Annotated in this window: 26 protein-coding genes and 2 pseudogenes (2 of these 28 only partly in view); 8 read left to right on the top strand and 20 right to left on the bottom strand. The window is 46.9% G+C overall.

Annotation, left to right across the window (positions count from 1 at the left end; all coding sequences use genetic code 11):
• On the bottom strand, nucleotides 1-116 hold the start of the coding sequence (locus tag QT998_RS03505) for a GUN4 domain-containing protein (RefSeq protein ID WP_333091902.1). Its footprint begins 343 nt before the window's first position; 116 of the gene's 459 nt are visible here — the first part of the coding sequence; it begins with the start codon at nucleotides 114-116; its stop codon lies off the left edge, out of view.
• Here QT998_RS03505 and QT998_RS03500 point away from each other — a divergent pair.
• Nucleotides 86-547: a hypothetical protein gene (locus QT998_RS03500; RefSeq protein ID WP_333091904.1), complete on the top strand. Its 462-nt coding sequence runs from the start codon at nucleotides 86-88 to the stop codon at nucleotides 545-547. The genes QT998_RS03505 and QT998_RS03500 overlap by 31 nt on opposite strands.
• A gap of 21 nt (nucleotides 548-568) precedes the next feature.
• On the opposite strand, the gene QT998_RS03495 is transcribed toward QT998_RS03500, so the two are convergent.
• The 3 genes from QT998_RS03495 to QT998_RS03485 all read right to left on the bottom strand — a co-directional run bounded on the left by QT998_RS03495 (nucleotide 569) and on the right by QT998_RS03485 (nucleotide 2,447).
• Nucleotides 569-919: a DUF5615 family PIN-like protein gene (locus tag QT998_RS03495; RefSeq protein ID WP_333025501.1), complete on the bottom strand. Its 351-nt coding sequence runs from the start codon at nucleotides 917-919 to the stop codon at nucleotides 569-571.
• A gap of 9 nt (nucleotides 920-928) precedes the next feature.
• On the bottom strand, nucleotides 929-1,258 hold the full coding sequence (locus QT998_RS03490) for a DUF433 domain-containing protein (RefSeq protein ID WP_333091906.1): 330 nt from the start codon (nucleotides 1,256-1,258) through the stop codon (nucleotides 929-931).
• Nucleotides 1,259-1,424: 166 nt separating this feature from the next.
• Nucleotides 1,425-2,447: an ABC transporter ATP-binding protein gene (locus QT998_RS03485; protein WP_333091908.1), complete on the bottom strand. Its 1,023-nt coding sequence runs from the start codon at nucleotides 2,445-2,447 to the stop codon at nucleotides 1,425-1,427.
• A 1,025-nt stretch (nucleotides 2,448-3,472) separates the two neighbouring features.
• Between QT998_RS03485 and QT998_RS03480 the strand changes: the two genes are divergently transcribed.
• Nucleotides 3,473-3,763, top strand: coding sequence for a transposase (locus QT998_RS03480; RefSeq protein ID WP_333114279.1), 291 nt, complete (start codon nucleotides 3,473-3,475; stop codon nucleotides 3,761-3,763).
• Nucleotides 3,764-3,941: 178 nt separating this feature from the next.
• Here QT998_RS03480 and QT998_RS03475 read toward each other — a convergent pair whose 3' ends face one another.
• The 10 genes from QT998_RS03475 to QT998_RS03430 all read right to left on the bottom strand — a co-directional run bounded on the left by QT998_RS03475 (nucleotide 3,942) and on the right by QT998_RS03430 (nucleotide 40,283).
• The gene (locus QT998_RS03475; RefSeq protein ID WP_333114128.1) at nucleotides 3,942-5,318 is read right to left on the bottom strand and encodes an aspartate aminotransferase family protein; all 1,377 of its coding nucleotides are present in this window, start codon (nucleotides 5,316-5,318) and stop codon (nucleotides 3,942-3,944) included.
• A gap of 59 nt (nucleotides 5,319-5,377) precedes the next feature.
• Nucleotides 5,378-9,718, bottom strand: a complete 4,341-nt coding sequence (locus tag QT998_RS03470; protein ID WP_333114125.1) for a non-ribosomal peptide synthetase family protein — start codon at nucleotides 9,716-9,718, stop codon at nucleotides 5,378-5,380.
• A gap of 170 nt (nucleotides 9,719-9,888) precedes the next feature.
• The gene (locus QT998_RS03465) at nucleotides 9,889-15,624 is read right to left on the bottom strand and encodes a non-ribosomal peptide synthetase (protein WP_333114123.1); all 5,736 of its coding nucleotides are present in this window, start codon (nucleotides 15,622-15,624) and stop codon (nucleotides 9,889-9,891) included.
• Nucleotides 15,621-18,860, bottom strand: a complete 3,240-nt coding sequence (locus tag QT998_RS03460) for a non-ribosomal peptide synthetase (protein WP_333114121.1) — start codon at nucleotides 18,858-18,860, stop codon at nucleotides 15,621-15,623. The genes QT998_RS03465 and QT998_RS03460 overlap by 4 nt, the downstream gene beginning before the upstream one ends.
• Nucleotides 18,861-18,882: 22 nt before the next feature.
• Nucleotides 18,883-19,932 carry a TauD/TfdA family dioxygenase gene (locus QT998_RS03455; protein ID WP_333114120.1) on the bottom strand — a complete coding sequence of 350 codons (1,050 nt, stop codon included), beginning with the start codon at nucleotides 19,930-19,932 and terminating at the stop codon, nucleotides 18,883-18,885.
• Between the two features lie 291 nt (nucleotides 19,933-20,223).
• Nucleotides 20,224-21,774, bottom strand: coding sequence for a condensation domain-containing protein (locus tag QT998_RS03450; RefSeq protein WP_333114118.1), 1,551 nt, complete (start codon nucleotides 21,772-21,774; stop codon nucleotides 20,224-20,226).
• Nucleotides 21,761-23,449, bottom strand: coding sequence for a pyridoxal-dependent aspartate 1-decarboxylase PanP (panP, locus tag QT998_RS03445; protein ID WP_333114114.1), 1,689 nt, complete (start codon nucleotides 23,447-23,449; stop codon nucleotides 21,761-21,763). Before panP ends, QT998_RS03450 begins: the two co-directional genes overlap by 14 nt.
• Nucleotides 23,450-23,545: 96 nt before the next feature.
• The gene (locus QT998_RS03440; RefSeq protein ID WP_333114111.1) at nucleotides 23,546-26,818 is read right to left on the bottom strand and encodes a non-ribosomal peptide synthetase; all 3,273 of its coding nucleotides are present in this window, start codon (nucleotides 26,816-26,818) and stop codon (nucleotides 23,546-23,548) included.
• Nucleotide 26,819: 1 nt separating this feature from the next.
• Nucleotides 26,820-31,508 carry an amino acid adenylation domain-containing protein gene (locus QT998_RS03435; RefSeq protein ID WP_333114109.1) on the bottom strand — a complete coding sequence of 1,563 codons (4,689 nt, stop codon included), beginning with the start codon at nucleotides 31,506-31,508 and terminating at the stop codon, nucleotides 26,820-26,822.
• A gap of 204 nt (nucleotides 31,509-31,712) precedes the next feature.
• Nucleotides 31,713-40,283, bottom strand: coding sequence for an amino acid adenylation domain-containing protein (locus QT998_RS03430; RefSeq protein WP_333114107.1), 8,571 nt, complete (start codon nucleotides 40,281-40,283; stop codon nucleotides 31,713-31,715).
• A gap of 950 nt (nucleotides 40,284-41,233) precedes the next feature.
• Here QT998_RS03430 and QT998_RS03425 point away from each other — a divergent pair.
• The 3 genes from QT998_RS03425 (at nucleotide 41,234) to QT998_RS03415 (ending at nucleotide 46,672) form a co-directional block, all read left to right on the top strand.
• Complete coding sequence (locus QT998_RS03425) at nucleotides 41,234-44,029, top strand: TonB-dependent receptor domain-containing protein (RefSeq protein ID WP_333114105.1); 2,796 nt, start codon at nucleotides 41,234-41,236, stop codon at nucleotides 44,027-44,029.
• Nucleotides 44,030-44,038: 9 nt separating this feature from the next.
• Nucleotides 44,039-45,295 (top strand): PepSY-associated TM helix domain-containing protein, encoded by a 1,257-nt coding sequence (locus QT998_RS03420; protein WP_333114102.1) that lies wholly within the window; start codon nucleotides 44,039-44,041, stop codon nucleotides 45,293-45,295.
• 90 nt (nucleotides 45,296-45,385) lie between these two features.
• Nucleotides 45,386-46,672, top strand: coding sequence for an MFS transporter (locus QT998_RS03415; RefSeq protein WP_333114099.1), 1,287 nt, complete (start codon nucleotides 45,386-45,388; stop codon nucleotides 46,670-46,672).
• Nucleotides 46,673-46,767: 95 nt separating this feature from the next.
• On the opposite strand, the gene QT998_RS03410 is transcribed toward QT998_RS03415, so the two are convergent.
• From QT998_RS03410 to QT998_RS03395, 4 genes and pseudogenes are all read right to left on the bottom strand, one after another.
• A complete protein-coding gene (locus QT998_RS03410) occupies nucleotides 46,768-48,825 on the bottom strand; it encodes an acylase (protein ID WP_333114097.1) in 2,058 nt (685 codons plus the stop codon).
• A 397-nt stretch (nucleotides 48,826-49,222) separates the two neighbouring features.
• Nucleotides 49,223-50,326, bottom strand: a complete 1,104-nt coding sequence (locus tag QT998_RS03405; protein ID WP_333217923.1) for an MORN repeat-containing protein — start codon at nucleotides 50,324-50,326, stop codon at nucleotides 49,223-49,225.
• 72 nt (nucleotides 50,327-50,398) lie between these two features.
• Nucleotides 50,399-51,682, bottom strand: a complete 1,284-nt coding sequence (locus tag QT998_RS03400; protein ID WP_333217921.1) for an energy transducer TonB — start codon at nucleotides 51,680-51,682, stop codon at nucleotides 50,399-50,401.
• An 839-nt stretch (nucleotides 51,683-52,521) separates the two neighbouring features.
• Nucleotides 52,522-52,841, bottom strand: a pseudogene (locus QT998_RS03395) (DUF4277 domain-containing protein); the annotation flags it as partial.
• Between the two features lie 189 nt (nucleotides 52,842-53,030).
• On the opposite strand from QT998_RS03395, the pseudogene QT998_RS03390 reads away from it, so the two are divergent.
• Nucleotides 53,031-53,654, top strand: a pseudogene (locus QT998_RS03390) (transposase family protein); the annotation flags it as partial.
• Between the two features lie 341 nt (nucleotides 53,655-53,995).
• Here the strand turns inward: QT998_RS03390 and QT998_RS03385 are convergent.
• Nucleotides 53,996-54,184, bottom strand: a complete 189-nt coding sequence (locus QT998_RS03385) for a hypothetical protein (protein ID WP_194008036.1) — start codon at nucleotides 54,182-54,184, stop codon at nucleotides 53,996-53,998.
• A 190-nt stretch (nucleotides 54,185-54,374) separates the two neighbouring features.
• Here QT998_RS03385 and QT998_RS03380 point away from each other — a divergent pair, with 190 nt between their 5' ends.
• Nucleotides 54,375-54,512 carry a hypothetical protein gene (locus tag QT998_RS03380; RefSeq protein WP_333114089.1) on the top strand — a complete coding sequence of 46 codons (138 nt, stop codon included), beginning with the start codon at nucleotides 54,375-54,377 and terminating at the stop codon, nucleotides 54,510-54,512.
• Here QT998_RS03380 and QT998_RS03375 read toward each other — a convergent pair.
• A complete protein-coding gene (locus QT998_RS03375; RefSeq protein WP_333091941.1) occupies nucleotides 54,509-55,432 on the bottom strand; it encodes a histone deacetylase family protein in 924 nt (307 codons plus the stop codon). The two genes, QT998_RS03380 and QT998_RS03375, sit on opposite strands and share 4 nt — an antisense overlap.
• Nucleotides 55,433-55,961: 529 nt before the next feature.
• On the opposite strand from QT998_RS03375, the gene gyrA reads away from it, so the two are divergent.
• Nucleotides 55,962-57,671 carry the 5' portion of a DNA gyrase subunit A gene (gene gyrA, locus QT998_RS03370; protein WP_333091942.1) on the top strand. Its footprint extends 1,008 nt past the window's final position, so only the first 1,710 of its 2,718 coding nucleotides appear in the window; its start codon is at nucleotides 55,962-55,964; its stop codon lies off the right edge, out of view.

Raw genomic sequence — 57,671 nt, 5'->3', positions numbered from 1 at the left:
AAGATACCTAACTGGATGCTAAAACCAAAATGTCCGTCACTGTATTGTACCCAAAGCTGGTCAATAGTGCGTAAAAGTACGTTTATTGCAGTTAACCGGTTTAGGTGAAGCAGCAACAGAAATTCTTAGAGAAAAAAGTTTGTTGGATGAAGAAGCCTGGCCCGAATTGATTAACCTTTATCAAGGTAATCCCCTCTGGTTAAAATTAGTCGCTCAAACTATAAACAACTTATTTAATGGTAGAGTATCTCAATATTTAAGCTATAAACCAGTATTTTTAAGCGATGAATTGACGCCGATATTGCAGCAGCACTATCAGCGGTTGTCGGAAAGAGAAAAACAGGCTATTTCGCAACTTAGTAATGAAATCGAACCTGTTTCCTTTACTCAATTTTTGGCAAAATGTCAAGGTTCGCAGGGCGAATTATGTAAAGCAATTCAATCTTTAGCCCGACGGGGAATGATCGAAAAATTGAGCGGTGAAGCTGAAACCGTTTTCACGATTCCACCTGTGTTAAAACAGTATGTTAAAATGGTTGCAGAATAGTCCTAAATATCTAGCTAATTGTTACAATGGTAGATACAAAACAACTCCTTTCCACTCCGATTGTTCGCTACAGTTAACCAGCACCAGAAGTTCATCAATAGCCTGTCTAACTGGCATTCGATCGTTAATTATAAACAAACCTGACATTTGTTCCTTATCCCTCAACTGTTCGTAAGCCAAATCGGGCATAGTTGCTCGGTCATGGCTTAACACAATGCGATCGTTCTGGGCCGCCCAGTTGAGAATTGTTGGATCGTCAGCTTCTCGCAAACCAACATCCTGAACGCGAAGCAAGTCAAGGTCTGGCTGACGCAGGAAAAGCCCTCGAACAATATCGCCATTAAAATTTTCATCGCTCAACAGCCGCAGCATAGTTAATCCTCAAGATTGTTTTTGGGCTAACAAGCGCGATCGCACAACACTGAGATCGGGTTGAATATCCAACAAACGCTGACGGACGGAATCTGCTAATTGCTCGCGATAATTGAGATAAGCTTCTACTGTTTCTTGGTGTCGGAGATAATAGCCGATCGCACTATAGACATCGGACAATGACACAGTTGAATAACGCTGCACAATTGATTCCGGCGACGCACCATCCTGAAAAGCTCGAATCACCAATTCCAGCAAAACTCTTGAATTTCCCACCCGAATAGCACCTGTTGCATCTTCTCGGAAAGGAGGCGCTTCAACTTCTAAAACAAGATTCATTTATTAATATCCTCCAAAATTACCATCGTATTCAACCGCCGAATCATCTTAAATAGGACTAAGGCAAAAGAAACCCGGTTTCTTAAAAAAATCTGGTTTGGCGACGAGAAATCTGTAAAGAAACCGGGTTTCTGACCCCGCGCGTGGAGCTTCCAATTAAACTAAATTACGATCGCATCGCCTGTTTTTGCTCCGCCTTCAAATCGCGGTTGCTAGCAGCAGCCAACTCGGCATCCAACAGCGTCTTACCAGTCGCCGCCAAATACACATCATCCAAACTCGGCCGAGATTGAGCAATCCCAAAAGTAGGAAGTCCCGCATCTTTCAAAGCTTGCTGAATTGTCACCAGCGCATCGCTTTGCGGTGTTACTACTAAATTGAGAGAATTTCCTTGAGCCGTATTGACAATTACTTCTTGCACAAAAGGCAGCGATTGCATTAGATTTTTAGCTTTTTCGGCTTCTTCGATCGGCGAAAACTCCCGAATCCGCAGAGTCACCCGATCGCCCCCAACCCGATTTTTCAACTCCTCCGGCGTGCCCTGTGCAATCACCGTACCCTTGTCAATAATCGCCACGCGATCGGCCAAAGCGTCAACTTCTTCGAGATAGTGACTCGTAATCAAAACCGTCGTACCTTCCTCGCGCAAGCGCCGCAGGAAATCCCAAACAACCAACCGACTTTCAATATCGAGCCCGACAGTCGGTTCGTCTAACACCAAAACATCCGGCTGGTGAAGCAACCCAGCAGCCAAATCCAAGCGCTTGCGGATACCGCCGGAATACGTACCAGTCTTTTTATTTTCCCACTCCTCCAAACCGAGGAGTTTCACCATTTCGTCAATCCGCCCTTTAATCGTAGGGCGGGGCAAATGGTAAAGCGCCGCTTGCAGTTGCAGGAGTTCCCGGCCCGTCAACACCTTATCGAGAGCAACTTCTTGAGCCACATAGCCTAGTCTCTGTCGAGCAATTCTCGGCTGGCTGACAGCGCAAATGCCAGACACTTCAATGCGTCCGCTGTCTGGCGATGTTAAAGTACAAAGTACCCGCAGGGTAGTGGTTTTACCAGCACCGTTGGGCCCTAGCAAACCAAATATTTCCCCCGGTTCTACCTTGAAGGAAACATCTTTAACGGCTTCTACAGTGCCGTAGCGTTTCTGAAGATTTTCAATTAAAACGGCGGGAGCCATATATTTTGGGGATGAACTGGTTGTTAATATTTTGACACTTCTGGGCTTGATTTGCCGGAATCTCGAAATTCAAAGCCCAAGTCTCCATAGAAACCGGGTTTTTTGGCGAACCCGCGCATCTCAACCTTTAATCCCTCTCCACAACCTAATTTGTTTAAGATTGATGCGCCGAGGCAGAAACCGGTTTTTTTTAACGAACCCGCGCATCTCAACCTTTAATCCCTGTCCAAAACCCGGTTTCTTTAATATTTATGCGCCAGTTCTGATTTCTTTTCTCGGTTATTGATGTTTTTATCAAAAAAAATGGAGTTAACTATAACTTCTTATACCATTTTTATAAAGTTATGATAGATTTATATAAAGTAAAGGAGAACATTAAAATGTCTGGTTGTCCTCATATAAAGATTGCCGAACCTGTAGAAGTATTGCTAAAGATTAGGAAACAACCAAAAAAAATTTTATCATATAATAAAGTTCAAATGCTTTATTTATTTCAATCAACAAAAGTAGAAACAGTCCGAGAAATATCGTAGATTTTGGGTAAAAGTGAAACCACAATTCATCGCTGGCTCTTTCAATATAAAGAGGGTGGTCGGGAAAACTTGTTAAAAAATCGGCAGATTTTTGGCAGACCCAAGAAGTTTTCAGTTGACGTAGCGGCTGCATTACAACAATAATTGAGAGAACCCGAAGGATTTTCCCGTTATAAAGAAGTTCATCTCTGGCTCTGGCCGATCAAAGAAATACCTAGTAGTTATCAAGCTGTATACTCCTTGGTTAAAGGGGAGTTGAAAAGTAAATCGAAAATCCCAAGAACCCGCAGTAGGAAACAAAAGCCAACGGCAATCAATAAATTCAAGAATAGCCTGCCTCAAACAATCAAAGCCTTTTGCTGGATCGAGTTCCTGACCAAGTAAAGAAATACAAGAAAGTTCTGTTTTGGTGCAGTGACGAAACTCGATTAGGACTACATAAAATTCAGAGACGAAGGATAACACTACGGGGTATAAAGCCCGTAGAAGAACATCAATAGAAATTTAAATTTTTCTGGCATTAGGTCGCAGTATCCCCATCTACTGGAAGAAGTTGTTTTTTGGGAGTTTCCCCATTTAGATAAAGTTTGTTTTCAAGCATATTTGCAACAATTGTCGCTTCAATATCCCGATGAATTGCACATTATTCAAGTGGATAATGCTCCCGGTCATCTTTTAAACACATCTGAATTGCCAGACAATATTATTTTACTATTTCAGCCTCCTCATTGTCCTGAAGTAAATCCAACAGAAAGAGTGTGGGAATACATCAAAGAATTTTAAGCGAAAGTTAGTTGTTAGTAATCTTGACGAACTCCGCGTAAAAGTTCAGGAAATCTTAGCATCTTTAACGAATCATGTCATTGGTTTTCTCACAGGATGGTCTTGAATTTTACATTCTTTATCTCTAGCACATCTTTAAAAAAATGGTGTTAGTTTGGCATGGTAAGTAAGGAAGAGCCTAAACAACTTCTGCTTGGGGATGAGAAGAAACCGGGAAAAAGCCTCCTTCGCGCATTTCTTGAATGCTCTCTTTAACAGCCTGAATGATGCGATCGATGTCTTCATTAGTGTGAGCGGTGGAGAGAAAGCAGCTACGACCTTCGGATATGAAAATACGCTTTTCGAGTAAGTGAAAAAGTAGCGGATCTATCTCAACGGATGCAGCAGCGCGAAATTGCGATCCGAAATTTACAAGCCAGACAGAGACTTCATTTTCTTTGAAATAAGTATTCAGGGTTTCAACTAGCTGCGAAGTTCGCTGATTCAACTGCTGCTGAAGGACTGGGCCTTGACTTTTAAGATAGCGCAGCACGGAACGCGCAGCGGCCAGAGCAAGTGGGTGCTTGCAAAAAGTGCCAGCAAAAATTGTGGTTTTTATCTGGGGGTAGGAATCATCGCCGTAGTTCCACAAACCGCCGTCAATTTTATCCATATAAGCAGCTTTTCCAGCGATAATTCCAATGGGCATACCGCCCCCGACAATTTTGCCATAAGTTGCAATATCTGCCTCAATGCCAAACCACGCCTGCGCCCCGCCTTGATGAATTCGGAAACCACTAACCATTTCATCAAAAATCAGCGCAATTTCTGATTCTTTTGTTAATTGCCTGAGTTGCTGGAGAAATTCTTTGGGTTGCAAATCGAGACGGCGGCTTTGCACCGGCTCCACGAGAACCGCCGCTAATTCGTGCTGGTGAGCTTTGATAATTTCCAGGGCATGAGGGCTTCCGTAATCCAAAACTAAAACATCTTCAATAAAATTAGCGAGAATTCCTGGCGCTTTTGGAATGGTGCATAAATCGCCATTTATCTTTTTTACAACGGCGAGAGTTCCGTCAAAATGACCGTGATAAGAACCAGAGAATAAAGCAATTTTATTGCGTTTAGTTGCCGCTCTAGCTAATCGTAAAGCTGCCATCACTGCTTCGGTGCCGGTATTAGAAAAAGCGACGCGATCCATCCCCGTCAGTTCGCAGATTAATTCCGCAACTTCTCCGGCAAGGTCTGCTTGAGCGCCAATCTGCACACCGCGATCGAGTTGCTCTAATAGGGCTTCTTTAATAAAGGGCGGATTATGACCGAAAAGATTGATGCCAAATCCCATTGTGATATCGATGTATTCGTTGCCATCAACATCCCACATTTTAGAGCCAAGCGAGCGATCGGCGACAATGGGATAAAACATCTCCTTGACGGGAAAGCGAAACCCATCAGAAGCCCGATTGTCAGCGAGAACCGGACGGTATTTTTGCGCGAAATTCTTAGAGGTTTTTGTGCGATCGGTGTAGCGCTCTATCAGCGCTTTCATGTGTCTTTGCTGCAATTGTTCGTTCATTTTGAATTTTCCAGAGATTGAGTCAGGTAGGGGCGCAATGCTTTGCGCCCTTACAAGTTTTAATTGCGACTACCTATCAGGCCACAATTTGCGAGATAAGAAAAATAAGTCCGAAACAAACTCGCATCGGCTTGTGGGCAGATAATATCAGTTCCAGAAAGTCCCTTCAACGCATTCTGGCAATCGAATTGCAGCGTGGCAGATTTAGCCATTTCTGCTTCCGAAACTTTTTCGGAGAAAAGACCGACTAGCGGGTACAAAGCATGATCGGGAGAATTTCCAGCGCGATTGATTATTTCTGCTTGCCAAGTCTCAGAAGAAACTCGTTTGATTTGATAACCCATTGAGCAAATCCAGCCCAGCAATTCACTCATCTGAAAGGACTGAGAGTTGACTAAATGAAAAGTCTTTCCGAGCAATTCTTTTTGGCTCGAAAGATGAACGATCGCTCGGCTCACATAGTCAACAGGCGCTACATTCATCAGCTTATCGTCATCGGGCGCACATCCAAGTTGCACGCAACCAGCGATTAACCTGTATAGTAAATCGCTGGGATTGCAAGCCCCCGTTTTGCTATCCCCAGAAATGCGACCTGGCCTGTAAATGCTAACAGGAATGCCGCGATCGCGCGCGATTTCTACTAACTTTTCTGCCACCCACTTAGTCTGAGTGTAAGCGCCTTTTAAACCCTCTCCCGGAGTCAGTTCATCCTCCTCTCGCACGAGCTTAATCCCAGATTCTCCAATTGCCGAGAAAACGGAAATCGTAGAAATTAAATGGACTGGTTTTAGCTTACTTTGACTCGCCAATCTCAGAACTTCCTGCGTCCCCAAAACGTTAGGGGGTTTGAGAACCGAGTAGGGATAAGTAAACTTGACAAACGCGCCATTGTGGTAAATGACATCAATTTTACTGGCTAAAACTCCGAACTGCTCCTCGGAAAGCCCCAAAAGTGGTTGAGACAAATCTCCAGCAATTGGGATAATGCGATCGCTGCTGCTTTCATCCCAAATTAAATAGGATTCGAGGCTGCTTTGAATCCGCTTTTTAGCTGATTCTGAATCGGCAGAACGGACTAGGCAATAAATTTCTGCTTGAGTTTGTTGCAAGAGGTCGCGGAGTAAAAAGGCTCCCAAAAAGCCCGTCGCCCCTGTTAAGAGAATGCAAGCCGGTTCAGTTTTTGGCTCGCTCAATCGAGTTGTAGAGCGAATTGCCGGATCTAAAACAACTTCAGCGTTAATATCGAAACTTGCAGTGCGATCGCCCGCTGTGTTGCCCCCTTGTTGCATTTCGATCTTTTCAGCTAAACCAGCTACAGTAGGAGCTTCAAACAAAACGCGCAAAGGCAATTCCACCTGAAAAATTTCTCGCACTTTGGCTAACAACTGAGTAATCAGTAATGAGTGTCCCCCCAAGTCAAAGAAATTGTCGTGAATTCCTACCTTTTGAAGGTTGAGAAGCTGGCTCCAAATTTCGGCAAGAATCTCCTCACCGGGAGTGCGAGGGCCTACAAACGTATCTGTAAAATTGGCTGCTATGGACGGTGCAGGAAGCGCTTGACGGTCTATTTTGCCATTGGGAGTCAGTGGCAGCGCTTTCAGAACCACAAAAGCAGAAGGTATCATGTATTCGGGCAGCTTTTCTTTGAGGAATGAACGCAGGCTCTCAATCAGTTGTGAGTCCTGAACGCTGAGTTTTGAGTGAGAAACGATATAGGCGACTAAACGCTGATTTCCCGGTTCATTTTCCTGAAGTAAAACGGCTGCCTCGCGTACAGAAGGATGATGAGACAGCCCCCCCTCAATTTCCCCTAATTCAATGCGGAAACCTCGCAGCTTTACTTGGCGATCGGCGCGATCGATAAATTCTATATTTCCGTCTGGCAAATAGCGAGCTAAGTCGCCAGTTTTGTAAAGTCGAGTTTCCGGTTCCTGAGTCAATGACTTGCAAATAAATTTTTCTGCAGTGAGTTCTGGTTGGTTTAGATAGCCGCGAGCCAATCCCGCCCCAGCAATATATAATTCACCGGCTACCCCTACAGGAACTGGCTGCAAGTGCGAATCGAGCAAATAAATCTGCGTGTTGGGTAGCGGGCGACCTAAAGGAACTGTCTGGGAAATGCGATCGCCCTGCATTTTTACCTGATAAGTCAGCACGCCTACAGTTGTTTCTGTCGGCCCGTAATGGTTGAAGATCGAGCAGTCTGGATTGTATTTCTGAATTGTTTCAATTAAATTCCACATCAAAGGCTCACCGCCGAGAATTAATCGCTTTTTTGGTAAGATTTGGGCGGCGTTAGAAGCGCTCAACAAAGCTTGTAGGTGAGAGGGAACAATTTTAAGACAATCGATAGAATGTTGCTGAAAATAAGCTGCAATTGCTTGAGGATCTGTTGCGCGTTCTTGAGAGATGATGTGCAGGCATCCACCCGAACACAAAGCCGGAAAAATAACGGTGTTTCCCAAGTCGGCGGCGAAGGTAGAAACGGTGGCATAATTTGCACCTGATGGCAGGTTTAATTTTTCCTGAATTCCGTGCAGGTAATTGAGCAGTTGTCGGTGTTCAATGGCGACTCCTTTGGGGGTGCCGGTGGAACCGGAGGTATAGATAATATAAGCTAAATTTTCACCAGAAGCAGAGACGAAAGTAGTAGGAGAAAAAGAGGGAATGTCTGTCTCTAAGCACAGGATATATGCCTTAGTTTCAGGCAAATTTTTGATGAGATGCTGTTGGGTTAACAGCACTGGAGTCTGAGCGTTTTGCAGCATCAATGCTAGGCGCTCTTTGGGCATGGCTGGGTCGAGCGGTAGGTACGCGCCGCCTGCTTTGAGAATGCCTAGAATTCCAGCGATCGCCTCTAAAGAGCGATCGGCGCAAATGCCGACAATCACCTCTGGCTTGACACCTAATTGCTGCAAGTAATGGGCGATTTGGTTAGCGCGGGCGTTGAGTTCGCTGTAGGTAATTTGCTCATTTTCACAAACAGCAGCTATACGGTTGGGCGATCGCTCTGCTTGTTCTTCAAATAGCTGGTGCACGCACTTATCGAGCTGGTAATCTGCTTTTGTGCTGTTGAATTCTACTAATAATTGATTTCGGGCGCGATCGCTCAGCATTTCGAGCTTGCCGATTGCGGTTTGTGGGTTGCTGGCTACACTTTGCACTAAGGCGTAAAATTGCTCTGCCAAGCACCGGATACTATTGTCTGCAAGGAAGATAGGATCGTAGTGAAACTCAGCGGCGAGCGAGTCATTTTGGCGGTGGCAAGAGAGTTTAACTTTGAAGCGATCGCAGCACGCATACTGCTTGTAAATCGAAAAAAATACGCCACTAGCCGAATGCTTTTCGAGTTGTTCCTCAAACTCGAAACCAAATGGAAAGCCGGAAGAATTGCCTAGATATGCGTGGGAGAAATATTCTTGATACTTGTATGCTTCGCGTTCTTCCTGCTGAATTTGCTGCAAGCTTTCCGCGAAGGAAAAGTTTTCTGTTAGTTGGCTCGACAGCGGTAAAAATTTGGCAAACAGCCCAAGCGCTGGCTCTAGTTCTTCATATTTTCGACCGTCGAATGCCACGCCAACAGCGATGTCTGATTGGCCAATCAGCCGCCAGAGCAAAATTTTCCAGCAAGCGAGCAAGAATGTAGAAAGTGAGGTGTTGTACTGGCGGGCGAGATATTCCACTTGAACCAGCAAAGCTAACTCTAATTTGACCTCAAAAGATTGGGGAGTAAATTGAGCTGGCGCGTTAATTAATCTATTTTCAAACGGCAACCTTAAACTCGCTAGCGCTGAATAATTATGCCCAGTCCAGTATTCTTTGCCCTCCGCCGCTTCCTCATCTTCGAGCAATTCATTTTGCCATTCGGAAAATTGAATGTATTGCACAACTTCATCGGTAATTTCTTCGCCGTGAAGGCCGGTGGCATAGCACTGGCTGATTTCTTGAACCAGATTTTTTAGTGTGCGACTATCGGCGCACAGCGCGGGCAAACTGACCAGTAAAATATGCCTCTCAGATGAAAGTGTAATTAAAGACAAGCGCCAAGCAGGATTGCGCTCGAAGTTGAAGAAAGCGCTCTTTTCTTGCTGAAATATCTCTTCAAGTTGGGCTTCTTGCTCCTGGGGAGTCACTTCACTTAAGTTAACCCAATTCCACGAAACAGAGCTATGTTCGGAAATAACTTGTATAGGAATTTTTAGCCCTGCCTTTCGCTGAAAGCTTGTGCGGATAATTTCGTGGCGATCGCTAGCTTTTTGTAAAGCTTTCTTTAGGTTATCAGTTTGAAGACTTCCCTCGATCAAAATAGCGGATTGAATGCGATAAGCAGGGCTGTCTTGCTGCAACAGCCACAGATATTTTTGCTGGGGTGAAAGCCGAAATCCATTAATTGTTTGCATTGTTCCTCTTTATCAAAGCACTACTTTATTCTCGTTACCTTTGCCTGGGAGAGATGATATCAAATCCGTTAGCATCGCAATAGTAAATTCGAGTTCACTGTTGACAGTCAACAGTCAACAGTCAACAGTCAACATCATTCCGGTGTAACCGGAAATGATATGAGAGGAAATTAAATTCCTGATTCAGGAATCATTTCGCCCATCGCTACAACAATTTTTCGCGATCCAATAAATGGATTGCGACTGTGAGCGGCAAGCATATTATCTAGCATTAAGATGTCTCCTGCTTGCCAGGGAAAACTAACAGCAGCTTGCGCGTACACTGCCTGAATTTCTGCCATTACCGAGTCTTCAATAAGAGTGCCGTCACCGTAATAAACATTGCGGGGGAGGTTCTCTTCTCCAAAAACCGAGAGCAAGGAAGCGCGGGTTGCGGCATCTAAGCAGGAAATGTGGTGCAAGGGAAGTTGATTGAAAAATACCATCTCTTTGGTTTTTGGGTGCTTGGCAATTGCGGGGCGAATTTTGCGAGTTCTCAAATTATTTCCTGCTTTCCACTCAAATTCCATCCCAGCTTGCCGGCAATATTCCTCAACTACGGATTTGTCTTCTGTTTGGAAAAAATCTTTCCAGCTTACATCGAGTCCGTCTGTGTAGTTACGAACGTACATAATTTGCTTTTGGGCAAATTTTTCTCTGAGTTTCGGGTCTAGTAACTGGTAAATTTTACGGCAGTCAACAATGGGCGTTTCTCCGCCTTGTTGCGCTGGCTGAACGCAGAAAAACCAGATTTTCATCGGCCAGCGGTGCAGGTGCGAACTCTCGCTGTGAAATAAGATAGCTTTATCTGCTGGGTAAGGAGTTGAACCGTAAACTTTTCCGCTAACTCCTTCGCGTGGCAAATCCCCGTACTCCCCAAATAATTCCGAACAAATTGAGAGTGCAAACTGCTCGAATGCGGAAACCACAGGGCCGATGAACCCTCGGAAAAGAATCCCTCCATGCTGTAGCAATTTTGCCTCTATAAATTCGCGGTTATTTTTCGCCCAGTCTGCGAGATCGACATCGGCTACTGCGGGTTTTACCACTAAAGGAAAGAGTTCGTCGGGGTGCAGGTAGTCGGTTGTTATCAATTCGCCTTGCGGCAATGCCACTGGCTTGGGCTTGACGCTTTTGAACTTACTAAAATTGCTTTTTTCACGCTTTAATTCTTGCATGGCTTGTTTCTGCTTCTGGGCTTCTGTGAGTATTTCTAAAGTGTTTAAACGACTGTCAGGCTGCGCCACAATGCTGCTGAGGAGGGTTTCAAAGCGATTTGACATTTGAGCGATCGTTTCTCTGTCAAATAGATCGGAATTATACTTCCAACTGCCGACAATTCCTGTCTCTGTTTCCGAGACAAATAGCGCCAAATCAAATTTAGCCGTACCGCTATCAATTGCAACCGGCATTAAAGTTAAACCGGCCATTTCTAAATTCGGCATAGGCGCATTTTGCATGACGAATAAAACTTGAAATAGCGGTGTCTGACTCAGGGTGCGATCGGGCCGCAGTTCTTCTACCAGTTTGTCGAAGGGCAAATCTTGGTGAGTGTAAGCTTTTAATGTCACTTCGCGCACGCGATCGAGCAGTTGGCGAAATGTAGGATTGCCGCGCATATCGGTTCGCAAGACGAGGATATTGACAAAGAAACCAATTAAAGCTTCAGTCTCAACTTGTGTGCGGTTTGCCAGGTCAGTACCGACGACAATATCTTCTTGATTTGTGTAGCGATAAAGCAGCGTTTGAAGTGCTGCCAACAAGGTCATAAACAAAGTGACATTTTGTTGCCTACTGAGTGCGTTTAGCGCTTGTGAAACTTGCCAATCAAGCTGGAATTCTTGAATCTCAGCTCGATCGCTAGAAACAGCAGAACGCGGTTGTTTTGCTGGCAATTGCAGCGGGGGCAAAATTTGACCCAACTGCTGCTTCCAGTCAGCGAGTTTTGCTTCGAGAACTTCGCCTTGCAGCCAGTTTATTTGCCAAACAGCATAGTCTGCGTACTGTACAGAAAGTTCGGGTAGGGGAGAAGGTTTGCCACTGCAGAAAGCTTCATAAAGCGCCGCCACTTCCCGCACGAGTACCCCCATCGACCAGCCATCGGCTATGATGTGGTGTACTGTCACTAACAGCAGGTATTCTGTCTCGTCAAGATGTAACAATGTGACGCGCAGTAACGGCCATTTTGTTAGGTCAAAAGGCTGTCGCGCTTCTTCAGCGGCGAGTCGCATTGCCTCGGCTTCTCGTTCAGCTTGCGATAACTCTCTTAGGTTTACGATCGGCAATGTGAAATTAAAAGATGAAATAATAACCTGAGCGGGTCGTCCTTCCACCGATTTAAAAGTTGTCCGCAATGCTTCGTGTCGCTTGATAATTTCCTGAAAAGTTTGCTCTAGAACGGCTACATTGAGCGCCCCCTTCAAGCGCACGGCTGCTGGGATATTATAGGCAGGATTCCCCGGCTGCAATTGGTCGAGAAACCACAGTCGTTGTTGTGCAAAAGAAAGGGGTAATTCTCCCTGCCTTGACGCACGCTTGATGGGGGGTGCTTTCAGTTTTTGCGAGGCGCGATATTGCAAGAGGCTTTCGGTGAAAGTTGCGACGGTAGGCGATTCAAATAAAACGCGCAGGGGCAATTCAATTTGAAACGCTTCTCGCAGGCGGGCGATCGCCTGAGTAGCCAGCAATGAATGACCTCCCAATTCAAAGAAGTTATCGTGAATTCCAACGCGCTCTAAACCGAGAACTTCCGCCCAAATTTCTGCTATTAATTGCTCGTCGGGAGTTCGAGGGCAGGTAAAATTGCTCTCGAATTCTGCTGTGTTTTTGTCAGGTGCTTTTAGCGATCGCCGATCGATTTTTCCGTTAGGCGTTAAAGGCATTGCTTCCAGCAGCACAAACGCTGACGGCATCATGTACTGCGGCAGTTTTTGTTTCAGGTAAGAGCGCAAATCATTAATAAGTTCTGAGTCTTGAGTTTTGAGTTCTGAGTTAGCAACGATATAAGCTACTAAACGCTTGTCGCCCGGATTGTCCTCTCGAACCAGTGCGATCGCTTCTCGCACGGCTGGGTATTGGCTGAGTACCGCTTCAATTTCGCCTAATTCGATGCGAAATCCGCGAACTTTCACCTGGTGGTCGCTGCGCCCCATAAATTCAATGTTTCCATCTGGGAGATAGCGAGCCAAGTCCCCGGTTTTATAGAGGCGTTCTGAAAGAATAAACGATGAAGGATGAATGAAGCATGAAGCATGAATTCCGTCCTCTGCAAAGGGGTTAGGAATAAACTTCTCTGCGGTCAGTTCCGGTCGGTTTAGGTAGCCTCTAGATAAGCCGGCACCGCCGATGTGCAGTTCGCCAAATACGCCAACGGGAACCGGCATTAAATAGCGGTCTAATATGAAAATTTGAGTGTTAGCGATCGGGCGACCGATGGAAACTGATTCATCTTTGCGATCGACCTGATAGAGAGTAGACCAGATAGTGGTTTCTGTAGGGCCGTATAAATTCCACACAGCAGCGCCGCGCCAAAGCAACTGATTGGCGAGTTGTCGGGGTAAAGCTTCTCCCCCGCACAGTATTTTTAATTGATTGTTTCCCTGCCATCCTGCTGCTAAAAGCATTTTCCAACTGGCTGGAGTAGCTTGCATGACTGTCGCGCCAGAATTTGTTAATGTTTCTAACAGCTTTTCGCCGTTAGATGCCACTTCTCGGCTGGCTACAACAACGCGAGAACCTGTTGTAATAGGCAGGAACAGTTCCAGTGCTGCAATGTCAAAAGATAAGGATGTTACTGCTAGCCAAACATCTCGATCTGCGATCGCCAGTTGTTGGCGCATAGAACTCAAGAAGTTAACGACAGAGGCGTGGGAAATTTGCACTCCTTTGGGTTTACCTGTTGAGCCTGAAGTATAGATCACATAGGCTAAATTGGACGAATTTTGTAAACCCACGACTGGCTCGTCGCAGCTCGATATGCCTTCCCCATCTGCATCCAGAAACACGAGGGAGGCGCTATTTTTGGGCAGGGTTTCTAATAGCTTTTTCTGAGTGAGTAACACTGAAATTTTCGCGTCTTCCAGCATGAATCCCAGGCGCTCTGGTGGATACGCTGGATCGAGGGGAACATAAGCGCCACCGGCTTTGAGAATGCCGAGAAGCCCTACCATCATTTCTAGGGAACGCTCGACATAAATTCCCACGAAAACTTCTGGGTTGACACCGATTTTTTGCAAGTAACTTGCGAGGTTATTTGCTTTTTTGTTCAGATCCCGGTAAGTCAGACATTCATTTTCAAAAACGACAGCGATCGCATCCGGCGTCCGCTCTGTCTGCGCTTCAAATAGTTCATGTATGCACTTATCTTGCGGAAAACTCGATTGAGTGTTGTTCCACTCGAACAAAAGTTGCTGCTGTTCTGGTTTCGTCAAGATTTGCAAATTTGAAATGGGCTGTTCGGGATTAGCAGCTATACTTTCTAGTAAGGTTAGGAAATGTCCGGCTATCCGTCGTGCAGTGCTAGCGTCAAACAAATCTTGGCTATACTCAAGCGTTCCATTAATACCCTCTAATCCTTCCTCCAGGTCAAGCGCTAAATCAAATCTCGCCGTTGTCCCTTTTATTTCCAAACTGCTCAACGTCACTCCTGGCAATTTTATCTGCGACGTCGGAACATTTCGCAGAGAAAACAACACCTGAAATAGCGGATTATGACTTAAATCTCGTTCGGGCTGTAGGAGTTCTACCAGTTTCTCGAAGGGCAAATCCTGGTGGTTATACGCGCCGAGAGCTACTTCTCGCACGCGGCCCAGTAACTCTTTAAAAGTTGGGTTGCTCGACAGATTGGTGCGGAAAACTAAGGTGTTAGCAAATAAGCCAATTACTTCCTCGATTTCGCGTCGGTTGCGGTTAGCAATGGGGGATCCGACTAAAATATCTTCTTGCCCGGTGTAGCGATAGAGCAATGTTTTAAACGCTGCCAGTAGGGTCATAAATAAAGTAGCTTTTTCCCGCTGGCTTAATAGGGTTATTTCCTCTGCTATTGCTTTGGGAATGGTGAATTTATGCACTGCACCTCGGAAGGTTTGTACTGCCGAGCGGGGGCGATCTGTTGGCAAATTTAGTACAGGAAGATTGCCTCCGAGCTGTTTTTTCCAGTAAGCAAGCTGCGTCTCTAAAACTTCTCCTTGCAACCACTGGCGCTGCCAACTTGCAAAGTCTGCGTACTGTACCGACAGTTCGGGAAGGGGAGAAGGTTTGCCAGTGCAAAAGGCTTGATAAAACGTGGCGAGTTCCGGGATGAATATTCCCATTGACCAGGCATCGAAAATGATGTGGTGCGTACTCAATAGCAGCACCCAGTTTGAATCGCTCAATTGCAGCAATTTGGCACGTAATAAGGGTGCTTGTGACAAATCGAAAGCAAGCTTTGCTTCTGCGGCGATTAACCGTTCAACTTCGCGAGATCGTTCAGTTTCAGGAAGCGATCGCAAATCTATTTCTAAAATTTTCAATTCCAGATTTGAAGCGATCGCCTGAACGGGTTGCCCGTCTATTGTCTTAAAAGCCGTTCGCAAAACTTCATGACGCTTGACAAGTTCGTTGAGACTGCGATCGAGGGATTTCGCGTCGAGCGTTCCCGTCAAACGCACGCCGGCGAGGATGTGATAGGTAAAGTTGCCGGGAGTTAGTTGCTCAAAAAACCACAACCGCTGTTGAGCAAACGACAGAGGAAAAGTGTTAGACTCTCGACTTTGAGGCAGAATTTTTTCTAGCGAAACGCTTTCTTTTTTATGGTTGAGCCGCTGCAACAGCAACTCGCGCTTTTGGGGAGAAAGAGCCGCGATGCGTTCGATTAAATCACTCATTTGCTGACTCCTTGTTGGGCGAGAATTTCCTGTATTTGTGCTTCTGACAGTTGATCGAGGTCTGCTAAAACTTGAGCGAGCATTTCACTGTCTGTTTGTTCGGCTTGCTTTTGCGCGATCGCTACTGCAAAATCGGCGACTGTGGCCGACTCAAATAAACGGTGCAAAGGCAACTCGACCTGAAATGCTTGGCGCACTCTGGAAATTACTTGAGTTGCTAATAGGGAATGCCCTCCTAATTCAAAAAAGTTGTCGTAAATGCCGACTTTTTCAAGTTTGAGAACTTCAGCCCAGATAGCGGCTAAAACTTCCTCGATATTTGTGCGAGGCGCGACAAAGTTTTCTGTCAACTCCGGCCGCATTTCGTCAGGTTCTGGCAGCGATCGCCGATCGATCTTTCCATTAGGAGTTAAAGGCAAACTTTTGAGCATTACAAAAGCCCAAGGCACCATGTACTCAGGCAATTTTGTCGCTAAAAAACGGCGAAGTTCGCTGCTGCTTGGTGCTGGTTTCTGCTCAGAAATCAAATAAGCCACGAGGCGCTTTTGTGACATCTCGTCTTCTGGCGCCATAACTACAGCCTGCACGATATCTGGATGCTGCCCTAACGCTGCCTCAATTTCTCCCAATTCAATGCGGAAACCCCGGATTTTTACTTGACTGTCAATTCGCCCAATAAATTCGATGTTTCCGTCTGGCAAATAGCGAGCCAAATCACCCGTTTTGTACAGTCGTGTTTTTGCTTGCGTGTCAAATGGATTGCGAATAAATTTTTCTGGGGTTAATTCAGGGCGGTTAAGATATCCGCGCGCCAAATTATCACCGCCGATGTACAGTTCACCAGGTACGCCTATCGGCACCGGCTGCAAGTAAGAATCCAAGATATAAATCTGAGTGTTGGCAATCGGAAGACCGAGTGGAACTGTGTCAAAATCGCACCCTATTTTATCAAACTCGACTTGATAACTCAGGACACCTACAGTTGTTTCTGTTGGGCCGTAGTGATTGAATAATGAGCAAGTAGGAGCAAGATTGCGAAGTGTTTTAATTAAGCTCCAATTGGCAGATTCACCTCCTAAAATAAGCCGTTTTCCAGGCAAAATTGACTTGGGTTGAGAGGAGTTTAAAAGGGCGGCTAGATGAGAGGGAACTATTTTGAGGCAGTCGATGGGATGGCGGCAGAAATATTCACCCAGTGCCTCTGGATCGGTGGCGCGTTCTTGGGAGATAATATGCAGGCAACCGCCGAAACAAAGGGCGGGGAAAATCGCTGTGTTTCCTAAGTCGGCGGCGAAGGTGGAAACGGTAGCAAAACTGGCTTTGGCTGGTAGGTTTAATTTTTCCTGAATGCTGTGCAGGTAATTGAGCAGTTGCCGGTGTTCGATCGCGACTCCTTTGGGGATGCCAGTGGAACCGGAAGTATAGATGACGTAAGCTAAATTGCCGGCAGAAACACGCGGCGTGCAAGCGGTAGAAACAGTGGGAATGTCTGTATCGATGCAAACAATATTTGCTTGAGTTTTCGGCAAGCTTTCTATGAGCCGCTGTTGTACGAGCAAAACCTTCACCTGAGCGTCTTTTAGCATTAGCGCTTTGCGCTCTATTGGGGTCGTTGGATCGATGGGTAAATAGGCACCACCGGCTTTGAGTACGCCCAGCATTCCTACGATTGTTTCTAAGGAGCGATCGACGCAAATTCCGACAATTGACTCTGGTTCAACTCCCAAGTTCTGCAGGTGATGGGCGAGTTGATTGGCGCGATCGTTGAGTTCTCGGTAGGTGATTTGTTCACTTTCAAAGACGACGGCAATGCTGTCTGGATTGCGATCGGCTTGTTCTTCAAAAAGCTGGTGAACGCATTTATTTTTCGGGTAATCTTTTTGAGTTTGGTTAAAGTCAATGAGAAGTTGCAGCCGATCGCGATCGCTAAGTATATTTAACTGACTAATGGGAATTTGTGGACTTTTTACTGCACTTTCTAATAGTGCCTGAAAGTGTTTTGACAAGCGTTTGATATCTTCAGCTTCAAATAAAGCCGGATCGTAGCAAAAATCGGTGATTAAGCAATTGCCTCGTGAAAGACAGGAAAGTTTAAGTTTGAATGGCTCTAGGCAGGCATCTTGCCGATCGAGGAAAAATGAAACGCCAGACTCGCCATATTTCTCTGGCTCTGTTTCACACTCAAAGCAGATGGGCAAAAAAGCGTTACTTTTATCGGATTCTAGAGTTTCTTCCCAGGTAAAATATTCTTGCCAAGTGTGAATATCTTTGAGATTTAGCTCAACTTGTCGCCAAACTTCTGCAAAACTGAATTCGTCTTGCAAGTCGCAATGTAGCGGTAAATAGGTACTCAACAGCCCCAGAGAGTGTTCTAATTCTTCATATTTCCTGCCGTTTCCAGTTACGCCGACTATCAGGTTTGGCTGTCTGGTAAGCCGCCAAATTAAAATTTGCCAACAAGTCAGCAGGAATGTAGAAATATCGCTTTGGTGTTTTTGCGCGATCGCTTCCAGGCTGTTCAACAAATCACCCCGAATTTCCACCCTTTCTACTAGCGGCTTAAATTCCGCTTCTGTATTCTTCTTTTCCCAAGGAAGCGTTAATAAATCCCAAGATTCAAGGTTCAGCTTTCGCCAGTATTCTTGGCCGATTGCCGTTTCTTCTGATTCGAGTAACTCATTTTGCCACTCAGCAATATCGGCATATTGCATTGACTCATCAGAGAACTCTTCCCCGCGCCCACAAGCTGAGTAGGAAAGACTGAGTTCGCGGGTAAAATTTTTCAGGGTGACACTATCTGCAATTAAGGCAGAGAAGTTCGCCAGCAATAGGTGCTTGTTTTCCCCCAAAGTTACTAAAGAGAGATGCCAAAGTGGGCCGCGCTCAAAATCAAAAGGAAGCAGGTTTAGTTGCTCAAAAAGCGCTGCGATTTTAGCTTCTTGTTCTTCGGGAGACAAACCGCTGAGATTGTGTTCCGAGATAGGAACTTCACCAGTGCTGGCGATCGCTTGCAGGGGTAGTGTCATCCCTGGCAAGCAGTGAAAGCTAGTACGCAGGATTTCGTGCCGATTCACGACATTTTGGAGCGCACTTTTAAGCATCTCTTTATCGAGATTTCCGGTAATTAAAATTGAACCTCGAACGCGATAAGTCTGTTGGCTTTTATTTTGCTGTAACCTCCACAGGTGTCGTTGTTGTGGAGAAAGTCTAAACCCTTCGATTGTTTCGTTTTGCATTTCTAAAGTTCCTTTAATAAGCCTAAATATCTTGACAGCTAAACGCTTCTGCCATACCGACAACAACCCGACGCGAACCAGAAAATGGCGTGCGTCCGTGCGCGGCTAGCATATTATCTAACAGCAAGACATCTCCTTCTTCCCAAGGGAAAACAATCGTTTCTTGCTGATAGCAGCGACGAATTTCGTCTAAGATAAAATCTTCAATGGGCGAACCATCGCCGTAATAAGCATTGCGGGGTAAATCTTCATCTTTAAAAGAAGTTAAAAGCTCTTTGCGAACGGCGGGTTCGAGATTGGAAATGTGGAAGAGGTGAGCTTGATTAAACCACACCATTTCCTGCGTGTGTGGGTGCTGGGCGACAGCTTGACATATTTGCCGAGTTCTCAAGCAATCGCCACTTTTCCATTCTAACTCAATTCCCGCTTTTTGGCAATACTCTTCTACCTCAATTTTGCTATCAGTATTGAAGACATTTTGCCAGGGTAAATCTACGCCACCGCCGTAATTTCGCACATACATAACTTTTTTCTGGGCAAACTTTTCTCTAATATTTGAATCCAGGCTTTCAAACACTTTGCGGCTGTTAGCGATCGGAGTTTCTCCTCCCTGTTCGGCTTTCTTGACGCAGAAAAAAGCGATTTTAAGTGGCCAATTTCGAGAATAAGCCATTTCATTGTGCAGTGGGATGAATTGCTCGGCAGGATACTCGGTGGAAGTGTAGATATTTCCGCTCACCTGACTGCGCGGAGTTGAGCGAAAAGAATATTCCAACAAGTCGCCAGCAAGAGTTTGAATAAACTGCTCGAAACCATTCACCCCGCCGACTTCAAAGCCTCGAAAAAGTATTCCTCCATGCTTCCATAACTGCGTTTCAATTGATGAGCGATTGTTCTGTGCCCAACCTGCGAGATTTAATTTTTCTACTGTTGGCTGAACAACTAGAGGTAGAAGGTTTTCGGGCTGGAGGTAGGCGGTTTTGACTAATTCCTCTGAGGAGAGGCTGACGGCTTTGCGCCTAACCGATCCTAACTTTTGGGAATTGAGATTCTTTGTTTCTGTATTTGCCATAGTTTTTGGTTGGGTGAGGATTTTATCCCTTTTTTCCGAAAAAACCTGAGAGATGGAGATCAATTCCGGTAGCATCGGCATAGTAAAATTCAGTCAACAGTCAAAAATCACAGATGGTGCAACCGGAATCCATCTAATTCATCTGCGTTAATCTGTGTTAATCTGCCTGTATCTGCGGTCAAAAAAAGAGAATTTATTAACCGCAGATGACAAGGGATTGACGCTGATTCACGCAGATGTCGAGAAGAGAGATAGGAATAATTCCGATGCTAACAGATTTGATATGAGCCATCATTTTAAACTTTTCATAACTTTGCGTTTAGCCATTTTTAATTTTTGAATTCCCGAAATCTGAATTTGTTTTTGCTGCTCGATTTGGTGCTGCCTTTCTGCTTCGGCAAGAATTTCTGCCAAGTCGTCGATTCTGATATCTGGCTGGATGACTATCTGGTTGAGGAGGATTTGAAAACCTCTTACGATTCGGGCAATAGTCGCAGCCTCAAATAAGTCTGTTTTGTAGTCAAATAAGCCTTGAATTCCTTCTGAAACCTCCCAGAGAGTGAGGCTTAAGTCGTGTCTCGACATACCAACATCGAATTCCAGAATGCTCAAGGTCAAACCAGCTAACTCCAGGGGTGGCATGGGCGCATTCTGGAGTACAAACCACACTTGAAACAGCGGGTTATAGCTGAGATTTCGCTCCGGCTGCAATTCCTCCACAAGCTTTTCAAAAGGAACATCCGGGTGAGCGTAAGCTGCTAACGCTACCTCCCGTGTTCGACGGAGTAGTTCGCGGAAAGTTGGATTACCTGCGGTATCAACTCGCAGCACTAAAGTATTGACAAAAAATCCAATTACTTCCTCTAATTCAAGGCGGTTACGATTGGCAATGGGAGAGCCAATCGCGAGGTTATCCTGCTTTATGTGGCAGGATAGCAAGGATTGAAATGCTGCCAACAACGTCATGAATAGGGTGACATCTTGTTGCTGGGCGAGGGTTTTCAGCCTTTCATTTAAAGAAGCAGAAATCACAAAAGATTGCTGCGATCCTCGGAAAGTTTGCACGGGAGAGCGCTGCTTATCCGTTGAAAGTACAGCTAAACCGCCTGCCAATTGCTGTTTCCAATAAGCGAGCTGTTTTTCTAATTTCTCTCCTTGGAAATGCTGCCGCTGCCAACTGGCGAAGTCGGCATACTGTACGGGAAGTTCCGGCAGCCCAGAGGGTTTGTCATTGGAAAAAGCTTCATAAAGTGCGGCCACTTCTCGCACCAATACCCCCATAGACCAACCATCAGAAATAATGTGGTGTATCGTCAGCAGCAACACATATTCTGCCGAACCAAGTTGCAGCAAAGTGCCACGCAGTAAGGGATCTCGCGTTAAGTCAAAGGGGCGTTGGGCTTCTTCAAGAGTACGCTGCTCAATTTCAGCTTGCTGCTCAGTTTCTGGTAAATGTCGCAAGTTTACCACCGACAAAGCAAAATTCAAGGAAGGAGAAATTAGTTGAACAGGTTCCCCGTCCACTTCTGCAAAAGCAGTCCGTAAAACTTCGTGACGCCGGACAATTTCATTGAGTGTTTGTTGCAGTGCTGACAAATTCAATTGCCCTTGCAACCGCACAGCAGCAGGAAGGTTGTAGGCAGGGTTTTCGGGAGACAATCGATCGAGAAACCACAGCCGTTGCTGGGCAAAAGAAAGGGGAGCCGAATTTTGCTGCGATCGCCTGGGAATGCGCTGAGATTGCTCAGCCTGTACTGCCTCTTTGCTTAATGCTTTGAGGAGGAGCGATCGCTTCTGGGGCGAGAGGTTTTTTAGTCGTTCTGAACGATTAGTAGACATCATAATTCACTTCCTCGCAGTAATCGCTGTTTGTGATAGTTAAGGAAAGCTTTGCTGCTATTTTTAGCTGGTCGTTTAAAACAAAATTGATATCTGCTTCAGTGGTGAGGGGGTTGGCAAGGACGACTCGAAAAGCAACAATGGGAATGGTTTTGCCATAACAGGTGTTTTGCAAGGTTGTTCGCGAGACGAAGGTGTGACCGGCTTGCCGCTGGGCCTCCTGGAGGCGCTCGTTAAATTGATTAATGAAGTGGTTGTCTGCTTCGGCTAGTTGTTTTTTGGCTGCTTGTTCCCTGAATGTTTCTGGAATGTAGCGGTATAAAAGAATATTAATTTCTGGTTCTAGCAGCAATTCAAATGCTGGATTTTCGCGAAGTAAATTAGCCAAGTGCTGCGTTTTATGAATGCCTGAATCTATCAAAAACTCATAGCCTTGATGGCCGATGATATTCAAGGCGGCTTGCAAGAACAAACTCGCACCCGATCGAGAGCCTTCGAGAGAGCGCTTGCCTAGATCGATCGAGTCTTTTCGCACCGTGTAGGGCGCGTTTTTTTCAATAACTTTGGCGGTTTGGGGATTGCGGAATAAAACCATGCCGATTCCCATTGGCAAATACATTTGTTTGTGTCCATCTATGGTGACGGAATCTGCTAGTTCAATGCCTGCCAATTTGTGCCGGTGACGTTCGGAAAAAAGCACGGGGCCGCCCCACGCGGCATCGACGTGAAAGTGAGCGTTTGCTTTTTGCGCGATCGCGGCTATTTCTGGAAGCGGATCGATACTTCCCGAATCGGTGCTGCCTGCAACACCGATAATTGCCAGAATGTGCAGATTGCGATCGCGACATTCGGCCACAGTTTGGCGCAGCGCTGCCAAATCCATGCGGTGATTGGAATCGGTGGGGATTTTTAGGAGATTGCGATCGCCAATGCCTAATAAACCGGCAGCCTTTTCAAAAGAATAGTGCATCAAATTGGAGCCGATTATCACCATTCCTTTGTAGCCGTAAAACTCTAAAGCTGCGTACAAGCCTTCTTTTTCAATGCCACCAAAGTCATTTTTTGGGCCTAAAGAAGCGTTGCGAGCGCACCACAAAGCGGTGATATTAGCTAGGGTGCCACCCGTTGTCATGATACCGAGCGTGCTGTCACTTTTTTGAATGTGCTGGTTATAAAAATCCTCAGAAAAATCGTAAATTAATCGGTGCATCATTGCCAAAGTCTGGCGCTCGCAGGGGCTTAAAACTTTGGCAGTTTCCATCTTGACTAAATTTTGATTCATCGCGGTTAACAGCTTCGCGATCGGGCGCACAAAATAGGGAAGTGCGCTCGTCATGTGACCGATATATCGGGGGGAAGAGGTGTGGATGGAATGAGCAACAAGGGTTTGGGTCAAATCATCGATATAATTCCCAACATCTGTAGGAAGGGCGGGAATTTTGTTTTCCTTAAACTGCTGAATAATTAACTCTAAGTCAATATCTGTACTAGCGGTTTTTGCGTACAAAAAGTCTTGAACTAGGGCAGAAATTCGCTCCTCCATTGCTTCTTCTGCCAAAAATGACTTTTCTGAGGCACTGAATAGCTCCATTAACTTTTCTTCAAGTGGGGTAACAGAGGCTTTTAATTGCTCCATTATATCTTGAGAATTTTGGGGTTTTACTGTTTGTTGAATCATCCAAATTACTCCTGTTAAATTGCCTTTTTTTATCTCCTCTTCCCCACCGAAGCCTTAAGGAAAAAGAGCTTTTTGTGTTTTTTTGCCACCAGACATTTACTCAGTCAGCATCACAGTTTGTGCTGACTCTCCCTCACTCTTTTCTAAAAAATCGAGCAATTTATCTATCTGGTTAGCATCGGCCTTTGCCAGAATTTCTTCCTCGATTAGTTCAGCTAAATTCTGAATGGTGGGAGCGGCAAAAAAATCGCACATCGCTAACTCTACCCCAAAGCACGATCGCACTCGCGATATTAACCGTGTTGCCATCAGAGAGTGGCCGCCGAGGTCAAAAAAGTTTTGGTTCGTTCCTACTTTGTCTAGCCCTAAAAGAGCAGTCCAAATCTCAGCAATTTCTTTCTCTGTGGGCGTTTGTGGCTCAGTGAAGGCTGTTTCATCAGAAACGTAATCGCACCTTTGAGATAAGGCGAGGCGGTCAATTTTTCCGTTGGGCGTTAATGGCAGCGCATCTAATAGCACAAAAGCGGAAGGCACCATGTAATCGGGCAGTTTGTGCATCAAAAATGAACGCAGTTCGGAAATAAGTTCTGGGTGCTGATTTCTGAACTCTGAGTTAGGAACTAGGTAAGCGACTAAGCGTTGACTGCCCGGTGTATTTTCCTGAAGCAAAACAGCAGCGGTGGACACAGAAGAATGTTGAGAAAGTGCTGCCTCGATTTCTCCTAGTTCGATGCGGAAACCGCGAATTTTTACTTGGCAATCGCCACGGCCCAGAAATTCTATATTACCATCCGGCAGGTAACAACCGATATCGCCTGTTTTGAACAAAACTTTTTGATGAGAATTACCGAGAAAATCTAATTTTTCTTGCCCAAATGGGTTAGAAATGAATTTCTCCGAGGTTAATTCGGGGCGGTTTAAGTAGCCTTTTGCCAATCCATCGCCGCCGACGTAAATCTCGCCGGGAATTCCTATGGGAACGGGTTGCAAATTGCGATCGAGCAGGTAAATTTGCGTGTTGGCGATCGGGCGACCGATTGGAACTTTTTCGGAACAGTGAGTTGCATCGTACCACGTCACGTCCGCAGCTACTTCCGAAGAGCCATAAAGATTGATTAATACCCGCTGGGGCATCTGCTCTCGAAATTGCTGGCAAAGTTCCACCGGCAGAGTTTCTCCGCTGCAAATCCAATATTTTAATTGAGGCAAACGCCTGTCTAAATCAGGGAAGGAATCTAAGATAGCGCGCAACAAAGAAGGAACCAGCACCAGTCGCGTTACATTTTGCTTTGATAAGGTTTGAAGGAATTGGTTAATATCTTTGACGGCTCGATCGCGAATAATGACAGTTGGCAACCCATGCAGCAAAGGAGCAAAGATTTCCCAAACCGAATCGACAAAATTTAAGGACGTTTTTTGACAGCAAATATCTGCTTCGATCAAAGGGTAGGGGTTCCAAAAACAGCGATTGACTGTGCCTCGGTGGGTGCCGAGTACGCCTTTGGGAGTGCCTGTGGAGCCAGAAGTGTAGAGGACGTAAGCGAGGCGATCTGCTTCCACTTTAACAGCGGGGTTGCGATCGCTCTCGCGGGAAATTTCCTGCCATTCGGCGTCGATACAGACGACTTTAGCGCTGTGTTCGGGGAGGGTTTCTAGGAGGTTTTTTTGAGTCAAAAGCACCGGAACTTTTGCGTCTGCCAGCATGAAGGATCGGCGTTCTTGGGGATAGGCAGGATCGATAGGAACGTAAGCGGCACCGACTTTTAAAATGCCCAAAATCGCCACCAGCATTTCCAGCGATCGCTCTAAGCAAATTCCCACCAAAACTTCGGGTTTTACGCCTAGAGATTGCAGGTAATGCGCGATTTGATTGGCTTTGGCATTCAATTCGCGGTAAGTCAATTGTTCATTTTCGCAAATTGCAGCCACTGCATCTGGGGTTCGCTCTGTTTGCGCTGCAAATAATTCGTGAATTGAGGAATTTTTGGGGTAATCCGCTTGGGTGTCGTTCCACTGGACAAGTAATTGCTGGCGTTCGGCGGCGCTCAATAGGGGCAATTCTGACAGTTTTCGCTCAGGATTGGCAGTCATTTCCTCTAGTAAAGTTTGCAGGTGTCCGAGCATCCGTGCGATAGCGCTGTCGTCAAAGTGGCTGCGATCGAAAATAATTTTCAGCGTCAATTCGGCACCGGGCATCGCCATCACGGTTAGAGGATAATTCGTTGTTTCCAAGGAGCGAATATTCTCTACTTTTAAGTTGTGAATCTTCTCCTGCAAAGAAGCATCCGAAGGATAATTTTCAAAAACGACCAAACTCTCAAATAGAGGTAAACTCCGAGGAACTTCGCTCCACCCCTGCACCTCAACGAGGGGGGTGAACTCATACTGCCGCGCCTCAACTTGTTGCGCTTGGAGTTGTTTCAAGCAGGATAAAATAAAATCCTGTGGGTCAATTTTTACGCGAACTGGCAGAGGATTTACGAACAGTCCCACTACCGATTCAGCACCCATTAAATCTGGCGGTCGCCCGGAGACCACCGTACCAAAAACCACATCTTCCTCGCCGCTGTATCGGCTCAAAAGTAGCGCCCAAGCTGCCTGTACGAGGGTATTTAATGTTAGCTGATGCTGCCGCGCTAAGGATTGCAGTGCGGCGGTGGCTGTTGCAGAAAATATCACCTGCTGTTCGCCACTACTTTCTAAACGGTTTCCCGCGACAATATTGCCCCGGGCGATCGCAGTTGGAGCTGCAAAACCTTTGAGAGTTTGCCGCCAAAATGACTCAGCCGCAGATAAATCTTGCTGGTGCAGCCACGCGATGTAATCCCGATAAGGACGAGGGCGTTTGAGGTGCAATTCCTCGCCCTGGGAGAAGGCTTGATAAAATGCAAAAACTTCCTCAAGCACGATCGCCAGCGACCACCCATCTAAAACTAAGTGGTGGTGGCTCAAAATAAACTGAAAAGTATCTGCTTCTAACTGCGCCAGTGCAATGCGAATTAAGGGAGCTGATGTCAAGTCAAAGCCCTGCTCGCGATCGGCTTTGAGGAATGTTTCTAGCTGCTGTTGTTGTGCGGATGCCGAGAGCGATCGCCAGTCCATCTGCTGCCAAGATAATGCAGCCTGCTTACGCACCGCTTGCACGGGTTCTTTCAACTTTTCCCACAGGAAACAAGTCCGCAAAATGGGATGTCGCTCTACAACTTTTTGCCAACTATTTCTCAACGCAGAAACATTGAGATCGCCGCGCAAAACGCACAGCAGTTGCCCGAAATATACGCCCGATTCTGGCTGGTAAAGGGAATGAAAGAGAATGCCCTGCTGCGCTGGGGAGAGGGGATAAAAATCTTCGATATTGCCTTTGGTCATATTACAGCTCTCCCAAAATTGCGGTAATGTTATCTAAATCGTCCTGGCTCCACTGGCTCCACTTAAACTCTGCAAAGTCAGAAAAAGTGCAGCCACCAGCGTCGGGGGACTGACAGTATTGAATTAGCGATCGCAGCGATTCTATAAAGCCCGTTGCTAAATTTTCAATGCTTTCTCGTCGGTGAATACTTTCGCTGTAGGTCCAATCTAATTGCAGCTTGCCGCTGGCAATAAATCCGTTAATTTCCAGCAGATAACGCCGATTTCCGCGCGGGCTGCGAAGGGGGCCACTCGGCTCGGAAGACAGCATTAATAAAGAAGCTTTTGGCAGCACTTGGTCAAACTGTCCGAGATAATTAAAGCTTACCTCAGATTGCGGCAGTTTGTGCAAATTTTTAGCAATTTTTGGGTTTAAATATCGTAGGACACCGCAGCCAACACCGCGATTAGGCACGGCGCGTAATTGCTCTTTCACTGATTTGAGGGTCGCCCCTAGATCGGAAGGTTTTTCTAAATTTAACAGAACGGGAAAAACAGCGGTAAACCAGCCGATCGTGCGCGACAAATCTACTGCTTCAAATATATCTTCGCGCCCGTGACCTTCTAAGTCAAGTAAAAGTGAGTTATTGCCAGTCCAGCGTTCAAATGCTTGACCTAAAGCAGTTAGCAATACATCGTTAATTTGAGTGCGGTAAGCGGCAGGTACTTCTTGCAGGAGCAGTTTTGTTTCTTCAACACTCAAAGCAACGGATACTGTTTTTTCAGATGCAACTAAATTGGCTGCTGTGGGGAAATCTATTGGCAAGCTAGAAGTTGGTTGATGAGAAAGGGCGAACCAGTAATCGAACTCTCCCTGCAATTCGGGCGATCGCGCCCACTCATGCAAGCGTTCTGCCCACTGCTTAAAGGAGGTTGTTTTGGGCGGTAGCGCCACTGTTTCGTCGCGGCTAATCTGCCCGTAAGCTGTCTGGAAATCCTCAATTAAAATTCGCCAGGAAACAGCATCAACCGCTAAGTGATGAATAACCAATAACAAGCGATTTGGCTGATGTTTGCCCAAGTCAAATAGGGCAGCGCGAAGTAATGGCCCCTCGGACAAATTCAAACTAATTTGCAACTGAGTGGCAGCATTTTGGAAAGCGGCTTCTCGCTCCTCTGGAGGTAGCGAAGACAAATCAATGCAGGTAAAGGTCGCAACCTCGTCGGGATTGGCGATCTCCTGCTGCCAGCCAGATTCTCCTCGCGCAAAACGCAGGCGCAGCGCGTCGTGGTGCTTCAGCAATTCCTGCAAAACTGACTCAATTAATGCAGGTTCGAGAGGTTGCTGCAACTCTAAAAGCACCGCCTGATTCCAGTGGTGCGGATCGGAGAGATTTTGCTCGAAAAACCAGTGCTGAATCGGTGTCAGCGGAACTTCGCCAATGATTAATTCTTGTTCGGTTAAGTTTAATTTGTCTGTATCGGCAACGGCTGCTAACTGTGCAATGGTTTGGTGTTGAAACAGTTGTTTTGGTGTGAGTCGCAACCCAGCTTGATTGGCTTTAGAAATGACTTGAATGCTGAGTATAGAATCGCCGCCCAATTCAAAGAAATTGTCGTCAATTCCAACTTGTTCTAACCCCAATACTTGCGCCCAAATTTCTGCCAGGATTTTCTCAATAGCCGTGGTGGGCGCGGCGAATGCCTCTTCGAGTTCTGGCCGATCGCGATCCGGTGCAGGTAGTGCCTTGCGATCGACTTTGCCGTTGTTTGTTAAAGGCAGCGTCTCCAGCGTCACGAAAGCAGCAGGCACCATGTATTCCGGCAATTTTTCTTTCAGAAAGCAGCGCAGTTCGTGAATCAGTATTGAATGCTTATTTTGTGCTGCTGAGTTAGCAATGATATAAGCTACCAAGCGCTTATCGCCCGGTAAATCTTCTCGCACTATAACTACAGCATGGGCGACATCGGGATGCTGTCCTAGGGCTGCTTCAATTTCTCCCAATTCGATGCGGAAACCGCGCACTTTTACTTGGTGGTCAATTCGTCCCAAGTATTCAATATCGCCATTTGGCAGATAGCGAGCTAAGTCTCCCGATTTGTACAACCGCGCTTTCAAACTGTCATTAAAGGGGTTTGAAATAAACCGATCGCCCGTTAATTCTGGCTGATTGAGATAGCCCCGCGCGACGCCAGCGCCACCAACGTAAATTTCCCCAGGAATGCCGATGGGAACAGGTTGATAATTGCGATCGAGCAGGTAAACTTGCAAGTCAGGAATTGGACGGCCAATAAGGCTGGCATTTTTACTTAAATCAGCGGCAGTCAGCGGCCGATAGGTGACATGGACAGTTGTTTCTGTAATGCCATACATATTGACCAGTTGGGGGTGCCGATCGCCGTGCCGATCGAACCAAGGTTTTAAGCTTTGCAAATCTAAAGCTTCCCCGCCAAAAATTACTAAGCGCAGGCTTAAATCTTCGCCAATTCCAACAGATTTATCTGTCTCGATCAACTGGTAAAATGCAGAAGGAGTTTGGTTGAGAACTGTTACCTTTTCTTTGCATAGCAAGTTGTAAAATTCTTGGGGCGATCGGCTGACTGAATAAGGCACGATCGCGAGTCGCCCGCCGTATAGCAAAGCGCCCCCAATTTCCCAGACTGAGAAATCAAAGGCATAAGAGTGAAACAGCGTCCACACATCTTGCTCGTTGAAGTTGTACCACGACTGGGTAGCAGCAAACAGGCGGAGGACGTTTGAGTGAGAAACTAAAACGCCTTTGGGGATGCCAGTTGAGCCAGAAGTGTAGATAATATAGGCGAGATTTTCGGCAATGGTGGCGCTGGCGGGATTTTCTTTGCTGTGTTGGGATAAAGCACTTTGATCGGCATCGAGACAAACGATTTTGGCGCTGAATTTAGGCAGATTTGGCAACAAATTTTTCTCACTCAGCAGCACATTTACCTGTGCGTCTTCGAGTATAAAAGCAAGGCGATCGCGCGGGTTGGCTGGATCGAGCGGGACGTAAGCGCCCCCGGCTTTGAGAATGCCGAGAATGCCGACAATTGTATCGATCGCTCGCTCGACACAAATCCCTACCAAAACTTCTGGTTTAACGCCGATTTGTTGCAGGTAATGCGCGACTTGGTTGGCTCGTTTATTCAGCTCGCGGTAGGTGACTTTTTGGTCTTCAAATACGACGGCAATGGCATCGGGAGTTCGCTCGACCTGCGCTTCAAATAATTGATGAATGCAGCGATCGCTCGAATAATCGACGCGGGTGTCATTCCACTCTATCAACAACTGATGCCGCTCTTTTTCCCCCAGCAACGGCAACTCTTCAATCCGCCGATCTGGGTTGGCAGCTATGCCCTCCAGCAACCTGAGAAAATGCCCCGCCATCCGATTGATTGTGGCTGCATCAAATAAATCGGTACTGTATTCAAACTGACCGTAAATTTCTTCCTGTTTTTCTTCTAAATACAGCGTTAAGTCAACTTTTGCTGTCTGATTGTCAACATCTAAAAGAGTGAGATTGAGTCCGGCTATTGATTCCGCAGCAACAGGTGCAGTTTGCAAAACAAAAGCAACTTGGAACAGTGGATTGTAGCTCAAATTGCGATCGGGTTGCAACTCTTCAACCAGTTTCTCAAACGGCAAATCCTGGTGAGCGTAAGCTTCTAAACTCACCTCCCGAATGCGATCGAGCAACTGCCGAAAAGTGGGAGCACCTGACAAATCAGTTCGCAATACCAAAGTATTGACAAAAAACCCGATTAGCCCTTGAATTTCCGCTCTGTTGCGGTTGGCGATGGGAGAGCCAACGGGGATATCTGCCTGTCCTGTATAGCGATAGAGCAACGTTTTAAAGGCTGCTAGCAGGGTCATAAACAGGGTGGCATTTTCCTGGCGGCTGAGCTTTTTGAGGGCTGACCTTAGCGTTTTCGGGATGAGAAATGATTCTTTCGCGCCCCGATAGGTTTGCACCGGGGGACGGGGGCGATCGGCTGGCAATTCCAGCAAGGGGGGAACGCCATTAAGCTGCTTTTTCCAGTAGTTAAGTTGAGTTTGCAGGCGATCGCCCGCAAGCCATTCCCGCTGCCAAATAGCAAAATCGGCGTACTGGATCAAAAGTTCGGGAAGTGGGGATGGTTTGCCAATCGAAAACGCTTCGTAAAGTGCTGCTAATTCTTGCAGAAAGACTCCGATTGACCAGCCATCAAAAATAATGTGGTGTAGCGTCAGCAGCAAGACATATTCTTCAGCATCTAACTGTAGCAAACTAGCTCGCAACAGCGGCCCTTTGGTTAAATCAAAAGGTTTGCTAGCTTCTTCGGCAGCCAGTTGTTTTACTTTTTCTTCTCGCTGAGTTTCCGCCAATTGTTGCAGGTCTAAAACTTGCAGCCCGAAATTAAAATTCTCACCAACCACCTGCACGGGTTGACCGTCTACAGTGGCAAATGTCGTCCGCAAAGCTTCGTGACGGCGCACAATTTCCTGGAAACTTCGTTCTAGCACTACTACATTTAGCCTGCCTTTTAGTAACACAGCCGCCGGAAGGTTGTAAAAAGGGTTTCCCGGTTCAAATTGGTCAATAAACCACAGTCTTTGCTGGGCAAAAGAGGTGGGAAATGCAAATACTTCTTCTTCGGAAGCATTCGCCGAGTCGCGAGTATCTGTTGGATTTTTTTCGGAAAAATGCACCGTCATTGGATTAGTAACTGGTAATTGGTAATTGGAATTGCCGCCGATATTTGGGGATTGGTTATGAGGTAATATCTTGGGCGGGGCGGGTTTACGAGATTTATCGTTTTTAGTAAAGATATTGGCGAACCCGCCCCTACAGGAATAACGGTCAATCGAACAGACATGATATTATTGGCTGCTAACTCATGACTCATCACTGATTTGTGGTTAGCGCAAAGATGACAGTGACCTGCGGTACGCCGATCGCGAAACAGGCGCGATCGCGGGTTCTTCAACGGCCGCATTTTTGTTTTTGGCATCATTAATCTTTTCTGCAAGTACGGCGAGCGATCGTCCTGCAAAAATATCGCACAAAGGCAACTCTATCTGACAACATTCTCGTATCTTTGCTGCTAATTGAATTGCCAGCAGCGAATTTCCTCCTAGTTCAAAAAAGTTATCGGTAATGCTTAACTGTTCGATGCCGAGAACCTCACAGCAAATTCTCGCTAACATTGCCTCAACAGGGGTGCGCGGTGCGACAAAAATCTTTTCTTGTTGAATTGCAGCATCCGGTTCGGGCAGAGCCTTGCGGTTAACTTTGCCGTTCGCAGAAAGTGGCAGCGCCTCCAGAATTATCAATGCAGACGGCACCATATAATCGGGCAGTTTTTCTCTCAGGAATTGGCGCAATTCTTCAGTCGCAAGGACAGCATTTTGTTGGGGAACAATATACCCTACTAAGCGCTTTTGACTGTGATTTTCTCCGAAGGCGGTGACAATGGATGTTTTGACTGCTGGGTGCTCGTTCAAAGCAGCTTCAATTTCTCCGGCTTCGATGCGGAATCCTCGAATTTTCAGGCGGAAATCTTCTCGTCCTAAAAATTCGATATTGCCGTCAGGGAGGAAGCGCCCTAAATCTCCCGTTCGGTACAAGCGATCGCCCGTGACGGGGTGCGTGAGGCAACTGGCGCGAGTTTTTTCTTCATTCCGCCAGTATCCTTTTGTCAGTCCAACTCCGGCACAGCACATCTCGCCGGCCACCCAGACGGGACAGTCTTCGAGCCTTTCATTCAAAATGTAATAGCGTGTATTGGCGATCGGCTTGCCGTAAGGAATGCTCTTCCAAGAGGGGTCAACCGTTTCTACCGGATACCAGATGTTCCAGAGAGTGGTTTCAGTTGGCCCGCCGACGCTGACAACGCGGCATCCTTTGACGATCGCCCTTAACCTCTCAGGGAGCGTTATCGGTATCCAGTCACCACCGAGAAACGCCCAGCGCAAGCACTCTGGCAACACCTCAGAACGTCCGCCAGCGTAATCGAGCAGCATTTCCATCATCGGCGGAACCGAGTTCCAAATGGTGACGCGCTCTTTTACCATCAATTCTGCCCAGTGAGCGGGGTCTAGCCGTTGTGTGGCATCGGGAATGACGATCGCACCCCCGGCTGCTAGGATGCCGAAAATATCGTAAACGGACATATCGTGGTGCAGTGCGGTGACTGCGATCGCGCGATCGCACGCGGCCACATTAAACACTTGGTTGGTCTGAGCGATCGCATTGACTGCACCTCGGTGCGCGATCGCCACGCCTTTCGGCAAGCCAGTTGAGCCGGAAGTATAAATCACATAAGCTAAATCTTCCGCCTCCTGCACTGATTCCAAAGCTTCGCCGCTTTCTGTTGCTAATTCCTCAGTATCAAGACAAATTCGCCGCACATTGTTCGGCCATTCCAAGCGTTGATTTAACTGAGATTGCGTCAAAACAATCTCAACTTCGCCATTTTCCAGCAAATACCACAGCCGCTCTTTTGGTAGCGCCGCATCTACGGGTAAATAAGCAGCTCCAGAGGCTAGAATTCCCAAGACAGCGACGACTTGCTCCCATCCTTTCTCCATGACGACGGCAACCAATTGATTAGGGCGAACTCCGAGATTTCGCAAGCAATGACCGACTTGATTCGATCGCAGATAGAGTTCCTCGTAGGTGAGGGTACGATCGCGCGTAATGACGGCTGGTTCGTGCGATCGCGACGCGACTTTCTCAGCAAACAATTCATGCAGCAATACATCGGGAATGGGTGCTTCAATGCTATTAGTAAAGGCTTGCTGAAACTGCACCGTTTTATGCCAAGTTTCCTCTTCATTGGCGAGGCTTTGCAATAGGCTGCAATAGGCGTCAAACATATCGTCAATCATCCCTGGCGGGAAAAGTTCTTCCACCGCATCCCAGCTAAAAGACATCCCCTCAGAGGTTTCGGTAAATTGCGCGTCGATCCAAACTTGCGGAGTTTGACCGATAATGTGCACCAATTCTCCCAATTCTTGAATGAGAGAGAAGATAGAAGTATCTTCCCCAGGCGCGTTTTGCGGATCGATCGTAAACACGACTGGCATCAGCGCTGCAGTTGTACCTTGCGCTTGGGCGAGTTCTCGTAAAACCCGCACGCCGCTGACATATTGGTGTTCTAAATCTTGCCAAAGTTGTTCTTGCAATCGCTTGGCTCGTACTTCAAAACTTTCTTGCTTTGAGTTATCTATTTCTAGCAGAGTAAATGACGCAAATTCTCCGATAATTTCCTCAACTTGAGAATGCAAAGGCAACCGATTAAAGCGCGGCACGTTGAGGGTAAACCGAGGCGTTTTGCTCCACAGAGACAGAACCTCCGCATAGGCGGCCAGCAATAAGCCCGTAGGAGTGAGGCTGGCGCGAGCTGTGCGCGTTTTGAGTCGCTGCCAAGTTGAGAAATCTAAGCGATCGCTCCAGCGTTTAAATCGCGGCTGTGTTAAGGAATTCGGGTGTTTGGCGAGGGGCAATTCCGGCGCTGCTGGCAGGGTTTTGAGGCGAGGGAGCCAGTAATCTAAGGATTGCTGGTAAAGTGGGGATTTTTCTAAGGCGATCGCAGCTAACACGCAGTCGCGAAAAGACAGTTGCAAGGGCGCGATCGCAGTATGGGGATTTCGGTAAAACTTGACCAAATCACCAAACAAAATTTGAAAACTCCAGCCATCTATGCACAAAGCGTCAATGCTGAGATGCAAGCGAATGCGATCGTTCATTTGCGAAGCGCAAATTTCAAATAGCGGCCAACGATCGAGCGGCAGCACTTGGTGAGAAAGGCGATCGCGGATTGCTTCGAGTTGTTCGTCGGCAACTTTTGAATCGAGCGATCGCAAATCCACAACCTCAATTTTATAAGCGGGTACGTTTTCCAGAATTTGCTGCTGTCCGTTCGGAAGTACGATCGCCCGCAGCATATCGTGGCGCTCTACAACTCGCTGCCACGCGAGGCTAAACCGCTCTAAATCTAACTCGTCGCTCTCAATTTCTACATAGCCGTGAATGGCAACATTGCCCATTTCAAAGAAGCTATTTCTCCCGATCCAGTACGCCTGCTGCATTTCATTGAGCGGAAATGGTTGGTAGCGATTTTGAGGATCGGGGGCGATCGCGGGCAGTGAAATCAGGGGTTCGGGCGACTGCTGGCTCTTAGCTTGTGCGATCGCAACTGCCAGACTGGCGACAGTAGGGGATTGAAACAAGCAGCGCAACGATAGCTCAACTTGAAAGCGATCGCGCACCTTGGCAATCAGTTGAGTTGCCAGCAAAGAGTGACCTCCCAACTCGAAGAAATTGTCATTAATTCCCACTTGTTTTAAGCCGAGAACCTCCGCCCAAATATCAGCTAATACTTGTTCTTCTAAAGTCTCAGGAGCGATAAAATCGGCGTCTAAACTGTTGGTTTCCGGTGCGGGAAAAGCTTTAAAATCTACCTTACCGTTTGGCGTTAATGGCATGGCTTCTAAAAACATGAAACTGGCAGGCACCATATAATCTGGCAGTTGTTCCCGGAGAAAAGAACGCAGATTTTTAATCCGTGCAGAGTTGTCAATGCTGACTGCTGAGTTTAAAACGAGGTAGGCGATTAAGCGCTTTCCGGCTGAATCTTCGTCACGCGCGAGAATGACGGCTTCTTGCACGTCTGGATGTTGGCTGAGTGTGGATTCAATTTCTCCCAACTCTATGCGAAAACCGCGAATTTTTACTTGGCGATCTGTGCGATCGAGAAATTCTAAATTCCCGTCGGGGAGATAGCGGACTAAATCGCCTGTTTTGTAAAGGCGAGAGTGCTTCGCACACGCTTCGCGAACGCCTTGCTTGCTGCTAAAAGGATCGGGAATAAATTTTTCTCGATTCAGATCCGAACGGTTGATATATCCTCTGGAAACGCCCGCACCTCCGATATAAAGTTCGCCTGGGACTCCGATCGGAACGGGTTGCAAATTAGCATCGAGTACATAGGTGCGGGCATTTGGAATTGGACGACCAATCGGCAGCAATTTTGCAGTAGAAATATTCCCCGATAACTCGCACCACGTCGCCACAATTGTTGTTTCTGTGGGGCCGTAAGTATTGACGAGTCGCACTTTTTCTGAAACGCACTTTTGCCACTGATTCAGCGACGCTGGAAGTGCAGTTTCTCCGCCAATAATTGTCAAGCGCACTGATGGAGGAAATTCTGCTTTTTCGGTGCTGAGTCTGGCCGTTAATTCGCGCCAGTAAGCTGTCGGTAAATCTAAGACGGTGATTTGCCATTCCCGGCATTTTTGCAGGAAGGAAGAAATGCTGTCTAACATGGAATTTCCGCGCAGTACCAAAGTTGCGCCTCGCGTTAAACAGGGATAGATTTCTTCGGCGCTGGCGTCGAAGCTGAGGGAAGCAAATTGGAGAATGCGATCGCCTGGTTCGATGCCATATTCGACACTTGCAGCCTGCGTATAATTCGCCAAAGATTGATGCTGCACCATCACTCCTTTTGGGTTGCCGGTAGACCCGGATGTATATATGATATAAGCGAGGTTTTCTGGCAAAACGGCGCTCTCAGGATTTGACTTATTTTGTTTAGCGATCGTCTGCCATTCTGCATCCAAGCAAATCACAGAAATATTATTTTGGGTTGGCGTTTCTGCTTTTAATTCTGCTTGCGTCAGCAATACGCTAACTCCAGCGTCTTCTAACATGAAGGCGAGGCGTTCTTTAGCATAGATGGGGTCGAGGGGCAAATAAGCGCCGCCTGCTTTTAATACGCCTAAAATTCCGACGATCGCATCGAGCGATCGCGCCATATAAACGCCTACTATCCCATCTGGTTTTACGCCGAAGGAATGCAAATAATGGGCAAGTTGATTTGCGCGATCGTTCAGTTCTCGGTAGGTCAAACTTTGGCATTCAAATTGCACCGCAACAGCATCTGGTGTTTTCGCAACTTGCGCTTCAAATAAGCGATGAATACAGGCATTTTGAAAGTTATTTGTTTGAGTATTATTCCACTCAAATAGAAGTTGCTGGCGTTCGGCTTCTGCAAGCATCGGTAAATCTGATAAACGCGCGGAGGGATTCGCAACGATACCTTCTAATAAGTTCTGAAAATGCCTCGCCATTCGCGCGATTGTAGCAGCTTCAAATAAGTCTAAGCTGTATTCAAACCACCCTCTAATACCTGTTGCTGTGGCTTCTAATTCCAAGGTTAAATCGAAATTTGTTGTGCCGCTGTGAATCTGTTGGCAGTTCAGGCTTAAACCTGGCAATTCTAAGGCGAATTTAGAGGCATCTTGAAAGGCAAACATCACCTGAAATAAAGGCGAGTGACTTAAATCTCGATTCGGCTGCAATTCTTCTACGAGCTTTTCAAATGGCAATTCTTGGTGTGCATAAGCGCCTAATGCAACCTCTCGCACTCGACTCAGCAACTCTCGAAAAGTGGGATTTCCATTTAAGTCAGTCCGTAGGACTAAAGTATTGACAAAAAATCCAATCAATGATTCAATTTCGCTGCTGTTGCGGCTGGCAATTGGTGAACCGACGAGGATATCTTCTTGCCCCGTGTAGCGGTAAAGCAGTGTTTTGAATGCTGCCAGCAATGTCATAAATACAGTGGTTTTTTCGCTGCGACTCAATTGCGTAATTGCCTCGGTTAAGTGTTCTGGCAATTCAAATAATTGCCGACCTCCCTTGTAACTTTGAACAGCGGGACGAGAAAAGTCTGTTGGTAAATTTAGAACCGCTGCGCTACCACTTAACTGCTGCTTCCAGTAAGTAAGTTGAGCTTCTAATATTTCTCCCTGCATTTGTTGGCGCTGCCAAGTTGCAAAGTCTGCATACTGAATTGGCAGCGGTGGAAGCGAGGCTAAATTATTATTAGTAAATCCTTGGTAAAATGCCGCTATTTCCCGTAAAAGTACGCCCAAAGACCACCCATCGAAAATGATATGATGGGCGGATAAAAGCAGGGTATGTTCTGTTTCAGATAGGCGCAGAAGTTTGGCACGGAGCAGATGTGGTTGAGTTAAATCAAAGGGCAATTTTGCTGCTTCCGCAGACATTTTTTGCGCTGCTTTCTCGCGTTCCTCCGGGGAGCGGTCGCTCAAATCTATCAGCGGTAATGGGAAACTTTTGGCGTCAAAAATAACTTGTACTTGGGCTTTTTCTCCACCAGCAAACGCAGTTCTTAAAATCTCGTGTCGCTCGATAATTTTCTCAATACTTTGCCGGAGTGCTTCTGCATTAAGTTGCCCCGTCACCCGAACCGCACCGCAGAGGTTGTAGAAGGGGTTTCCCGGTTCCAATTGGTCGAAGAACCACAAGCGCTCTTGGGCAAAAGACAGGGGAAGATGGCGCGAGCGAGAAACAGGTTCAATGACGGCTGCTTTGGTATTTCCTGTTAGTTGCTCTAGAATTTGCACTGCCAGTCGAGCAATGCTCCTATCCTCAAACAAATCGGCAACCGATACACTAACGCCCAAGTCACTCTCTATTTGATTTTTTAACTCAAAAATTCTTAAAGAATCTAGTCCAAAGCTACTGAGTGGTTGATCGATTTCAGTCGGCTTTAGCCGACTTTGGCTATTAGCCGGGGAATTCATTCCCCGGCGGTTTACCTGCTGCCAAAGGTAAGCCTCAAGAAGCAACTGCCGTTCTTGTAACTCTGCTGTCAGCAGAATTTCTCGCGTTAGTTGATTGTCTATTTCCACCGAATCAGCTAACTCTAAAACGCTACTGGCGACTACTTCCAAATTGTCAGCTAGAAAGTCAGCATAGGCGGCGCGACGTTGAATTTTACCGCTGGTCGTTTTCGGAATGCTTCCGGGCTTAATCAGCACTACTCCATAAACTTGCACTTCATATTCTTGAGCAATGCGGGATCGGATGGCGCTGATAATTTCCTCGGCATTATCCGGCGCTTTGCGAGATTGTAATTCTGGCACGATAACGAGCTGTTCTTCGCCTGCGACTTCCACCGAGAAGGCCGCGATCGCCCCTGGCCGCAAACTGGGATGGCTGCCCTCTGCTGTTCTTTCTATATCTTGGGGGTAAAGATTGCGACCTCGGATGATAATCAAATCTTTGAGTCGCCCTGTAATAAACAGTTCTCGATCGCGTAAAAAGCCTAAATCTCCTGTTCGCAAAAATGGCCCTTCGCTGGTATCTGAGAGATATGCTTGAAAGGTTTTTTCTGTCTCTTCTGGGCGATTCCAATAGCCTCGCGCCACTGTTTCGCCAGCTACCCAAATTTCTCCGACTTCCTGCGGCTGACATTGCGTCAGAGATTCGGGATTGACGATCGCAACTTTAGTGCCAAATTCAGGGAAACCGCAGCCGACTAAAGTTCTCGCGCCCCCCTCGCCTTCGACAACTTCTACAATGTGATTATTTTCCAGCGCCCCAGCATCAACAGCTAAGAAAGTCGGTGTTGCGCCGCTGCGAACCGTGGCAATTTTTAGCGTGGTTTCTGCCATTCCGTAAGCAGGACAAAAGGCATCCGCCTGAAAACCCCAGGGCTCAAAAGCTTTGGTAAATCGTTCTAGGGTTTCTTTGTGGATGGGTTCTGCGCCGTTATAGGCCACGCGCCAACTACTCAAGTCGAGCATTTTTTGGCCATCGCCCAACATTTTGCTGATTTTGCTAGCACACAAGTCGTAAGCAAAATTTGGCCCGCCGCTGTGGGTAGCTTTGTAGCGCGAAATCGTTTCCAACCAGCACATCGGGTTCTGAATAAACGCGGCTGGTGGCATGAAGTAAGAGGGAATTCCCAGATACAAAGGTTTGAGCAATCCGTCAATTAACCCCATGTCGTGAAACGGGGGAAGCCACGTTACCGCAACGCTTTCGGCATCGTGATCAAAGCCTCGGTGAATGTATTCGATGTTGTACAAAACGTTGGCGTGGCTCACCATTACGCCTTTGGGGGTGGAGGTTGAGCCGGAAGTGTACTGAAGATAAGCCACGGAGTCGGGATCGATGGGTGGCTGCTGCCACTTTTCGCCGTCATCGGAAAGCACCTCTGCACTCAGCCAGTGTATCGCTTTAAGTTCCGGGGCTTGCTCGCACAGTTGCTCTAAATTTTCCAGGTGTCGTGTGGGAGCGATCGCAACTGTTGCTCCTGCGTCTTTGGCGATCGCACTAATTTTCGCTAAATTCCGTTTCAGCTTCGGTGGATAGAGGGGAACCGCGATCACTTTGGCGTACAAGCATCCAAAAAAGGCGGCGAGATAGTCCAATCCTGGCGGGAAAAGCAGTAAGGCTCGTTCGCCACTGAGCCCCAATGTCTGAAGTCGCGAGGCGTGCGATCGGGCGATCGCATCTAACTCTCGATAAGTCAAACTGGCGGTTTCAGTTTTTCCGTCTAACAGAAATGTATATTTCTGCTCTGGTTGGTGTAACGCTCTATTTTGTAGGAGTTCTACTAAATTTGTACAACTTTCGGTGAGTTGGTTTCCCTTAATGCTTGCGTCACTCATCGATTCTTTTTACCTAATAAATCTTGTTTGCAGTACGCCAACCAGTTCCGCCAAATTCTTTCCACATAGACTTTCTGTGAACAGTTGTCCGGCGTTACGAGTCTCTCATCAGCGCGTTTGAGTCTTCAATCCGGGTATTAGCGCTTCTTTTAACGTTTTGTGGTCGATCGCCCTGTTCGGCAATGACAAGCGAATTTCAAAGGTGGTACCCGCCACCTGATTGATCCGTGGAATCAATCGGGAGCATCTGGAATCTCAAATCCTCAAGCCCCCGAATTGATTCGTGGGGTCAATCGAAAGCATCTCAAATCTAAAATCTCAAATCGAATGACTCCGGGGCAATTTTCAGTCCGAGCCAGCTTCGACATCAGCTTCAGGGACTTTACGACTATCGACTTTTAAGATAGTAGACTAGATGATATCTATTGTCAAGAGTGGTTGAGGTATTTTATTGACTCCTGTCATTTCCTATATGAGAATTTTTTCTAACTCTTGCCATAGCATTTTAGGCGATCGTTTGTCAAGACCTTACCGTCAACCATAATAGGCAAGTAGTCCCCAACTAGATAGAAGGGTCGCACACCAATCTAAAATGCAATTAATTTGCATTAGTTAGCTCTTGACAGATGCAAGGACTCCGTTATCTAATTAAGGTACTTTCTCATTAAGTGTCCAGCGACTACTTCCTTTAACCGAGGAAAATGCCCACCGTGGCAACTCGTCCAAAGGCTCCACCGGACTGAGGCTTTTGTCCTCACGCACCTCCTGCATTCCCAGACAAATCCCCTAGCGACGGGAGAATCGGCTCGAAATGCGCCCGAAAACTGGGCAGGATCTTCGGCAAGTCAGTTTCAATAGCCAGAGAAAAGCAGCCACGCTGCCACAAATCAGGTTGTGCAAGCAACGCCAACCACATATCCGAAGTTCCATTAATTGTTGATTCAAGAGTAATGAACAGATCGCAGAAATTATTAAGCAGCCTCGGGCTGGCAGGAGTCGTGCCAGCGTTAATCGCTCAGTCGGCGTGCGCTTCCACCATCGCGCAGGTGACGGCAGTTCGCCTCAACCCCACGTCAGAAGGCATCGAAATCATCCTAGACACTGAAGATGGAAGACCCCTGCAAGTCTTCAGCACCAGCTTTGGCGAAACTTTACAAGTTGATGTCATCACCGCTCAACTGCGATTATCGGGGGGAAATGAGTTTCGTCAAGACAAACCGGCTGCCGGAATTGCTTCTGTCACCGTTACTCCTTTAGATAACAACAGCATCCGCATCAAAGTGATTGGCGAGAGGGGTCAACCAGTGGCACGGGTGATTCCTAATGCTGCGGGTCTGATTCTGGGCTTAAAACCCAGCTCGGAGATGACTGCTCGCCCGCCTGCACCGGCTCCTACAACACAGCGGCCAGGGACACCCGCAGCACCCTTACCACCGACAGGGCAGCCAGTAGAGATACCCGCAGAACCTTTACCACCAACAGCGCAGCCGCCAGGAACGCCCGGAGAATCCTTTCCACCGACAGCGCAGCCGCCAGGAACGCCCGGAGAATCCTTTCCACCGACAGCGCAGCCACCAGGAATGCCCGGAGAACCCTTGCCACCGACAGCGCAGCCACCAGGAACACCGACACAGCCACCCGCTATAACGCCACAGGTAGGGAGAGACGCGATTGAAATCGTCGTCACTGCAACGCGAACCGCAGAAAGAGTGACGAACGTGCCGCGCTCTATAACAGTGGTAGACTCAGAAGAACTTCAGCAGCAGGTAGGGCAATCGAGAAATATCGGGGAAGCTCTGGCAAATCAGGTTCCCGGTTTCGCGCCTCCGACTCAACAAACTAGCACTTATGGACAAACTTTGCGGGGGCGCGACGTTTCCGTTCTGATTGACGGCGTGCCGCAAACAACCAATCTTCAATCTTTTGGCAGAGAATTTAGAAACATCGATCCCAGTGCGATCGAACGCATTGAAGTAGTGCGGGGGTCTACCGCAATCTACGGTGCTCAGGCTACGGGTGGCGTGATTAATATTATTACTCGCCGGCCAACTGAGGAAAGGCTAACTGCTGTTACTGAAGTGGGTGTCGGTAGCGCTTTAACAAATACAGAAGATGCTCTAAGCTTTAACGCTCAGCAGACGATTTCTGGTCGAAGTGGCAATTTCGATTTCACCGGCACTGTCTCGATCGCCAGAAGTGGAGCTTTTTACGATGCCAAAGGCGATCGCATTCCCTATTTTGAACTCGGCGGAGATAGCAGCACCCTCTTCAACGTGATGGGCAAAGTCGGGGTAGATTTGGACAGCCAACAGCGGCTGCAACTAACTGTCAATCACTATCGGGAAACCCAAGATCCCAATGTGATCCCAGACCCTAGTGTTGACGACCAGGAAGGACGGCAAAAAGCCCGCGCCATCCGAAGCGGAGATTTGGATATTGACGGGGAAACACCGGGAAATAGAAGTACACAGCTCAACCTCAGTTACACCAACCAAAACCTTTTTGGCAGCAGCCTTCAAAGTCAAATTTACTATCGAACGAATTCCAATGTAAGTGTTCCCTCTGATTTTCGCACGTCCGATTTCTTTGGCCCGTTTGTCGGCGTTGCTCGTTCGCGAGCCGAAAACGAACAAATAGGAGGAAGGCTTGCGGTCACCACTCCTTTATCCAGTGCCGAAAATCTTCGATTAACTTGGGGTTCTGACTATATTACTGAAGATAGCAAACAGCGTTTCGACCTGTACGACCCAGAGAGAGTTGACGCAAGTGGTGGCAGGGTTTACCGGAAAATTTCCGAGCGTCCTTTCGTTCCTCCTTACACTTATGACAGCCTTGGCTTTTTCGGTCAATTGGAATGGAATATTGACGATATCGTCATTTTAAGTGGCGGGATACGTCACGAACGCGTCGGGTTAAACGTCAATGATTATACCACTTTTAACGATCGCCAGATCGAAGGAGGCGATCGCAAATTTAACGCCACCCTATTTAATACAGGGGCTGTCTATAAACTTAATGACAACTTCAACATATTTGGCAACTTTTCTCAAGGTTTCTCAGTTCCAGATTTCGGCCGCATTCTCCGCCAACCCCCCGACGATTTTGTGGGAATTGAATCTTCGTTAGAAGTAACTCAACCGCAAAAAGTCAACAGCTACGAAATTGGCATTCGAGGAGGGTGGCAATCCGTGCAAATGTCGCTTGCCGCTTTTTACAATACCTCCGATCTAGGAATCAGTTTTCAACCAGTTGGCAACACAGGTCGCCTGGAACTAATCCGCGCCCCAGAACGCATTTACGGCTTAGAAGGAACTGTGGATTGGCAACCTGCACGAGCATGGTCGATCGGCGGGACTGCTACCTATATTCAAGGTGAATATGACGACGACAATGGCCGTTCTCTCGCCCTCGATAGCAGCCGAATTCCACCGCTCAAGCTAACAGCTTATCTGCAAAATGAAACTTTGCCGGGATGGAACAATCGGTTACAGTTCTTATATTCTGGAAATCGCGATCTAGCATTCAAAGACGGCTCGGATGGCGGCCCGATTAGCAGCTATCTCACGTTAGATTACATCAGCTCGGTGAAAATTGGATTGGGCGAACTACAAGTCAAAGTTGAGAATTTATTGAACAATCAATATTTTCCTGTGCTGTCGCAATACTTAGCTGGATTTGGCTCAGACAGCTCTAATTATGCAGCGAGAGGTTTAACTCTCAGTGTTAATTACCGCCTTAACTGGTAGTTACAGCAGATGCAGGTTTATGAGGTAGATTCAATATCCCAAGACAGGGAATTCATTCCCTGTCTGACTATCGGTTTTACCTTAATTAGAACAGTTAACGGCTTCGAGGAAAAATTCGAGATGAAGTTCCGCAAACTCGCATTTAAACTGCACTTGTATTTGGGGTTGGTGGTAGGAATATTTTTAGCAGTAATTGCTTTAACGGGTAGCTTGCTGGTTTTTAGTCCCGAAATCGAGCGGTTATTCAATCCCCAACTCCTGCAAGTAATTCCTCAAGCCGAACGGATACCGCTGGAAAATGTCCTGCAACTTGTCGAAAAAGCTTATCCGCAAAATCAAGCTCTTAGTATCTTGCTGCCGCGCTCGGCGAAGGAAGTTTGCCAAGTTTCGATGCTTTCAAAAAGTGAGGAAGTAGTTAACGTTTATGTCAATCCTTACAGTGGAGAAATTAAGGGTGCGCGCCTTGGGAAAGAAACTTTTACAGGTTTGGTTTTTACGTTACACGCGGAATTAGCTGGAGGAGAATTCGGTCATCTTGTTGTCGGCATTTGCGGTCTAGTAATGCTAGGACTAACTTTTACGGGTTTGGTATTGTGGACTGGTTGGCGCAATTTGGCTCGCGGATTTTCTATTAATTGGAAAGCTCACTGGCAGCGGACTGTATTTGATTTACATAACGTTTCTGGCATTGTATCGGTCGCTTTTCTCATACTCATTTCCGCTACAGGGACAGCGATAATTTTTTACGTGCCGGTTGAATCTACTCTGTATTGGCTAACCAATGAAAAGCCCCAGCCAGCATTGACTTCTCATCCCAACTCTAGCAGTTTGAGGCAAAGCCTTGATGAAATATTACAGCAAGTTAGTATTGTTTGGCCGGAAGCTAAAACCACTTTTATTTCTTTGCCTTTGACACCTGAAGCAACTTTTAAAGTAAGGAAAAAATTTCCTAATGACCCGCACCCAAACGGGATTAGCACGATTTCTATCGACCAATACAGTGGCGAAATATTGCAGGCTGATAGTGTAAATTCGGCTTCTGTCGCAAATCGAATTCTCAACTCGCTTTATCCGCTACATATTGGCAGCTATGGCGGAATTTACTTGCGGCTGGCACACGCGATCGCAGGATTAGCAGCGTTTGTACTGTTTGTTACGGGTGTACTGATGTGGCGGCAGCGGCATTTGGTGAAATTTTACCGCAAGGAGGCGAGACAGCAATATGAAGAATTATCTCCACTGAGCCAGCAATGGCCTTGGTTTTAATGAGAGCGGCGTGCGGTTTGATTCGGGTGTGATTCTCCTGCTTAAAAACCCCTATCATCTGAATTTTAAATCCTATCAATCGCTTATTTAATGCAAAAATTTATTCAACTCTGGCTCGGACAAACTGCTTCGATGATTGGCAGCGCTATGTCCGCGTTTGCGCTGACTATTTGGATTTGGGAATCCACCAGTCAAGCGACAGCTTTGGCTTTGTTGATGTTTTTTACTCAATTGCCACGCATCTTGCTTGCTCCGGTTGCTGGCATTCTCGTCGATCGCTGGAATCGAAAATTTTTAATGGCGATCGGTGATGCGGTTTCAGCTTTGTTAACGCTCACTATCCTATTACTTTATATCAGCCAAAACCTGCAAATATGGCATATATATGTAGCGGCTGCGGTTAACGGAATTTTTGACCAAATTCAGCAGTTAGCTTACTCAGCAGCGATCGCCACAATGATGCCAGAAAAGCATTACAGCCGCGCTAGCAGTTTAAGTTTTTTGGCAAGTTACGGTGCGAGTATTATTGCTCCGACGCTGGCGGGGATTCTCTATTCTGCGATTGGGCCCGGCGGGATTTTTACGATCGACCTGGCAACTTTTACAATCGCGATCGGCACCCTAGTATCTGTCAAAATACCACAGCCCGCGATCGCGCCAGCGTTGCGGAGCAATATCGCCTCCAATCCCCAGCCGACTCGCTTTCACCTATTGCAAGAACTCAGCTTCGGATTCCGCTACATCGTCCAGCGTCCCAACCTGCTTGCCTTGCTGGTGTCCGTTTCGCTATTCTGGTTTGCTCACGACATCGGCGCGGCCCTCTACTCACCGATGATACTGGCACGCACCGGCAACAATGCCAGAATCCTCGGTACTATCCTTTCAGCCGCCGGCGCAGGCGGCGTTTTAGGAGCATCAATTATCAGTATTTGGGGGGGCCCCAAACGCCGAATCCGGGGCTTTCTGCTAGGCATGGCAGGCGCGGGCTTGAGTAAAATAGTCTTTGCTTTCGGCCAGGCGCTTTCCATTTGGATTCCCGCTCAATTTTGTTCGTCTTTCAATTTCCCCATCCTCGGCAGTTCCAACGAGGCGATATGGTTGGCGAAAGTCGCACCAGAAGTACAGGGGCGCGTTTTTGCTACCAGAGCAGTCATCATGCAATTGGCGTCTGCGATCGGTTTATTGATCGCAGGCCCACTTGCCGATCGCGTCTTTGAACCCGCCATGCAACCGGGAGGTTTTTTAGCAGCTATTTTTGGCGGACTTCTGGGGACAGGTGCCGGCGCTGGGATGGCTTTGTTATACGCTATCTCCGCGCTGGGCTTATTGCTCGTAGCAGTCGGTGGGTATGCTTGCCGACTGCTGCGCGATCCCTAAAGGGGAAACGGAAAGAGGTCTTTTAACTTCTTCCTTCTTCCCTCTTCCCTCTTCCTTCTTCCCTCTTCCTTCTTCCTTCTGCCTTCTGCCTTCTCCTATAGTTTCTGGCGCGAACTCAGGTGAGCTTCAATTTCCGATCGCGATCGCCATACAGGGCGCAATTCCTTGCGAGCAAAGAGCTGCAACTGATCGCCGGCGTGGGGCGAACCAGGTTGAGTGGCGTTGCCGTAACTGTTTAGCGCCATCGCTTTCACCGGATTCGAGAACTCAATCGCAGCCACAAAAGAATCGCCCGCAACCGCTTGAAAGCGATTGTCTTTCCCTGGAGCGAACCATACTGAGCGAAATACACCCAAAGCACCGTCAGCTCCATTTGCAGGCAAATTAGCCTCCCCAGGCAATCGGAAGACTTCCCCCCATGCCACATCTAAAGCGCCATAAGTTGCCTCAACTTTGGTTGCTGTCGCTTCCAACACCCGCACCGCCTCCGCAGGATTTGCCAACCCGTCTGGCGTCGTTAGTGGCGCATCTTCGCTCCAAGGTTTAGCGAATAACTTATCGGCATCCATCGCTTGTTTCCAAAAGGCAAACAGCACCGCACCGCGACTGTCAGCATCGACTTTGCGATTCCAAGTGGCGAGAACTTCCGCAGCGCGGCGCGCTTTTTCACTGCCTTGCCGTGCGACGGGAATTAAATCATCGAGGAGGCGATCGGCGAGTTCTACCTGAGTAGAATGTTTGTATTGCATCAATTCATCGAAAGAGATTTTTGCATCTTCTAAGAGCATTTTTGCCGATCGCTGCGATCGCAAATCCATCGGGCCGCGCGGTGCCATGTAGGCGGGATAATTATCAGGTGCGATCGGGCTGGGAAAGGTCGTCGTCCAAGGAGGATCGTTGGTATTTTGCAACCAACCGCTGGGCGGATCGACAACGCGCGGCAAATCCGCATAGGGATGATTTTTGGTCCACAAAGTCTCTGATGTATTGCCTGGGATTGTGTCTGACCAGTATTTAAAATCTCCGTTTTTGCGAATGGGGACTTGACCGTTAAACAAGTGCATGATATGCCCCTCACGATCGGCATACATGACGGTAAACATGGGAATTTCCAAGCGCTTTAAAACAGCCTCAAATTCATTGAAATTCCGGGCTCGTGCCATATCCCACCACTCCTCTAAAGCACCGGACTGTTCGAGTCCGACAACGCGCAGGGCGATCGCTTTGCCCTGTTTTTCTGTGAGAATCGGCCCGTGAACAGAACGCCGCACTACTAGAGATTCCGATCGCAAATTCCCATTCTTTTCTTTGACTTTTAAAACCTTCTCTTCTCTGTCAAATTTTCGGACTTCGCCATCGAAGCGATAGCCATCGTTAGCAAGGGACAATTCATAGGCATCCCAGCCATCGTGAGTGTTGACAGTATGAGTCCATCCCAAGTTGTCATTAAAGGCGATCGTTAATACAGGAAATCCGACGAGAGTCGCTCCGTAAGCGTTAATTTCTGGGGCAACCAGTTGTGCTTCGTACCATAAATATAAATCCGACCAAGGAAGGTGAGGATTTGCCAATAGCATGGCATTGCCACTTTGAGAATGGGAAGGAGCGATCGCCCAACCATTAGAGCCTTTAGGAGTATTATTTTCAGTGAGCTTTTCAACGCGCTCTGGATCGACTACAAAAGTAAAATTGATGACACGCTGCTCGTGTGCCAATACATCTGCCGGTTTGAGGGGCAATGCTATTTTTAATTCTTCGGTGAGCGCCTCTGGGTGTTCTTTTGCATAGGCATTCATTCCGCCAACAAAAGCATCAAGATAGTTGCGAAAAATGGGAGTTTGTGATTCATACCACGCCTTTGCACGATTAGGAATTCCCATAGTTTGCACCCAGCGATCGGATTCCAGATAATCTTCGCCCCAAAACTCGGCAGCTTGCCCGCGAGCTTGCCCGTAAAGACGCAAAATCAGATTACCGTGACTTTGCATCTGCGCCCAGCCAAAAGCGTAGAAAAGGCTTTTACTATTTTCTCCGTAAATATGTGGAATTCCATAGGTATCCCAAAGAATTTGAGTGCCTGTTTGAGGCGAGGATTGAACCCCATTATTGAGGAGCAGAACTAAAATAAAACTCATTAATAACGAGGCAATCATTCGGCATTGTTTTTTTAGTTGTAGAAACACTGGAAATTAATTGGCTAGGGTGGATTAAACTGAGACATTGCAGCCTTTTTAACAAGCTGCATGAACAAAACGCCGAGGATTTAAACCCCTTTTATGGAGAGGGAAAAATTTATACCAAATCCGTTGCCCCAAAATGTAATCTATCTACGTCTATCTGAGTCGATATGCAGTTAAAAAAATAACTTTTCTTCGAGCTATCCAGAAAATCCTAAAAAAGACCCTGTGTAAATCGGATGTGAAATTAAAAACCCTCCGCTAGCTCACCAACTTGAAAAGCGCTATAAAACGCCGGTGTGCCGACTGTAAAGCGCCTTATGTTATTGGTGAGGAGGGGGGGTAAACAAGTAGGGCGAGATAGGTTATAAGGTTATTTTTTAATTTGACCTTGTTGCCAATTTCCTTCTACTTTCGTTCCATCTGCATAAATGTAGGAACCTTGACCGTGTTTCTGCCCGTTGAGGAATTCACCTTGATAGCGATCGCCATTGGCGTAAATACAGATACCTTTGCCGTTGAACTGACCCTCGCGAAATTCGCCTTCGCAGCGATCGCCATTGGCAAAAATATAAACTCCTTTCCCGCTCATCTTACCCTTGACAAAAGTGCCTTTATAGCTATTGCCATTAGCAAACTCGCGGACACCCTCACCATTAAATTCTCCATTCTCGAACGGGCCTTGATAACGTCCCCCTTCTTTAAAAGTTAACAACCCCTGACCTTGAGTGTTGCCCTTGACAAACTCTCCTTCATAGCGGTTGCCGTTCGGATATTCGCGAACCCCTTTGCCATCAAATTGCCCTTCACTAAACTGCCCCTGATAACTACCTCCTTCAGCAAAAGTATAGGTTCCCTGTCCGTGAGGCAAGTTACTCAGCAACTCTCCTTCGTAGCGGTTCTTATTAGCATATTGACAGACTCCTTTACCGTTAACTTTGCCTTCTTTAATATCTCCTTCGCAACGAGTGCCATCACTGAATGTAAAAGCCCCCCGGCCGCTGGGGGAACCACTCGTAAAAGAGCCTTCGTAGCGAACCCCGCTAGCTGAAGTAAAAATACCAGTACCGTCGAATTCGCCGTTTTTAAAAGTGCCTTCGTAGCGGTTGCCGTTAGCAAATTCGCGGACACCTTGACCGTTGAATTCACCCAAGGCAAATTCTCCTTGGTATTTACCTTCTTCTTTAAAGGTATAGATGCCTTGGCCGTGAGGTTGGCCGTTGAGAAAAGAGCCTTCGTAGCGATCGCCGCTGGCATATTCGCACATAGCGGGGCCGCTAAGTTTTCCCTCACTCAATTCTCCCTCGCAACGCCCGCCATCGGGTAGAGTAATTACTCCTGCCATTGCGCTGTCAGGGTTGACAAACAACACAGCCATTCCCAAGTTGGAACCAAGTAATAGAGTGAGTCCAACTCGCTGAAGTTTACTTAATATTGCTGACGACATTCCCAAATTCATAATTAACAAAAAATTCAAGTTTTAACTTTGCTATTCCTTGGACGGTGCTATAGAATTCCCAGCCAAATTGCTAGAGTTTCAAAAAAATCCCTACTCATCGAGCTGGAAGGTAATGGATGCTCTTTCTCCTTTAATGCCATTCTCTGATGAGGCAAGTTTCCATTTTTCTACTGCTTTAATCACTGCGCGATTCAAGTCGTTGTATTTGCTAGGAGTCGAGATCTTGATGTTGAATGGCTTACCGTTGGGGTCAATGTCAAACACGACTTCCACTTCGCCTTGCCGCCCTTCTTCTCTGGCTGCGCTCGGATATTCAGGTCTACCGCAGCTAATGCAAGAGTCGGGAAGCCGGCCGGAAGAGCCCGAAGGACTCCCCCCTCTTCCTGGATTTGTCGGTTTTGGCACTGGCCCCGAACCGCTACCAAATGGCCCTGATGAACCCCCGCCGCCATTTTCACCTCCACCGGGTGATGAGTTCGATGCACTTCCGACCGGGCTACCAGAGGAGGGGAGGTTTCCTACACCTCCGATCGCATTTCCAGAATTGCTGCCGCCTCCTGGCTTAGTAGCTGTGACTGGCGAGCCTGTTTGGCGCACGGGATCTCGCCCGGAACCGGCCGCAAATGGCTCATCGGAAGGCCCCTCGCTACCCGCCGAAGCAGATGGCGAGAGCGGCTTATTTTTTTCAGGGCTGTCGGAGGAGTTGGGATTTTCAGCATCTTTTGTAACGTCTGTCGAACTTCCAGCGCCTTTGGGGCGGGAAGCGGTAACAGGTGGTTCGCTCTGAGGGGGTTCCTGGCTCGCCGTTGTGCTGGGGCGATCGATTTTTGGAGGATCGGGTAACGGATAGTTTGATTCGTTGGCGATCGGGGTTTTGGCAGTTTCTGGGGGATTGAAATCCTGTTGAGGCGGGGGGGAAGGCTCCAGAGGAGGTGGTGGCGGCAAAGTTTCCGTTAAAGGCAACTCTTTCTTAATCTCTGGCGGGGGCGTTGCTGCTACCGGGGGTTCCTCTGGAATCGGCGGGGGCGTTGCTGCTACCGGGGGTTCCTCTGGAATCGGTGGGGGCGTTGCCGCTACCGGTGGCTTTTCTGGCTGAGTTGGCTCTGGTGGCGGTTCTGGTTTGAACGTCTCAGGTGGGGGAGATATCTTTTCTGGAATAACCGGCTCTGGCTTGGTTTCCTCTACTTTAGGCTCATCAAGCACAACAATTTCAATGGCATCCTCTGCAAATTCAGCAGGTTTGACCAACGCCAGAAGTAAGGGCAGCGCCACGCCGTGCAGTAAGGTTGAGGCTAACAAACCGATCGCCAGGACTTTTTTGAGAGCTTCTTCTTGTTGTTGTCTTTGCGTCGCCGAAATATTTGAAAAACTCATGCCCGATCGATCTCCTTTATGGATGGGTTGGTGACATCCTGGCTGGCTCCCCGACATCACCGGAAACAAGCTACCAACTGCGGGTTGAGCTTGCTATCAATGATGAACCTACAAATCTTATAAGAAGACTGTCACTTTTTTTAACACTCTTACTATTCTTTTGCATTTATTTTGTTTCGATCTAGCGAGCAGATGCCATAAATCAGCATTTCCTCGGGCTGGGATCTACCTCGATCGCATGGGCGCTGTCAATGTTCGGATTCTGACAGGGCCAGCTTCCACAACTCTTTAAATACAAGATTCCATAGGCCAATATACCAACATTTTTCAGCATTCTCAAGATTTTTAGAAATTTATTTATAACTTTTACAAGATATAATGTACTAAATGATAAGTATAAGTTATGATAATGTGTGAGTTAGGGCTTGACATTTCTGAAAATTCGTGAAGTCTAATTGAGAATATTTAACAGTATTTAAGATTATTGTCAACTCCTAACGCACATACTTACCAAAGAAGCAGGGGGAGAAAAATCGGTCAGGATCGCAGTAGGAGCATTTTGGTTGCAGACGAAGATAGTCAGATACAGGTAGCGCGGGAAGTGCGAGAAGTGCGGGAAGTGCGGGAAGTGCGAGAAGTGCGGGAAGTGCGGGAAGTGAAACAATTCTCCGTCTGAATCACTTGTGCCTGCTTGACGCAAAAACTATACCAGCCTGCGATCGGGCTAATTGCATGATTAGGCAGTTGGCGATCGCTCAACACAGCTAACGAGAATACAAACCAATGGATGCTTTCATTTACATTAATAATGTAGCATCTAAATGAGCATATTTTGGTTATACTTGAAACTTTTTTATTACGGATAATACGATTTCCATAAATAGCTTTTTCAATCCATATTTATATAATTTATCCATGACTCTTCCAATTTTATCGTCATTTATATAATCCGCTTTTATTCCTGCACCTAACAAGGTTTCGATTACTTTGTCTTCAAAAAATTGACTGAGTAAATATAATGGTCTTGATACAAACCCTAATCCATTGATTTAAAATAGCTTTCGCTAATATTCCCGCTGATTTGTTTCCGAACATCTATTACTAATTTATCGTTGATTATTTCAAATCTTCCTATCTCATCAATTAGTTCAGCTACTATTCCTCAGTGATCGATATTTTTGATTTTTATTTCTGAAGTAGGGGGCATTTTTTTAGCTAGATAATATTTTTGACGTTTTTTTGATTGTCTCACTTTTTTTGCCTCAACTGTCTAAGTATTTTTTACTTAGTCAGCTCTGGTAGCACTATACTATATTTGGTAGTGCTATTGAAGTGCGGAATGTGGGATATAGGGACGAATTGGGGGGTATCTGAATCAACGATTTGCCGAATTGTCACTAATATTGAATCAACTTTAATGAAAACGGGAAAGTTTGGTATTCCTGGGAAAAAAGCATTGTTCTAAGGTTGTGGGCATCAGCAAAGCTGTGGTAATGGATGTCACAGAAACATCTATAGAACGTCAAAAAAAAATATCACTCAGGTAAGAAAAAATACCACACCCTAAAAATGCAAGTGGTCATTAATCAAGAAACCGGCACAGATTATTTGCCTAAATTTTGGACTATTGCCACGATTTCAGCTTGTTCAAAAAAACAATGTTCATTTCCATTCTGAGATAGATAGTTTACAAGATAGTGGCTATCAAGGGATAAAAGATTATCACTCTCATAGTTATACTCCTAAAAAGAAACCAAAAAATGGGAAGCTTTCTCTTTTAGAAAAAGACTACAATCGAGCCTTAGCCCAGAAGCGAATAGTAATGGAAAATGTTAATAGGAGTCTCAAAGTTTTCAAGATTTTGTCAAGTCGTTATCGAAACCGTCGCCGCCGTTATGATCTCCGTTGTAATTTGTTGTCAGCACTTTACAATTATGAGTTAGCTCTCATGTCTCAAATTCAAAGCCTTTAATTATAACATAGATTTTTTTTGCAAGAGGTCTAATTAGTAGAGATGCACCCGAAGCCTGTTCTTATATAATTATCTCTACCTCTAGGTTGATGTCGATCGCGATTTGAATCATTAACACCGCTCTCAAACACATCAAACTGTCTATCGCAGTATTAAAAAACCAAAACTTCTGCAGGTGGCAAGTTCTACTTTTAACCACTTACCCAAACAATGCAAATAATGACTAAGCCCCCGATATAAACTCCGATAGGGATCGGTGATTCCCAATTCTTTAATCTTCAATGCCCCAATCGAAATTGAAAGTAGTATTAACTCCCAAACGAGAGTTGACTGCGGTGTCTTTAATCGATAATTTTTACCCAACCGCGGCGCACGTTGTACAGCAGTCGGTTGATGATGGCATACTCATCTTCATTCAGCGTTCTTTCTAAGAGTGCGGATCTGAGCTGTCTCCGGTCGTGGCGAGTCACGACGCTGGAGAACATGACTTGACCAAATAATTCTTCGAGTGTCATTTGGGTAACTGACATGATAAACCTCTTAATTGATTGAGATAAATAAAATTTTCACAGGCTCCTGATATATCTATTATGCTTTGTACAAGGGCCTATTTGGGCGATCGAAAACATTGACACCGTGTGATTTTTGGGCTACAAATCTGTGACCTAGACTTTGAAACCATGTGACTCGGATCTTTTTAATTTGTGATCCCAGTCACTGATGTTGAAGGAAGAAGGAAGAAGGAAGAAGGAAGAGGGGAGAGGGCCGATCGACAAAACTCCGCCGATCGCCATTGCTCTCAATCCCTTACTAATCCGTTTTCAACATCATTTTCGCCTCTGTCAATTTTGCATTTAATTGAGGCATCGGTCAATAGTCGCCACCACCGACTCGGCCAATTCTTTGAGCGCGTAACCTCCCTCCAAACCAAAGACGAGGCGGCTGGTGATTTGCAAGCAATATCCGGTAAAAGTACCGAAATCTGACGGGGCCAGATTCATACTTGCCAGCGGATCCGAGACAATAGCATCGTAACCGGCGCTGACAATCAACAAATCTGGTTGAAAATTTGACAAAAACGGCACCACAAGAGATTCAAAAGCGCTCCGATATTCAGCTATACCGCTGCCGGGATACAGCGGAATGTTCAGCACGTTGTCGTAGCTGCCGCGCTCGTCGGCATCTCCAGTTCCCGGATAGCAGGGAGATTGGTGCAGGGAACAGTAGGCAATTTTCCGGCAGTTTTCCACCACGGATTGAGTGCCGTTACCGTGGTGCACGTCCCAGTCGAGGATGCCGACGCGGTTAACTCCCGGCTGTTCCAAGGCGTACTTCGCTGCGATTGCAGCATTGGAAAACAAACAAAAACCCATCGCGCGATTGTTTTCGGCATGGTGTCCCGGCGGCCTGGCCAGCACGAAAGCTGGTGCGTTTCCTGCCAAGACTCGATCGACCCCATCGAGCCAAGCACTCGCCGCCAGCAGCGCTACATCGTAACTTTCAGCAGAAATCGGCGTATCGCCGTCGAGGTAGCCGCCTCCTTGAAGAGACAAATGTTCGACTTCTTTGATGTATCTTGGCGCGTGAACTTTTTTTAGCGCCGAGAACAATTCTGTTTGGCGCTGCGCCACTGGCGCGGGCAGTTGCCAGTCAAGGCGGTCGGCCCAAGGGGCAGCTTTCAGAGCATTGACGATCGCCGTTAAACGTTCTGGTCGCTCTGGGTGAAGCATTCCAGTCTTGTGCAGCAAAAAATCAGGGGAGTAGATGACGGGTAGCATCAGTAGATTTTAGAGTTAATTTTTTATATCTTAGATTTTCATTTTGATTTAATTCGACATTCGGCTTTATGAAATTAGAATTGCGTCCGGGCAACCATTTTAATTGAGATCATCTGGGGCTTTGTAAAAGGCATTTTTTCTTAATGCGCGCTGTTGAGAACTCGCTTCCAGATCTAACCCCCTGCCAACTCTCGATAGCACGCATTAAAAATGGCGCGATCGATGCTCCCTTTTAATTTTTTAGATAGCACTCAAAAAAACTCACCAAAACATGAAAACCGACCGCCTCAAAAACCCTTTCTAGCTCCGGCAAATTGATGACTAAATCACCAACTACCAACTTACGAATTTCCCTCGTTTCGTCCCTTAATTTTTCTGGCAACTTGCCCCTAAAGTCAAAGGCAAATTGTGATATAATTTTAGGAGTAATTTGCAATATTTGGCAGCTCTACTGAATCCAAATCGATTTTATCGCATTTTTGAGATTTATAGCGGTCAAATTTAAAGTTTTAACGGAGTTTTTCAACCTATGAGTATCTCTGAGTCGCGGATAATCCCGACGGATCTGGGTGGTGAGATGTCCCGATCGTACTTGGAATACGCCATGAGCGTAATAGTCGGTCGGGCGCTACCAGATGCGAGGGACGGTCTCAAGCCCGTTCACCGACGCATTCTCTACGCCATGAACGAATTGGGCTTGACTCCCGATCGACCATTCCGCAAATGCGCCCGCGTCGTCGGGGAGGTGCTCGGTAAGTATCACCCCCACGGAGATACAGCGGTTTACGACGCCCTGGTGCGGATGGCTCAGGATTTTTCCATGCGGGAACGCCTGATCAACGGCCACGGCAACTTCGGCTCCGTTGACAACGACCCGCCCGCTGCCATGCGGTACACCGAATGTCGCCTCACAGCCCTGACTAGCGACTCCATGCTGCGCGACATCGACTCGGAAACAGTAGATTTCGGCGACAACTTCGACGGTTCCCAACAAGAACCCCTCGTGCTCCCCGCACGCATCCCCCAAATTTTGCTCAACGGTTCCTCCGGGATTGCCGTCGGGATGGCCACCAACATTCCGCCGCACAACTTAGGCGAAATAATTGACGGTTTAATAGCGCTAATCCACAATCCAGGAATTACCGACCTGGAATTGATGCAGTACATTCCCGGCCCGGACTTTCCCACCGGAGGGCAAATTCTCGGCAGAGGCGGCATTCGCGATGCTTACACCACCGGGCGCGGTTCGATTACCATGCGCGGAGTTGCCAACATTGAAACCATCGAACACGTCGGCCGCCCAGACAAAGAAGCAATTATTATCACCGAATTGCCTTACCAAACAAATAAGGCAGCGCTAATCGAGAAAATTGCCGAACTGGTAAACGACAAAAGATTAGACGGAATTTCCGACATTCGCGACGAAAGCGACAGAGACGGAATGCGGATCGTGATCGAACTCAAACGCGATGCCTATCCCCGCGTCGTCCTCAATAACCTCTACAAACAAACACCGCTCCAATCAAACTTTGGAGCCAATATGTTAGCGCTAGTAAATGGGGAACCCCAACTACTGACGCTCTCACAATTCCTCAATGTCTTCCTAGACTTCCGCATTGAAACAATTACTCGTCGGACTCAATATGAGCTCCGTAAAGCAGAAGAACGCGACCACCTTCTGCAAGGCTTATTAATTGCCCTAGACAACTTAGATGCAATTATTCACCTAATTCGCGCCGCTGCCGACTCCGCAGCAGCCAAACAAGAATTGATGGATAATTACGGTCTTTCTGAACAGCAATCTGACGCAATTCTGCAAATGCAGCTCCGGCGTTTGACAGCCTTGGAAGCGCAAAAAATTCAGCAAGAACACGAAGAACTGCGAGCTAAAATAGCAGATTTGGAAGATATTTTAGCGCGCCGGGAACGCATCTTAGAAATCGCCGAATTTGAAGCCGTCGAAATCCAAACCAAAATCGCTACTCCTAGACGCAGCGTCATCGAACACGCCGAGGGAGAAATCGATGAAAGAGATTTAATTGCTAACGAACAAGCAATTATTCTGATCACAGAACAAGGCTACATCAAGCGGATGCCTGTCAGCACTTTCGAGGCTCAAAGTCGCGCTACTCGCGGCAAAGCAGGCGCGAAAATGAAGGAAGATGACGGAGTAGAACATTTCCTTTCTTGTTGCGATCACGACAGCGTTTTGTTCTTCAGTGACAGGGGCGTAGTTTAC

Origin of the sequence: Microcoleus sp. S1D4 (assembly GCF_036700765.1) — a bacterium.
GTDB lineage: Bacteria > Cyanobacteriota > Cyanobacteriia > Cyanobacteriales > Microcoleaceae > Microcoleus.
This window is presented reverse-complemented; position numbering and strand designations above follow the sequence as displayed.

Bases quoted from the DNA above. Each gene is read 5' to 3' on its own strand.
- QT998_RS03495 (WP_333025501.1), bottom strand. From the start codon at position 919: ATGCTGCGGCTGTTGAGCGATGAAAATTTTAATGGCGATATTGTTCGA.
- QT998_RS03490 (WP_333091906.1), bottom strand. From the start codon at position 1,258: ATGAATCTTGTTTTAGAAGTTGAAGCGCCTCCTTTCCGAGAAGATGCA.
- QT998_RS03485 (WP_333091908.1), bottom strand. From the start codon at position 2,447: ATGGCTCCCGCCGTTTTAATTGAAAATCTTCAGAAACGCTACGGCACT.
- QT998_RS03475 (WP_333114128.1), bottom strand. From the start codon at position 5,318: ATGAACGAACAATTGCAGCAAAGACACATGAAAGCGCTGATAGAGCGC.
- QT998_RS03470 (WP_333114125.1), bottom strand. From the start codon at position 9,718: ATGCAAACAATTAATGGATTTCGGCTTTCACCCCAGCAAAAATATCTG.
- QT998_RS03465 (WP_333114123.1), bottom strand. From the start codon at position 15,624: ATGAGTGATTTAATCGAACGCATCGCGGCTCTTTCTCCCCAAAAGCGC.
- QT998_RS03460 (WP_333114121.1), bottom strand. From the start codon at position 18,860: ATGCAAAACGAAACAATCGAAGGGTTTAGACTTTCTCCACAACAACGA.
- QT998_RS03455 (WP_333114120.1), bottom strand. From the start codon at position 19,932: ATGGCAAATACAGAAACAAAGAATCTCAATTCCCAAAAGTTAGGATCG.
- QT998_RS03450 (WP_333114118.1), bottom strand. From the start codon at position 21,774: ATGATGTCTACTAATCGTTCAGAACGACTAAAAAACCTCTCGCCCCAG.
- panP (WP_333114114.1), bottom strand. From the start codon at position 23,449: ATGATTCAACAAACAGTAAAACCCCAAAATTCTCAAGATATAATGGAG.
- QT998_RS03440 (WP_333114111.1), bottom strand. From the start codon at position 26,818: ATGACCAAAGGCAATATCGAAGATTTTTATCCCCTCTCCCCAGCGCAG.
- QT998_RS03435 (WP_333114109.1), bottom strand. From the start codon at position 31,508: ATGACGGTGCATTTTTCCGAAAAAAATCCAACAGATACTCGCGACTCG.
- QT998_RS03430 (WP_333114107.1), bottom strand. From the start codon at position 40,283: ATGAGTGACGCAAGCATTAAGGGAAACCAACTCACCGAAAGTTGTACA.
- QT998_RS03425 (WP_333114105.1), top strand. From the start codon at position 41,234: ATGAACAGATCGCAGAAATTATTAAGCAGCCTCGGGCTGGCAGGAGTC.
- QT998_RS03420 (WP_333114102.1), top strand. From the start codon at position 44,039: ATGCAGGTTTATGAGGTAGATTCAATATCCCAAGACAGGGAATTCATT.
- QT998_RS03415 (WP_333114099.1), top strand. From the start codon at position 45,386: ATGCAAAAATTTATTCAACTCTGGCTCGGACAAACTGCTTCGATGATT.
- QT998_RS03410 (WP_333114097.1), bottom strand. From the start codon at position 48,825: ATGATTGCCTCGTTATTAATGAGTTTTATTTTAGTTCTGCTCCTCAAT.
- QT998_RS03400 (WP_333217921.1), bottom strand. From the start codon at position 51,682: ATGAGTTTTTCAAATATTTCGGCGACGCAAAGACAACAACAAGAAGAA.
- QT998_RS03385 (WP_194008036.1), bottom strand. From the start codon at position 54,184: ATGTCAGTTACCCAAATGACACTCGAAGAATTATTTGGTCAAGTCATG.
- QT998_RS03380 (WP_333114089.1), top strand. From the start codon at position 54,375: ATGTTGAAGGAAGAAGGAAGAAGGAAGAAGGAAGAGGGGAGAGGGCCG.
- QT998_RS03375 (WP_333091941.1), bottom strand. From the start codon at position 55,432: ATGCTACCCGTCATCTACTCCCCTGATTTTTTGCTGCACAAGACTGGA.